The sequence below is a fragment of the Micromonospora sp. DSM 45708 genome, assembly GCF_039566955.1.
GTDB lineage: Bacteria > Actinomycetota > Actinomycetes > Mycobacteriales > Micromonosporaceae > Micromonospora.
This window is the reverse complement of record NZ_CP154796.1, coordinates 2,791,686-2,847,538: the sequence shown is the minus strand read 5'-3', so window position 1 is coordinate 2,847,538 and position 55,853 is coordinate 2,791,686. Positions and strand designations below refer to the sequence as shown.

The following is a 55,853-nucleotide window of genomic DNA, read 5'->3' as shown; positions in this document are numbered from 1 at the left end:
CTGGCCAACCCCGGCTTCGAGTCGGGCAACGTGAACTGGACCGCCTCGTCGGGCGTCATCACCACCGACAGCGGCCAGGCCGCGCACGGCGGCTCGTACAAGGCGTGGCTCGACGGCTACGGCTCCTCGCACACCGACACGCTCAGCCAGTCGGTCACCATCCCGGCCGGCTGCCGGGCCACGCTGAGCTTCTGGCTGCACGTCGACAGCGCGGAGTCGACCACGAGCACCGCCTACGACAAGCTGACCGTCAAGGCCGGCAGCACCACGCTGGCGACCTACTCCAACCTGAACAAGGCCACCGGCTACGTGCAGCGGTCCTTCGACATCTCGTCGCTGGCCGGCACCACCGCCACCATCTCGTTCAGCGGCGTGGAGGACGCCTCCCTCCAGACGTCCTTCGTCGTCGACGACACCGCGGTCAACCTGAGCTGACCGCACCGCGAGCGGCCGGTCGTCGTCCTCCCGACGGCCGGCCGCTCCGTCGTCTCCGCCGGCCGGCGTGACGGGCCCGCCGACGCTGATCGAGCCGGGAGGGCCGCCCCGCCGTCCCGGTGCCGGTCACGGCCCCGCCCGACCCGCCGATCAGGCCGGGCGGGCGGCGCGGGACGCGGCGTCGCGGTCGCGGCGGATCCGCGCGGCCACCTCGTGCATCGTCGCGCTGAACAGCTCCGCCTGGTCGGGCAGCCCGCCGAGCCGGACGGCGAGCGCGTCGGTGTCCGCCCGGGCCGAGGCGCTGACCTGCGCGTCCAACTCGGCCAGCGCGGCATTGACGGCGGCGACGACGTGCCCGCAGAGCGCCTCCAGCGGTTCGCCGGCCAACTCCGGGTCGACCGCGACCGAGTCCAGCCGGCCGCCCTGGACCGCGACCGCGCGGACCCGGCCGCCGGCCGCGGCGCCCTCGGCCCGCAGCACGTCGCCCGGCTCACCGTCGGTGTGCACGGTGGCCCGGGACCGCATCGCGGCCAACGCCTGCTGCGTGCGGGTCAGCAGCTCGTCGAGGCTCGCGGCGGCCGAGAACGCATCGTTGGTCATATCCGCGCTTTCTTCACGTCTTAGCCAAGCCTCGTGACCATAGCAACCGACGGCGACGGAACCCGGCCATCCGCCGCCCCGGCCGGGCACCGGCGCCCGGAGCAGCACGGACACCGACGGTCCGGCGTGTCGCGGGACGGCCGCCGGTGAACGGCGACTCCACGCCCCGGACCGCCGTCGCGCGCCGTCCTGACCCGGACGATCACCGCTGACCACGACGTGAGGTCAGGTTCCGCCGACGCGACCGACGGGGTTTCCGGCGGGCCGGGCGGACGGCGGGGCTACCGTGGGCGGGACCGGACAAGATCGCGCGAGGAGCGGGGCGGATGACCGACCACGGACACGAGCTGGCCTTCGGCAGCTTCCTCACGCCGGACGCCGGACGCCCCGACCAGGTGGTCGCGCTCGCCACGCTCGGCGAACAGGCCGGACTGGACCTGGTCACCTTCCAGGACCACCCCTACCTGCCGACCTTCCTGGACACGTGGACGCTGATGTCGTACGTGGCCGCCGCCACCGACCGGATCCGCCTGGCCGGCAACGTGCTCAACCTGCCGCTGCGCCAACCGGTGGTGCTGGCGCGCAGCGTCGCCAGCCTGGACCTGCTCACCGGCGGCCGGGTCGAGCTGGGGCTCGGCGCGGGCGCGTTCTGGGACGGGATCGAGGCGGCCGGCGGCCGGCGGCTCTCCCCCGGCGCGGCGGTCGACGCGCTCGACGAGGCGATCCGCGTCATCCGCGAGGTGTGGGACACCGACCGGCGCGACATGATCCGCCTGCCCGGTGAGCACTACCGGGTGGTCGGGGCGAAACGCGGACCGGCGCCGGCGCATCCGGTGGGCATCTGGGTGGGCGCGTACAAGCCGCGGATGCTGCGGCTGGTCGGGCGCGCCGCGGACGGCTGGCTGCCGTCGCTGTCGTACCTGCCGAACGGGCCGGACGACCTGCCGGCGCTCAACGCCCTGGTCGACGACGGCGCGCGGGCCGCCGGCCGGGACCCGGGCGCGATCCGCCGGATGCTCAACGTGAACGGCACGTTCGCCCGCTCGTCCACCGGCTTCCTCGCCGGGCCGCCGCAGCAGTGGGCGGAGGAACTGGCCGGGCTCACGCTGGCGCACGGCATCACCACGTTCGTCCTCGCCGGCGACGAGCCACGCGCCATCCAGCTCTTCGCCCAGGAGGTGGCGCCGGCGGTGCGGGAGCTGGTCGCCGCCGAGCGCACCACGCCCGGCAGCGGCGCCCGGGCCGTCGCCGAGGAGCGGGCCACGGCCGGCGGCCCGACCACGCTCGCGGTCACCCCCACCCCCGACCCCGGGGTACGCCTGAGCGCGCGCCGCCTCTGGGACGAGACGACCCGCCCGGCCGCCCCGCCGGCGCCGGCCGGTCAGGTCTACCCGGCCCGCGGGCAGGCGGCCGGGCAGCACCTGGTGGACGTGCACGACCACCTGCGCCAGGAGCTGGCCCAGGTGCGCGACCTGCTGGAACAGGTCAGGCGCGGCGCGGTCTCCCCCGGCGGGGCGCGGGCCGTGCTGAACGAGATGACGATGCGGCAGAACAACTGGACGCTGGGCGCCTACTGCGCGGCCTACTGCACGGTGGTGACCCAGCACCACGGGCTGGAGGACGCCTCCATCTTCCCGCACCTGCGCCGCGCCGACGCCGGGCTGGCGCCGGTGCTGGACCGTCTGGCGGAGGAGCACGTGGTGATCCACGACGTGGTGGAGAGCGTGGACCGGGCGCTGGTGGAGCTGATCCGCCGACCCGGCGACTTCACCGAGTTGCAGGAGGCGGTGGACCTGCTGACCGACACGCTGCTGTCGCACCTGTCGTACGAGGAGCACCAGATCGTCGAGCCGCTGGCCCGCTACGGCTTCTTCCCCGGTCAACTGTGAGCGGCGGCGGGGGCCCCGGTCGCGGGGCCCCCGCCGGTGCGCCTACAGGCCGCGGGCGAGGCGGTCGGCGAGGATCCGGGTGAAGCGCGCCGGGTCGGCGAGGTCACCGCCCTCGGCGAGCAGCGCCATGCCGTACAGCAGCTCGGCGGTCTCGGTCAGCGCGGCGCTGTCGCCGCCGTCGCCGTGGGCCTTGCGCAGCCCGGTGACCAGCGGGTGGGTCGGGTTCAGCTCCAGGATGCGCTTGACCTGGGGCACCTCCTGGCCCATCGCCCGGTACATCTTCTCCAGCGTCGGCGTCATGTCGTGCGCGTCACCCACCACACAGGCCGGTGACGTGGTCAGCCGGGTGGACAGGCGTACCTCCTTGACGCTGTCGGCGAGCGCGCCGCCGAGGAAGGTGAGCAGCTCGGCGTACTCCTGCCGCTCCGCCTCGGCCTTCTCCTTCTCCTCCTCGGTCTCCAGGTCGACCTGGCCCTTGGCCACCGAGCGCAGCGTCTTCCCGTCGTACGCTCCGACCCGCTCGACCCACACCTCGTCGACCGGATCGGTGAGGATCAGCACCTCGTAGCCCTTGGCCCGGAACGCCTCCAGGTGCGGGGAGTTCTCGATGGTGGCCCGGTTGTCGCCGGTGGCGTAGTAGATCTCGGTCTGGCCGTCCTTCATCCGCTCCACGTAGTCGCGCAGCGTGGTCAGCTCGGCCGGGTCGTGGGTGGAGGCGGCACGGACCAGGTCGAGCAACGCGTCGGTGTTGTCCGCGTCCTCCAGCAGGCCCTCCTTGACCACCGGCCCGAACTCGGTCCAGAACGTGCGGTACGACTCGGCCGGCAGGCCCTTGAGCGTGGCGAGCACCTTCTTGACCAGCCGCCGGCGTACGGCGCTGATCTGCCGGTCCTGCTGGAGGATCTCGCGGGAGATGTTCAGCGACAGGTCGTGCGCGTCCACCACGCCCTTGACGAAGCGCAGGTAGTTGGGGATCAGCGCCTCGCAGTCGTCCATGATGAAGACGCGCTTGACGTAGAGCTGCACGCCGCGCCGGCCCTGCGGGGCGAACAGGTCGAGCGGGGCGTGCGAGGGCAGGAAGAGCAACGCCTCGTACTCGAAGGTGCCCTCGCCGCGCATGTGGATGGTTTCGAGCGGGTCCGCCCAGTCGTGCGCGACGTGCCGGTAGAACTCCTTGTACTCGGCCTCGTCGACCTCGTCCCGGGACCGCGCCCAGAGCGCCTTCATCGAGTTGAGCGTCTGCTCCTCGCGGGTGGTGGCACCGTCCTCGCCGGGCTTGTCGACGGTCATCCGGATCGGCCAGGCGATGAAGTCGGAGTAGCGCTTGACGATCTCCCGGATGGTCCGGTCGGCGGCGTAGTCGTGCAGGTTGTCCTCGGCGTCGACCGGCTTGAGGTGCAGCGTGACCGAGGTGCCCTGCGGCGCGTCCTCGACCGCCTCCACCGAGTAGGTGCCCTCGCCGGTGGACTCCCAGCGGGTGCCGCCGGTCTGGCCGGCGCGGCGGGTCAGCAGCGTCACCCGGTCGGCGACCATGAAGGTGGCGTAGAAGCCGACGCCGAACTGGCCGATCAGCTCCTGCGAGGCGGCGGCGTCCTTCGACTCGCGCAGCTTGCGCAGCATCTCGGCGGTGCCGGACTTGGCGATGGTGCCGATCAGCGCCACCACCTCGTCGCGGGACATGCCGATGCCGTTGTCCCGCACGGTCAGCGTGCGGGCCTCGGCGTCGGTCTCGATCTCGATGTGCAGATCGGACGTGTCGGCCGACAGCTCCTTGTCGACAAGTGACTCCAGCCGCAGCTTGTCCAGCGCGTCGGACGCGTTCGAGATGAGTTCGCGCAGGAAGACGTCCTTGTTCGAGTAGATCGAGTGCACCATCAGCTGCAACAGCTGACGTGCCTCGGCCTGGAACTCCAACGTCTCGACCCGGTCGCTCACACCGACTCCCTTCACCGTGGCGGGGCTACGGCGGAAAGGATACGAGGCGTGACCGCGACGGCACCCACCGGCCGGGCGCTCGGAGAACCCTACTGGTCCAACCAGTTGACGGGTTGATGTGTCCCGGGCCACACTGCTGGCCATGGCCTTCACCCCCGCGCCCCGCGCCTCGGTCTCCGACCACGTCTTCGGCCAGCTCCGCGACGCCATCGTGTCCGGGCGCCACCGGCCGGACGAGACGCTGCCCGGCGAGCGGGAACTGGCCGCCGCGTTCGCGGTGAACCGGCACGCGGTGCGGGAGGCGCTGCGTCGGCTGCAACAGCTCGGCCTGGTCCGGGTCAGCCAGGGCGGCGCGACCCGGGTGCTCGACTGGCGGGTGCACGCCGGGCTCGACCTGGCGCTGTCGCTGGCCCGCTCCGGAGACGTACTCCCGGTCGAGACGCTGGTGCGCGACATGCTGGAGATGCGGGCCTGCGTCGGCATCGACGCGGCCCGACTCTGCGCCGAACGCGGCGACGAGGCGGTGGTCGCCGCGCTGGTCCGGGCCGCCGAGGAGTACGGCGCGCTCGCGCCCGACCTGGACCGGATGGCCGAGGCGAACATCCGCATCTGGCGACTGGTGGTGCGCGGCAGCGGCAACACCGCCTACCAGTTGGCCTTCAACAGCCTGGTCGCCGGCACGTTCGCGGTCGGCGACGTCCCCCCGGACGCCCGCGCCGCCGAACTGCTCGACGTCGCCGGGCACCGCCGGCTCGCCGCGGCGGTCGCGTCCGGCCGGGGCGAGGCGGCGGCCCGGCAGGCCCGGGCGCTGCTGACCGCCCCGGTCACCACCACCCCCACCACCGGAAGGGAAGCGCGCGCATGATCCCCGCCGTGCTGTACGCCGTCCCGGCGTTCCTGCTGCTGATCGTGATCGAGGCGGTCTCCTACCGCTTCCTGCCCGACGACGACGAGCGCGGCTACGAGCTGCGCGACACCACCACCAGCCTGTCGATGGGACTGGGCAGCCAGCTCATCGGTTTCCCGTGGAAGCTGCTCACGGTCGGTCTCTACGCGGCGCTGTGGACGGTCGCGCCGGTGCACCTGTCCCCCGGCGACTGGTGGACCTGGGCGATCGTCTTCTTCGCCGACGACCTGGCCTACTACTGGTTCCACCGCTCCCACCACGAGGTGCGGGTGCTCTGGGCCAGCCACGTGGTGCACCACTCCAGCGTCCACTACAACTTCTCCACCGCGCTGCGGCAGAGCTGGACGCCGATGACCTCGCTGCCGTTCTGGCTGCCGCTGGCGCTGCTCGGCATCCCGCCCTGGATGATCTTCCTCCAGCAGTCGATCAGCCTGCTCTACCAGTTCTTCCTGCACACCGAGCGGGTCGGCCGGCTGCCCCGGCCGATCGAGTGGGTGTTCAACACCCCGTCGCACCACCGGGTGCACCACGGCTCGAACACCGAGTACCTGGACCGCAACTACGGCGGCATCCTGATCGTGTGGGACCGGCTGTTCGGCAGCTTCGCGCCGGAGCGCGCCGCGGTGCGCTACGGGCTGACGAAGAACATCGGCACCTACAACCCGCTGCGGGTGGCCACGCACGAGTTCGCCGCGATCTGGTCCGACGTGCGCCGGGCCACCTGCTGGCGGCACCGGCTCGGTTACCTGCTCGGCCGTCCCGGCTGGCAGCCGGCCCGGTGAGGCGTTCCTGGCTGGCCCTGTTCGGGCTCGTCGCCGCCGTCGAGCTGGTCGGGGTGGCGCTCGACTCGACGGTGCTCCAGTGGCTGGCCAAGCCGCTGCTGGCGCCGGTGCTGCTGGCGTACCTCTGGCGGCGCCGGGGCCGGTGGGACGCGGTGGCGACCGGTCTGGTCGCCGCCACCGCCGGGGACGTGGCGCTGCTCGTGCCCGGACGGGCCGCGTTCCTGGTCGGCATGGGGTTCTTCCTGGTCGCGCAGCTCGCGTTCCTGACCGGTTTCCGGCGGCACGGCCGACCGCCGGTGCTGGCGTGGGCCGGTTACCTGCTCGCCTGGGCGGCCGGGAACGCGCTGCTGTGGGGCACTCTGGGCCCGCTGCGGCTGCCGGTGCTCGGCTACAGCCTGGCGCTGTGCCTGATGGCCGCCGCCGCGACCGGCGTGTCGGCGCGGGTCGGCGCCGGCGGCGCGTTCTTCCTCGTCTCCGACCTGCTCATCGGCGTGGGCGCGGCCGGCACCGAGCTGCCCGGCGCGGGCCTGCTGGTGATGGGCACGTACTGCGCCGCGCTGCTGCTGATCACCACCGGGTGGGTGGCCGCCCACGGCGGCGCGCACCACGCGCCGGCGGCGGTCCCCGCGTGACCGGCGGCGGCGCGCGGTGTCGTAGGGCCGGGCTCAGAGACGCTCCGGTTCCGGCCAGGACTCAGCGGTTCGCGCCCCCGCCGAGCACGCGGGTCACCACGGTCAGGTCGTCGCCGCCGAGGCCGCGGTCCGCCGCGTGCCGCCACTCGGCGGCCAGCGCCTCGGCGGCCGGGAAGCTGCCCGGCGGGGCTTCCCGCAGCGCCAGTTCGACGTCCTTGAGCGCCAGCGCGAGCGAGTACTGGGCGCCGTGCTCGTCGCGGACGACCCGCGCCAGCTTCTCGGCCGCCCAGGGCGAGACCAGCGGGCTTCCGTCCAGCGCCTGCCGGACCGTGTCGCGGTCCAGGCCGAGCGTGTCGCCGAGCGCCACCGCCGCGGCCACCCCCTCGTTGACGAACGCCAGCAGCAGGTTGTTGACGAGCTTGAGTCGCGAGCCGGCGCCGGTCGGCCCCAGCCAGAGCGTCCGCTGCCCGACCGCGTCGAACACCGGGGCGACCCGCTCGCGCGCCTGCTCCGGGCCGGAGGCGAGCACCGTGAGGCGACCCTGCTCGGCCGGGCCGCGGCTGCCGGCCACCGGCGCGTCCACCAGGGTGACGTCGGGCCGCTCGGTGGCGACCAGGTCGGCCAGCCGCGCGGTCGCGGCCACGCCGATGGTGCTCATCTGCGCCCACACCGCACCCGCCGGCAGGGCAGCCAGCATGCCCCGGTCGACCGCGATCGCGTGGACCGCGTCCGCGTCGGTCACCATGGTCACCGCCACGTCGGCCCGGCGCACCGCCTCGGCCGGGTCGGCGGCCACCTCGGCGCCCCGCCCGGCGAGCGCGTGGGCCGGCTCGGGACGCCGGTTCCACACCACCGTGTCCAGCCCGGCGCCGATCAGGTTCGCCGCCATCGGCGTACCCATGCCGCCGAGCCCGAGCACCGCCACGCGTGTCATCCGCCGCTCCCCTCGCCGCCGTCCGGGCCAGCCTAGGGGCCCGCTCGGGCGACGGCATGCCAAACGGCGTCCCGCCGTCGGCCTCTCGCCCGTCACGCCCGCCGGCCCCGGCGGTATCCTGCCGGCGTGGCCAGGGAGAACGGGCGCAAGCTGATCGCCTCGAACAAGAAGGCGCGGCACGACTACGACGTCCTCAAGACCTACGAGGCGGGCATCGTGCTGGCCGGCACCGAGGTGAAGTCGCTGCGCGAGGGGCGGGTGTCGCTTGTCGACGCGTTCGCCCAGGAGCGTGACGGCGAGCTGTGGCTCTACGGCCTGCACATCGCCGAGTACGGCTTCGGCACCTGGACCAACCACGCGCCCCGGCGCACCCGCAAGCTGCTGCTGCACCGGGTGGAGATCGCCCGGATCCTGGAGAAGCTGCGTGACGGCGGCGTCACGCTGGTGCCGCTGTCGATGTACTTCGCCGACGGCTGGGCCAAGGTCGAGCTGGGCCTGGCCCGGGGCCGCCGGTCGTACGACAAGCGCCAGGCGCTCGCCGAGCGGGACGCCAAGCAGGAGATCGCCCGCGAGCTGGGGCGTCGGCTCAAGGGCCGGGCCGCGACACGCCGGGCCTGACTTTTCCCCGGGTCGCGGTCAGATTCTGACCGCCATGTGGGGCAGGCTGGCCGGGTCCCGACAGAAGGAGAGCCGCGATGGGCCTCACCGTGCAATTCACCGTCGACTGCGCCGACCCGCCCAGGCTGGCCGCGTTCTGGGCCGAGGCGCTCGACTACCGGGTCCAGGAGCCGCCCGAGGGCTTCGAGTCGTGGGAACAGGCGTTGACCGCGATGGGCGTGCCGCCGGAACGGCACCACGACGCCTCGGCCGTGGTCGATCCCGAGGGCGCCGGGCCACGACTGTTCTTCCAGCGGGTGCCGGAGTCGAAGCGGGTCAAGAACCGCGTGCACCTCGACGTCCGGGCCGCGCCCGGTCTCACCGGCGAGGCGCGGATGGCGGCGCTGGAGGCGGCGGCCGACCGGCTGGTCGCGCGCGGGGCCACCCGGATCGCGCGCCACGAGCCCGCCCCGCCGCTCGGCGCCGGGCACCTGGTGCTGGCCGACCCGGAGGGCAACGAATTCTGCCTCGATTAAGACAAGACATCTTGTACGTCACGTCTTGTCGGTCTAGCGTGGCGGCATGGCGGACGAGCCGAACCATGGGCACCTGACCGATCCGCGGGCGATGCGGGCGCTGGCCCACCCCACCCGGCTACGGCTGTTGGGCGAGCTGCGCCTGCGCGGCCCGCAGACCGTGGGCATGCTGAGCGAGCGCACCGGCGAGGCGGTCGGCTCGGTCAGCTGGCACGTCGGCAAGCTGGCCGAGCACGGCTTCGTGACGGAGGCCCCCGACCTGGCCCGCGACCGCCGCGAACGGTGGTGGCGGGCGGCGCACGCCACCACCGACTGGGACCCGGTCGAGCTGCTCGACGACCCGGAACGCCGACTCGCCGGCGACCTGCTGCGCCGCGCCGCGATGGAGCGCTACGTGGCCCGCTACCAGGCCTACCTGGAGTCCGAGGCGAGCCTCGACCTGGCCTGGGTGCGCGGCACCACCAGCAGCGACACGGTCCTGCACCTGACCCCCGACGAGCTGGGCGAGCTGCGGGACGAGCTGTCCGAACTGGGGCGGCGTTGGCGGGAGCGCGGCGCGCCCGGCCGACCGGGCGCGGAGATGGTGACGCTGATCTGGCAGGCCTACCGGGGCCCGCAGTGAGCGGTGACCGCCGACCGCTGGCCGGGTTGCTGATCGGCCACGCCGTCTCGCTGACCGGCAACGTGCTGACCCTCGTCGCGCTGCCGCTCTACGTGCTGGCCGAGACCGGGTCACCGGCGGCCACCGGGCTGGCCGGCGCGTTCGCCACCGCGCCGGTGGTGCTCGGCGGCGCGTTCGGCGGCGTGCTGGTCGACCGGCTCGGCTACCGGCGGTCCAGCGTGCTGGCCGACGTCGTCTCCGGCGTGACGGTCGCCGCCGTACCCGTGTTGCACGCCACGGTCGGCCTGCCGTTCCCGGCGCTGCTGGCGCTCGTCTTCGTCAGCGGGCTGCTGGACACGCCGGGCCAGACCGCCCGCACCGCGCTGCTGCCGGAGGCGGCAGCCGCGGCCGGGGTGCCGATCGAGCGGGCGATCGGCTGGCAGGAGGCGACGTCGCGGGGCGCGCGCATGATCGGCGCACCGGTGGCCGGTCTCCTGGTCGGCGTGCTGGGCGCGCTGCCCGTGCTGGCCGTGGACGCGGCGACGTTCGCCGTCTCGGCGCTGGTCGTGACGCTGCTGGTCCCGCGCGGACTGCGCCCGTCCACCGAGGAGACCGAGGCGGAGACCGGCGGCTACTGGCGACAGTTCGCCGCCGGGCTGCGCTTCCTGGTCCGGGAGCCGCTGCTGCGCGCCATGGTGCTGCTGGTGCTGGTCACGAATCTGTTCGACGCGGCCAAGAGCAACGTGCTGCTGCCGGTCGTGGCCAACCGCGACCTGGGCGGGCCGGCCGCGTTCGGCCTGCTGGTCGGCGTCATGGGCGGCGGCGCGCTGATCGGCTCGCTGGTGTTCAGCGCGATCGGGCACCGACTGCCCCGCCGGGCCACGTTCGTCACCGCCTTCGCGATCTGCGGCGCGCCACCGCTGTGGGCGCTCGCCGCCGCGCCACCGCTGCCGGTGATGGTCGCGGTCGTCGCGGTGGCCGGGCTGGCCGCCGGCGCGCTCAACCCGCTGATGGGCGCGGTGGAGCTGGAGCGGGTGCCGGCGGCCATGCGGGCCCGGGTGTACGGCGTGATCGGCGCCGGCGCCTGGGCGGCGATGCCGGTCGGCGCGCTGGGCGCCGGGCTGGCCGCCGACCGGTTCGGCACCACGCCCACGCTGCTCACCATCGGCGCCTGCTACCTGCTGGTGGTGCTGACGCCACTGCTCGGCGGCCCCTGGCGTGCGATGCGCCGGCCGCCCGTGGCGCCGCCCCGACCGACCGCGCCCTCGGACATCGGGGAGGACGCTCGCGGTCAACGGGAACAGTTCGAGGTCAGAGGACCGTCCGGGCAGCCCGCTCCTGCCCCGCCCTCCGGGGCCGGTCGGCAGCCGGCACGGTCATCTGGCGGCCGGAACCGGTGACATCGAGCTGGCCACCGCGCCGCCACGGCTGACCGGACGCCCGTCCGGCCCTGGTTCTTGCCCGCCGTGGCCTCGGGGTGGCCCGCCGACGCCGAACGGTAGTCCGCCCGCTCCCTGTTGACAGCGGGCGACTTCGTTCATACCTTCATCGAAGGCTATCTTTATAGTTTGTTTACCGTTCGGCGGGGCCGGCCGCCCGGACACCGAACGCCCCCACCACCGCAGGAGGCACCCCGTGCGCAGCATCCGTACCGTCGCCACCCTGGCGATGGCGGCGGTCGGCCTCACGGCCGCCCTCACCACCGTCCCGAGCACCCCAGCGGTGGCCGCCCCCGGCGCGGTCACCTGGTCCGACGACTTCACCGGCCCGGCCGGCGCCGCCCCCGACGCGAGCAAGTGGCGCTACGACGTCGGCGGCGGCGGCTGGGGCAACAACGAGTTGCAGTACTACACCACCAGCACCCGCAACGCCGCGCTCGACGGCAACGGCAATCTGGTCATCACCGCCCGCAAGGAGAACCCGTCCGGCTACGGCTGCTGGTACGGAAGCTGCCAGTACACCTCGGCCCGGCTGCTCACCAACGGCACGTTCGCCCAGGCGTACGGGCGGTTCGAGGCGCGCATCAAGATCCCGCGCGGGCAGGGGCTGTGGCCGGCGTTCTGGATGCTCGGCAACGACATCGGCAGCAACCCGTGGCCCAACAGCGGCGAGATCGACATCATGGAGAACGTCGGCTACGCCCCGTCCACCGTGTGGGGCACGCTGCACGGCCCCGGCTACTCCGGCGCCAACGGCATCGGCGCGTCCACCTCGCTGCCGGGCGGGCAGGCGCTCGCCGACGCGTTCCACACGTTCGCCGTCGACTGGGCCCCGGACTCGATCACCTGGTACCTCGACGGCGTGGCGTACTCCCGCAAGACGCCGGCCGACGCGGGCGGCAACCGCTGGGTCTTCGACCACCCGTTCTTCATGATCATGAACGTGGCGGTCGGCGGCAACTGGCCCGGCTCGCCGGACGGCTCCACCACGTTCCCGCAGACCATGACCGTCGACTACGTCCGCGTACAGGCCTGGGACACCGGCGGCGGAGGCACCGGCGGGCAGATCGTCGGATACGGCAACAAGTGCGTCGACGTGGCGAGCGCGAGCACCGCCAACGGCACCGCCGTGCAGCTCTGGACCTGCAACGGCACCGCCGCCCAGCGCTGGACCTGGAACGCGGACGGCTCGGTACGCGCGCTCGGCAAGTGCCTCGACGTGGCCTCCGGGTCGACCGCCAACGGCGCCAAGGTGCAGCTCTACGACTGCAACGGCTCGGGCGCGCAGAAGTGGGTGTTCAGCGCCGCCGGTGACATCGTCAACCCGCAGGCCAACAAGTGCCTGGACGCCACCGGCAACAGCTCGGCCGACGGCACCAGGTTGCAGATCTGGGACTGCACCGGCGGCGCCAACCAGAAGTGGCGGCGCTGACCGGCCGGTGAGCCGGGGCGGGCGGCGCCCACCGCCTGCCCCGGCGCCTGCCCCGCCGGTACGATGACGCGGCGCCATCCCCACCCCTCTCCCGAGACGGCGACGCCATGAGCGGGTTCACCACCGGAACCGTCCCCACCGCCCGGCTGCTCCTGCTGCCGCTGGCCGTCGCGCACGCCGAGGAGATGGCCGCCGCACTCGCCGACCCGGCGCTGCACACCTTCATCGGCGGCAGCCCCGCCGACCCGGCGGCGCTGCGGGCCCGCTACGAGCGGTTGGTCGCCGGCTCCCCCGACCCGGCGGAGTCGTGGTGCAACTGGGTCGTCCAGCTCCGCGACGACGGCCCGCTGGCCGGGTTCGTCCAGGCCACCGTCACCGCACCCGTGGGGCCGCCCCGGCACGCGGCCACGGCGGGCGCCCGGGCGGTCGGGCACCGGCACCGCGACGACACGGAGCCGGTCGACGCCGGGCCGGTCGCGGAGATCGCCTGGGTGGTGGGCACGCCCTGGCAGGGGCGCGGGATCGCCACCGAGGCCGCCCGGGGAATGGCCGGCTGGCTCGGGCGGCGCGGTGTGCGTACCCTCGTGGCCCACATCCATCCCGACCACCGCGCGTCGGCGGCGGTGGCCACCGCCTGCGGTCTGGCCCCGACGGACGTGTGGCACGACGGCGAGGTCCGGTGGACGGGCCCGGCCCCCGCCTGAGTTGACCAAGGAGTTCGCGTCGGAGACGGCGCGGAAGCGTGACGCGAACTCCTTGATCACGGGCGAAGGGCGCGGGGGCGGTCAGAACGGGGCGTCTACGGGGAGGCGGCGGACCTGGGTCAGGTAGGGGTCCAGTTCGCCGACCTCGAAGCGGCAGGTGCCGATGACGTGCCAGAACTGGCCACCCGAGTCGCCGTCCAGCTTGTAGCGGCCGTCCGGGCTGACCGCCGCCCAGCCGTCCGGCAAGCCGATCAGCGTGGTCCGCAACTGGGCGTGCTCCGGGTCGGCCACGTCCCACAGCCGGACCGTGCCGTCGTCGCCGGCGCTGGCCAGGAGGCTGCTGTCCGGGCTGAAGTGCACCGACCAGACCCGCCGGGTGTGCGCGGCGAGGGTGCCGTGCAGCCGCCCGGTGCCCGGGTCCCAGAGCCGGATCACCAGGTCGTCGCCGGCGGTGGCGAGCAGGTTGCCGTCCGGGCTGAACGCGCACGACCACAGCCGGCCGGTGTGCTCGGTGAGCACGGTGCGCCGCTCACCGGTACGCACGTCCCAGATCACCGCCGTGCCGTCGTTACCGGCGCTGGCCAGCAGCGTCCCCTCGCTGTTGAAGCCGATCGAGTAGACCCGGTCGGTGTGGTGCTCCAGGGTCAGCCGGCAGGTGGCGGTGGCCGCGTCCCACAGCCGGACCAACTGGTCGTCGCAGCCGGTGGCGATGGTCTCGCCGTCCGGGCTGAACGCCACCGTACGGACCCGGCCCCGGTGCGGGGTGAGCGTGGCGAAGTGCCGGCCGGTGCGGCGGTACCACAGGCGTACCGTGTCGTCGTCGTTCGCGGTCGCGAGCGCGTCGCCGTCCGGACTGAACGCGACCGCCCAGACGTGGTCGGTGTCCACGTTGAGCTCCCGCTCGTCCGCGCCCGTGTCGGTGTTCCACAGGTGCACGCCGCCGTCGCCGCTGGGCGTGGCGACCAGCGGCTCGTCCGGGCAGAAGACCACCGAGAGCAGGCGGTCGGCGGGGGTGGCGAGCTGCCCCACCAGCCGACCGGTACGCGGCTCCCAGAGCCGGACCACGCCGTCGTTGCCGCAGGCGGCCAGCACCTCCCCGTCGCCGCGGAAGGAGAGCGCGGTGACCCGCCGGCCGTGCCCGCGCAGCGTGTGCTGGAGCTGCCCGCTGCGCACGTCCCACAGGCGGGTGGTGCCGTCGTTGCTGCTGGTCGCCACCTGGTTCTGGTCCGGCCGCCAGACCACCGGCCACACCGAGCCACGGTGCCGGGTCAGCTCGTGCCGCACCTGCCCGTCCTCGGTGTCCCAGAGCTGGATCGCGCCGTCGCTCGCGGCGGTGGCGAGCAGGCTGCCGTCGCCGTTGAACCGGACACTGTAGATCGCGCCGCGCTGCCGGCCCAGCACCCGGACCGGACGGCCGGTCTCCGTCTCCCACAGCCGCAGCGCGCCGTGCGTGTCGCCGGTGGCCATCAGCGTGCCGTCGGGGCTGATGTCGAGCGCGTACACGTCGGCCTCGTGGCCGCGCGGCTGCCGCAGCAACTCCCCGTCGGTGGCCCGGCGGACCCAGACCCGGCCGTGCTGCCCGACGGCCGCCAGCAGCCGGCCGTCCGGCGAGTGCACCACCCGGTAGACCACCTCCGGCTCCCGCACCTCGAACGCGAGCCGGCCGGTGTGGATGTCCCAGCCGCGGACCGCGCCGGCGCTGTCCACCACCACGACCCGCCGGCCGTCCGGACTGAACGAGGTGCCCCAGATCGGCGCGTCGTGCCCCGGCCACTCCTGGCGCAGCCGCGCGGTGCGGGTGTCGAAGAGCCGGACCACACCGGCCGCGTCGCCGACCACCAACCGGCCCCGGCGCTCGTCGGTGAGCAGCGGCCACACCCAGCCGACGAAGACGTCCTCGATGACGTGCCGCACGTCGCCGTGGTCGGCGTCCCACAGCCGTACGGTCAGGTCGGCCGCGCCGGTGACGAGCTGGTGCGAGGCGGCGTCGTAGCGCACCGCGTAGACCCGGGACCGGTGCCCCTGGAGCGTGCGCACCGGCAGCCCGGTGGCCGTGTCGCAGAGCAGCACGCCGCCGTCGTCGCTGCCCACCGCCAGCACCGCGCCGTCCGGGCTGTACGCGACCGGCACCGGCAGCCGGCCCACCTCGAAGCCGTACCCGACGCCCACCGCGGGTGGCGCCAGGCCGGGCGCGACCGGACGACCCGGCGCCACGACCGCGCCGCGCAGCTCCGGCGCGCGCAGCAACGCCGGGTCGGCGCTCACGTCGATCAACGCGGTGCGGTGCCAACTGCTGCCGGCGATCCGCGCCCCGCGCAGGTCGGCCCGGAACAGCCGGGCGCCGGCCAGCTCCGCGCCGCGCAGGTCCGCCCCGGCGAGGCGCGCCTGGTCCAGTCGCGCGCCGCGCAGCCGGGCGTGCTCCAGTCGCGCCTCGGTCAGGTTCGTCGCCACCAGCCGGGTGTCGGTGAGGTCCGCACCGGTCAGGTCCGCGCCGGCGAGTTCCCGGTGCGACAGGTCCTCGCCGCGCAGCACTGCGCCGCGCAGGTCCGCCCGGTCGGGCAGGCGCAGCCGGGCGGACAGCCGCAGCGCGTTCGCGCGCAGCGTCTCGCCGGCCGACTCGTCGCCGAGCACCCGGGCCGTCCACGCGGTGCAGCGGGCCGGGTCGGCGAGGTCGCCGAGGAACTCCACGGCCAGCGCGGACAGCGACCGCACCGCCAGCGCGGCCGGCTCCTCGCCCCGGTTGAGCTGCTCGGCGACGCCGTCAGCGACCAGCCACTCCATCACCGAGGTGTGGATGAAGCCGAACAGCCCGTCGTCGGTGCGGACCAGCAGACTGCCCGCGCCGACCGCGTGCGCGGCCTGCGGCCCGGACAGCCGCGACTCGGCCCGCCCGGCGAGCTGGCCGGTGGACTCGGTCAGCTCGGCGAGCCGCAGGTAGGACTCGCCGCTCTCCCAGAGCTGGAACGCCAGCCGGCTCACCGCCTGCCACAGCTCCGGCCGGCGCAGGCTGACCGGGGCCCCCGGAATGCCCTGGGTGCGGCGCTCCTCGAAGTCCAGCCAGGACTCCAGGATCTCCCGGTAGAGCGCGGCGGCGCTGAACGTGCCGCCGGCGCCGGCCACCGCGGCCAGCCGGCCCTCGTCCAGGTTGGCGATGAACCCGAGCATGCGCGGGTTGCGGGAGAGTCCGAGCAGATCCTTGACGCCGGCCAGCAGGCTCATCCGCTCGCGGGCGGCGGCCTCGTCGCCGCCGTAGCGGTGCCGCAGGAACGCCTCGATCTGGCCGGGGGTGAAGTCCTCCACCGCCAGCACCCGGCGGTGCGGCAGCAGGCCGACCCGCTCACCCAACGCGGTCAGCACCTGCGAGTTGGTCTTGAAGTGCTGGGTCCGACTGCTCACCACGATCTTCGCGGCGCCCTCGGCGGCCTGGAGCAGCGTCTCCAGGTGGTCGGCCGCCCGGTCGTACGTCACCCGGGCCACCAGCTCGTCGAACCCGTCGAAGAGCAGCACGATCCGCCCCTGCCGCAGCATGTACCGGAACGCCTTGAGGTCGATCACCTGCTCGCCGTGGTTGGCCAGGTGCGCGGCGACCAGGCCGTCCACCGAGTGCGCCTTGTCCAGCGCGCGCAGCTCGACCAGGATCGGGATCAGGTCCGGCGCGGCGGTAGGCAGCCGGCGGGCCACCTCCCGCAGCGCGAACGTCTTGCCCCGGCCGAAGTCGCCGAGCACCAGCACGAACCGGCCGTCCGGGGCGGAGACGGTCTCCAGCAGCTCGTCCACCACGTCCTCCCGGACCCGCTGGTCCGCGCCGACGAGGTGGCGGTAGCGCTGCGGCACGTACTGCCCGGGCGGGTAGAGGCGGTCGGCCTGGAGCCGGGCGGTCTGCGCGGCGACGTAGTCGCGCAGGTCCAGCAGGCCCTGGAACTCGGTGAGGTGCAGCACGCGTACGCCGCGCCGCTGCGCCTCCTCGGCCAGGCCGCGTGGCACCCGGTCGCCGTCGTAGACCAGCTCGGATCCGATGTCGGGGTCGGTGGCGTGCACCCGACGGGCGAACCTGTCGACGTCGGCCGGCGCCGGCGTGCCCACGTGCGCGCCGACCCGCTGTTGGCGGACCACCCCGTCGGAGCGGTAGCTGATGTACAGGTGCGGCGGGTCGCCGTCGACGCGACGCACCACCACCCGGTCGTAGCGGGCCTCGCACACCTCGGCGAGCCGGTCCAGCAGCCGCTCCACCGGTGCCGCCGATGTCACCGCCGCGACCACGGCCTCGCCCTGGGTGGCGCCCTCCACGAGGGCGGGCCGCCTCGGGTCGGGCACCTGGGCCGGGCCGGCCGCGCCGAACGTGGCCTCGGCCCGGGGCCAGCTCACCGCCGTCGACTCGCCGACGTCCAGGCGGTCGTCGCGGCCCAGCACCCAGCGGGTCATCCCGTCCGCGCCGAGCCGCAGCACCTGCGCCCGGCCGTCGCGCGGCGCGGCGGCCAGCGGCACCACCGGGTCGGCCCGGCCGGCCGGCGCGGCGTCGGAGATCAGCAGGTTGAGCATCGGGCCGACCAGCCGGTTGACCGAGCCGCGGTCGCGCAGCGACACCCGGTCCGGCGGGGCCTCGTCGGCGTACGGGCTGCGCGGGCCGGGAGCGTGCGCCATCGCGCCCAGCCGCAGCCAGCCGGACTGCTGGTAGTGGCGCAGCCGCTGGGCGAACCAGCTCGACTGGGCCTCGCCGAGGAAGCCGTAGCGGTCCTCCTCGCGATGGGTGATGGCGATGGTGGAGTTGAGCCCGGCCACCACCACCCGCAGGTCGGGGACGCCGAACAGTGTCCAGGGCTGTTCGCTGTCGAAGATCCGGTCGTCGAGCCCCTGGTAGAGGTCGTCGAAGAGGCGCGCGTAGTGCCGCCACTTGGGCCAGTAGGGCGGCTGCGGGTCGACGTCGTCGGCCTCGCAGGTGGCGAAGTACGCCCGGCAGGCGGCCATCGTCACGTCACGCGGGCCGGGCACCACCACGAGCCGGTGCGGTTCCAGGCCGAGCAGCACCCGCAGCCCGGTGAGGAAGCTCAACGCGTCGGAGAACTCACGCGGGGTCCCCGACTCGGTCAGGTTGCCGGCCACCACCAGCAGGTCGGGTCGGGGCACCCCGTCGTTCATCAGCAGCGTCAGATCCCCCATGAGGTGTTCCTGCATCTCGCCGGGGGTGACCGGGGCGCCGGGGTCGAGCACGCCGCGACCGAAGCGCGGCCCGGTCACCTGGAGCACCGTGACGGTGTCGCGGGCGGTCGGCGGCGCGACCGCGGCCGGCGGGAACGGCGGCGGGTTGATCGGGGTACGCCGGGGGCGGCGTTGCGCGGGCGTCCCGGCGGCGGGCACGGCGAGCAGGCCGGCCGGGTCGTCCGGGTGGTGCGGGAACGCCGGTTGCCGCATCGGCTTGGCCCGCCCGTCGAGCGCCTCGCGGATGCGGTCCAGCACGCGGGCGCGGGCCTGCGCCGGGTCGTCCACCCCGACCAGGTCGACGTAGGTGATGGTGGCGAGCAGGCCGTCGATCGGGCAGTCCTCGACCCGTACGGTGACCAGTTTGTTGCCGGTGCCGTCCGGGTCGGCGCGCAACGCGGCCTGCCACTCCAGCTTGCCGTACGTGGAGTGCAGGTAGCGTTCGGACAGGACCGCCACCACCACCTCGGCCTCGCGGACCCCGCGGTCCATGAAGTCGATGAAGTTGGTGCCGGCCACGAAGTCCCACGCCTGGATCATCGTGCGGTAGCCGGCGGTCTCGAACTCCCACGCCAGCCACGTCGCCCAGCGTTCGTCCGCGGGCGAGTAGCTGATGAAGAAGTCGATGGGGCGGTCGGACCGGGTGGGGTGCGCGCCTACAGCCACGTGGTCATTATGACCACCGACGGTCAACAGATCGACACCCTGGGGCAGCCCGGAACGGGACCGCGTCGGGCCGGACCGGCGCGGGCGGGGTGTGCGAGGATCGTCGTTCGTGGAGACCGTCGGCGAGCCGCCGTCCGCCGCGCCGGACCGATCCCGCTGGGGCCGGCTGCACGTGCTGGACTGGATCGCGATCGCGCTGGCCGTGGTCGGCGTGCTCTGCGTGCTCACCGGGCTGCTCCCGCGCGCCGACGCCGAGGCCACCGTACGCCGGATCGTCCCCATCCTGGTTTTCCTCGGCACGGTGGTGGTGCTGGCCGAACTGACCGCGGTGGCCGGCGTGTTCGACGCGCTCGCCGCCCGGGTGGCGATCACCGCGCGGGGCAGCTTCCGGGCGCTGTTCTGGCTCTGTGTCGGCTTCGCGTCGGTGACCACGATCGCGCTCAACCTGGACACCACCGCGGTGCTGCTGACGCCGGTGATGATCGCGCTGGCCCGCACGCTCAACGTGTCGCCGACGCCACTGGCCATGACCACGGTCTGGCTGGCCAACACGGCGAGCCTGCTGCTGCCGGTGTCCAACCTGACCAACATCCTGGCCAGCGGCCGGATCGGCCTGGACCCGGTGCCGTGGGCGGCCCGGATGTGGTGGCCGCAACTGGTCGCCATCGCCGTCACCATGCTGCTGCTGTGGTGGTGGTACTGGCGCCCGGCGCGCGCCGGGGCCGACCCGTTCGTCCCGCCGCCGCCGTACCTGCCACCGGACCGGGTGCTCTACCGCACCGCGCTGGTCGCGTGCCTGCTCTTCGTCGGCGGTGTCCTGGCCGGCGTGGAGATCGGCGTCGCCTCCGGGGTGGCCGCCGCGATCCTGGTGGCCGGCTTCGCGGCGCGGGCCCGGCACCGGCTGCGGCCGGCGCTGGTGCCGTGGCGGCTGCTGGTGTTCGTCACCGGCCTGTTCCTGGTGGTGCAGACCATCGGCCGACACGGCCTGGACAGCGTGATGGGCGCGCTGATCGGCGCCGACCCGGGCGCGGAGGGCGCGCTGCGGGCGGGCGCGGTCGGCGCGCTGTTCAGCAACGCGGTCAACAACCTGCCGGCGTACGTGGCCGGCGAAGCGGTGATCGCCGTCGACCGGCACACCCAACTGCTGGCGCTGTTGATCGGCACGAATGTCGGCCCGCTGGCCACGCCGTGGGCGTCGCTGGCCACGCTGATCTGGTACGAGCGCTGCCGGGCCGCCGGCGTGGCGGTGCCGCTGGGCCGGTTCGTGGCGACCAGCGCCGCGCTGGCCGCCCTCGCCACCGTCTTCACGGTGGCCGCGCTGCTGGTCGGCCCCGGCGCCTGACCCGGCCCTCTCCTCCGGCGGCCCGCCCGGCCCGCCCGGCCCGCCCGGCCCGCTGCTGCCCAGCTCGGTCTGGCCCGGCTCGGCCCGGCTCTGCCCAGCTCGGCCCAGCTCGGCCCAGCTCGGCCCGGCTCGGCTCGGCTCGGCCCGGCCCGGCCCGGCCCAGCTCGGCCCGGCTCGGCCCGGCTCGGCCCGGCTCGGCCCGGCCCAGCTCGGCCCGGCTCGGCCCGGCCCGGCTCGGCTCGGCCCGGCTCGGCCCGGCTCGGCCCGGCTCGGCCTGGCCCGGCTTGGCCCGGTGCTGCCCGGCTCGGGCCGCTCGGCCAGGTGCTGCCCGGCCCGGTGCTGCCTGGCTCGGTGCTGCCTGGCTCGGGCGGCCCGGCTCGGGCGGCCCGGCTCGGGCGGCCCGGCCGCTCGGGCGGCTGATGAGATACACGGCATCACCGTGGGTGACGACGGGGAGCAGTGCATGCGCTACCCGCGATATACCGCAGAGGCATAATTATGGATTTTGTGCTGGATGTGTGGGTCATCGGTTGGGGAGTTGGGGGCGGTGGCCGCCGAGGCTGAGTAGGGCTAGGGCGATGAGGGCGTGGGGTGAGTGGAAGCCGAAGGCCATCCGGGTGATGAGGCGGATCTTGGCATTGACGGATTCGATGCGGCCGTTGGACAGGCCGTGTTCGAGCGAGGCGATGATGGCGTCGCGGTGGCGGACCACGCGGCGTTGCAGGTCGACGAAGATGTCGATGCGGCTGCGGCGGGCCCAGCCGATCCATTGGTCGAGGGCTTGGACCGCTGTGGTGGGGCTGGTTTTGGCCAGGGTGAACACGTAGCGCAGGCCTTCTTTGAGGGCCCAGGCTCGGTGTAGGCGGGGGTGGTTCTTGGCGATCCAGTCGAGGGTGGCCCGTTGTGCGCCGGTGAGGTTGTCCGGGTTCTTCCACAACGCCCAGCGGGTGTTCTTCACCAGCCGCGCTTCGCCGACGGCGACACCGCGACGGCCTGTTCCCCGACCGGCGGCGGCGTTCCATACCTGCCGGCGGACTCGGTCCACGGCGTCGCTGGCCCAGGCCACGACGTGGAACGGGTCGGCGCAGCGCACCGCGTTCGGGCAACGACGGCGCACCACGGTGGTGATCCAGTCCGCGCCGTCAGCCGACACGTGGGTGATCGCGGCTGCCCGCTCGGGTCCGAGCAGGTCGAAGAACTCGTGCAACGTAGCCGCGCTCTTGCCCGCAGCGGCCCACACCAGCCGGCCGGTGTCGTGATCCACCACCACGCTCAGATACCGGTGGCCTTTCTTGTAGCTGACCTCGTCGATACCGATACGACGTAACCCGTCGAGGCGATCCACCGCTGCGCCGCTATCAGCCCACACCCGCGCGATGATCGCACCCACCGTGCGCCAACTGATCCGCATCAACCGCGACACCACCGACTTCGCCGCGTGCACCGCCAACCACGCCACCGCCTGATCGAACGCCCGGGTATGCCCCGCCCCATGCCTGGCCCACGGCACCGCCGCGACCACCACCCCATGCACCCGACACGACACCCGCGGCGCATCGGCCTCGATCACCGCCCGCACCACCCCCAGATCCAACGCCCGCCACCGCCGACGCACCCCCGCGTCATAACCAGGACACCGCCGCCGGCAAAACGGACACCGCCGCCGAGCACCCCGAGCCACCCGCACCCGAGCCACCACCACCTGCTCGACCGCATCGAACTCGACACCCTCCACCACCGCCTGCTCGACCCCGAACAACCGAGCCCATACCCTTACCGAACGCACGCCGTTGCCCCGCCCACTCAGTTCTGACCTTCGACAAGCCAGAACCTAGGCAGGACAACGGCGTGCGCCATCAACGACGCGCCCAACCACCCACAAACACGTCACAAGACCCATAATTATGCCTCTGCGGTATATCGCTTCACTGGACGATGCCGAGGCGTCGCGACACGCCGGTCAGCCGCTGAGCGCCCGCAGCCAGTGGAACCCGCTCGCCGGGCCGGGCAGCACCGGGCCGAACCGGACCGGGCAGCCACCGGGCCGAGCCGGGCACACCCGAGCCGGGCCCAGCCGGGCCCAGCCGGGCCCAGCCGGGCCGAGCCCAGCCCAGCCCAGCCGGGCGGGACCCGGGCACTCCCCCCGCCAGCCCGGGTCGCCTCGCGGTCAGCGTCCACGGTGGCGCAGCCGACGGACCGCATAGAGCAGCCCGCTCACGGCGAACAGCACGGCGCTGAGCACCAGCCAGCGGCCGAGCAGCGGTTCGGGTGTCAGTCCGGTGGCCGCCGAGTACGTGCCGTCACCGAGCCCGAGCACCCCGGGCAGGAAGAGGCCGAACAGCAGCGCCGCGCCGTACGCCGGCACCCGCACGTGGTTGCGCGCCGACGGTCCGGCGCGCCGCAGCAGCCGGTCGAGGGTCGCGTACGCCGGGAACAGCACCAGGTCGTGGGCGACCACCGCGCCGACGAACCAGAGCAGCATCCGGCCCGCGGTCGGCTCGCCGGCCAGCCGCAGCGCGATCCAGCCGGTCACCGCGAAGCAGCCGACCAGGAGTGCCAGGTGCCACCACGCCGCGCCGTACGCCCGCCGGACCTCAGCCATCGAACTCGATCTCCTCGACCCACTTGGTGCAGTGCACACCGGGCAGCGCCGGCACCACGATCCGGGCCGGGAAACCGTGGTCGAGGCTCAGGTCGACGCCGTTGACCCGCAGCGCGAGCAGCGCGTCCGCGTCGGTGACCTGGCCGCCGTGCAGGGTGGCCCGGCTGAACAGCCCGCCGCGTTCCAGCGAGCGGACCCGCGCCGCGGCGGGATCCACGGCGCCGACCTGCGCGGCGAGGTCCCGTAGGCGTACCCCGGTCCAGGTCTGCGACGTCGACCAGCCCTCCACGCAGGCGATCGGCAGCGTGGCGGTGTGCTGCGGCAGCGCGAGCAGCCGGTCGCGGTCGAGCGTCTCCGTCCGGTCGCCGGCGCGCAGCGTCAGCGACCAGCCCGACCCGGTCCGGTCCGGCGTGACGCCGGCCGCGGCGGCGCTGCGGTTGACCGGGAAACCCGTCGGCCCGTCGCCGACCCGCCGGCCGCGCGGCAGCAGCAACGCGGTGCCCCGCAGCGCGTCCACGCTCTGCCCCACGGTCAGCGCGGCCAGCAACAGCGCGCCGCCGCCGGCCAGCGCCAGCACGCCGCGACGGCTCATGGTGACCGGGCCGGGGCGTCGGGCCACCAGGCCGTCCGGGTCCGCCGGCTCCGGCCGGGTCCGGGCCGCCGGGGTACGCGCGAAGCCCGGCCCGCGCAGCGCGGTCACCAGCCGGGGCAGCTTGACCGCCACGTGCACCACCAGCGCCGCCGTGAAGATCCAGGCGCCGAACCAGTGCGCGGTGTAGAAGTCGAAGCCGAACAGGTACGCGTACTGGATGTTGAGCAGGCCGGTCGCGCTCTGGAACAGGATGCCGCCGACCAGCAGCAGCAACGACAGCCGCTCCAGCACCTGCGCGGCGGAACGGGCGGGCGGCCAGGCGAACAGCTTCGGCACCACCGACCAGAGCTTGGCCAGCACCACCGGCACCAGCACGATCCCGAGCGTCACGTGCAGCCCCTGCGTGACCCGGAACAGCCACGCCGGCCGGGTCGGCCAGTCGAACACCGGCGGGTGCAGCCACCCCACGTCCCGGGGGAACGCCTGGCCGAAACGGGGGCCGTAGGCGATCCAGTCGAGCAGCCCGGTGACGATCACCAGCGGCAGGGCGGCCAGCAGCACGGCGCCCAGCACGGAGGTCAGCCACGGTCCGCGTACCGGACTGCGCCAGGCCCGGTCGGCGGCGTCCACGCCCGGTGGACGGTGACGGTCCAGGGCACGCCAGAACCGGGCCGGCGCGGCATACCCCGGCGGCGGGTCGTCGGTGGGCACGGCACCTCCTTCGGCGGCGGGGCCGACCGGCGGCCGGCGCTTCCGGGATGGGACGTTAGACGCCGCCGGCGGCCCGCGACGGCGTTTGCCGCATTACCGAAGCCTTACCACCGTCGTCCTTACGGACCGCTGACGTTCGACGTGAACGCGTCTCCGGCCCGACCCGGGTGCCCTAGCGTGGGACGGTATGCGGGTACTGGTCACCGGCGCGGCCGGCTTCATCGGATCGCAGATCGCCGACCTGTTGGCGGCCGAGGGCCACGAGCCGGTCTGCCTGGACGCGCTGCTGCCGCAGGCGCACGGCGGCGCGCTGCCGGAATGGTCCCGGCGGCACGACCCGACAGTCGGCGACGTCCGCGACGCCGGGCTGCTGGACCGGCTGCTGTCCGGCGTGGACGCGGTCTGCCACCAGGCGGCCATGGTCGGGCACGGGCTCGACCCGTCCGACGCGCCGGACTACGCCGCGCACAACGATCTCGGCACAGCGCAACTGCTGGCCGCCATGCACCGGTCCGGGGTACGCCGGCTGGTGCTGGCCAGCTCGATGGTGGTCTACGGCGAGGGTCGTTACACCTGCGTACGGCACGGGGTGGTGCGTCCCGCCGCGCGCCGCGCCGCCGACCTGGCCGCAGGCCGCTACGACCCGCCCTGCCCCGGCTGCGGCGACACGCTCGCCCCGGCGCTGGTGCCCGAGGACGCTCCGCTGGAGCCGCGCAGCACGTACGCGGCCAGCAAGCTCGCCCAGGAGCACTACGCCGCGGCGTGGGCCCGGCAGACCGGCGGCGGCGTGTGGGCGCTGCGCTACCACAACGTCTACGGCCCCCGGATGCCCCGCGACACCCCGTACGCCGGGGTGGCCTCGCTGTTCCGCTCGGCGCTGGCCGCCGGACGCGCGCCGGTCGTGCTGGAGGACGGCCGGCAGCGGCGGGACTTCGTGCACGTCACCGACGTGGCCCGGGCGAACCTGCTGGCGTTGACCGCGCCGCCACCGGACGGCCTGGTGCCGGTGAACGTCTGCTCCGGCGAGCCGCACACCGTGGGTGACCTGGCGACCGCGCTGGCCCGGGCCATGGGCGGCCCCGAACCGGAGATCGCCGGCGGCGCGCGGTCGGCCGACGTCCGGCACGTGGTGGCCGACCCGTCCCGCGCCCGCGACCTGCTCGGCTTCACCGCCCGGGTCACGTTCACCGACGGCGTGACCGCCTTCGCCACCGACCCTCTCCGCTCCCCCGCCGCCCTCTCCCCCCAACCCGCCTGACCCTCTCGCGCCGCAGTTTCCCGGAAAGAGTGGCAATACCGCCCGCGTTAGCCACTCTTTCCGGGAAACTGCGCGGCCGTGATCGTCGGAGGGGGCGGGTGGCGGGGCGGGGGTCAGGAGACGGTGAGGAGGAGGTGGTTGACGAGGAGGGCGGTCAGGGCCTGGGCGGCGAGCCAGCGGCGGCGGGTCGCCGGGGGCAGGTGCGCGGCGGCGACGAGCAGCCAGACCACGAACGGCAACCAGATCCGCTCCACCTCGGCCTTGCTCATCCCGGACAGGTCGGCGGCGGCCACCACCAGCGCGGCGGCGGCCGGCAGCAGCACCGTCGGCCCGAGCCCGACCAGCCGCCCGGGCCACCCGCTACGCGGAACGCCGACCGCGCCGGGGGCCGGACGGGCGGCGCGCGCCGCGACGACGGCACGGCGCAGCGCCGGGCCGAGCACCGGCCCGGCGCAGAGCAGCAACGCCGCCAGGTTCGCCCACACCCAGTACGCGTACGGGCGGTCGGCCGCCCAGCCCTGGTAGTAGCGCTCGACCACCCGGTCGTACCCCTCCCACCAGCGGAAGCCGGCCAGGACGAACAGCGCGGTGACGGCCGTGACGCCGGCGGTGGCGGCGACCAGGGCGGCCCGGCGACGGTCGGGGCGTAGCGCCAGCACGGTCACCGCCAGCGCGCCGACCAGCACGAACCCGTACGACAGGTGTAGCGCGAAGCCGAGCAGCAGGCCGCCGGCGAGCGCGGCGAGCGGTCCGCGTACCGCCAGGAGCGCCAGCCCGGCGGCGACCACGCCGGTGAACACCGCGTCGGCGGAGGCACCCAGCCACACCGCGCCGGGCAGCAGCACCAGGAACGGCAGCACCGCCCGGGCCGCGTCGGCGGCGCCCAGCGCGCGCAGCGTGACCGGCACGGAGACCACCACGGTCGCGCCGACCAGCACGCAGCAGAGCGCCGCGGCGGCGCCCCCGCCCAGCCCGACCCGGTCCAGCCAGACGAAGACCAGCAGCGCGCCCGGTGGGTGACCGGCGGTGTGGGTGGACCAGGAGTCGGGTTGGAAGTCCAGGATGCGATCGGTGAAGCCGGCCAACATGCGGGGAATGTCGGTCACCCCGGGCACCTCGTGCAGGTACTCCGCCTGCGGGGTCAACCGCCGGGTCAGCCCGGCCGTCCACCCGTCCACCAGGGCCAGCGCCAGCGTCCAGGCCACCGCCGCCAGCCAGCCGGCGGCCAGCAGCGGCTTCCACTGGGCGGTCCGCGCCCAGCGCAGCCCCGGCCCGAGCACGGCCAGCGCGACCAGCACCGCGAGCGGCGTGCCCCAACCGACGTGCGGACGCCAGGTGGCGTACAGCGGCGCCGCGTCGGCGTGCAGGCCCACGCCGCGCCGGTTGAGCACCAGCCCGACCACGACGGCGGCGGCGAGCAACACCGCCTCGACCGTGACCGCGACCAGGTCCCCCCGGTGCGGGGAGCGGGTCCGGTCCGCGGCGGGGGCGCGGCGCAGCGTGGGTGCGGATCTCATGACGACCGCACGATACGGACGGCCGACGCCGGACGGGACCGCAACCGCCGGACTGTCACGGGATGGTAAGAAATGCCTGCTCGTAACGGTTCCGTAAGCACGATCGAGGGGTCGGTCCGGCGGCGGTCCGCCTAGCGTCGGCGGCATGCGGACACAGATCGACGTGGTGCTGCCGTGCCTGGACGAGGCCGCCGCCCTGCCCGGGGTGCTGAACGCGCTGCCGCCGGGCTACCGGGCGATCGTGGTGGACAACGGCTCCCGGGACGGCTCTCCCGAGGTGGCCGCCCGGCACGGCGCCCGGGTGGTGCACGAACCGCGTCGCGGATACGGCGCGGCCGTGCACACCGGGCTGGAGGCCGCCGGGACCGAGCTGGTCTGCGTCCTGGACGCGGACGGCTCGTTCGACCCGGCGGAGCTGCCGGCGCTGGTCGCCCCGGTCGCGGCCGGCACGGCCGACCTGGCGGTGGGGCGCCGCCGGCCGGTGTCGGCCGGTGCCTGGCCGTGGCACGCGCGGGCCGGCACCGCGCTGGTCGCCGCGCTGCTGCGACAGCGTGGGGTGCCGTTGCGCGACCTCAGCCCGATCCGGGTGGCCCGCCGCGAGGCGTTGCTGGCGCTCGGCGTCACCGACCGGGCGTTCGGCTACCCGCTGGAGCTGATGATCCGGGCGGCGGCGGCCGGCTGGCGGATCCACGAGCACGACGTCCGCTACGCCCCGCGCGCCGCCGGCACGAAGTCCAAGGTGTCCGGCTCGGTACGCGGCACGGTCCGGGCCACCCGCGATTTCCTCACCGTGCTGCGCACTGTGGACGGCCGGCGGTGACCGTCCTGCTGGTGGTGGCGAAGGCCCCGGTGCCGGGCGCGGTCAAGACGCGGCTGTGCCCGCCGGCCACCCCGGCGCAGGCGGCCCGGATCGCCGCCGCCGCGCTGCGCGACACGCTGGACGCGGTCGCCGCCACCGGGGGTGTGACGCCGGTGCTGGCGCTGGCCGGATGCCTGGCCGACGCCGAGGACGGCGTGGAACTCGCCGCCACGGTCGCCGGCTGGCCGGTGTTGCCGCAGCGGGGCGACGGCTTCGCCGACCGGCTCGCCCACGCGCACGCCGACGTGGCGCACGCGTACCCGGGGCGGCCGGTGCTCCAGATCGGCATGGACACCCCGCAGGTGACGCCGGCGCTGCTCGCCGACGGCGTACGCCGGTTGTCGGCGCCCGGCGTCGAGGCGGTGCTCGGCCCGGCGGCGGACGGCGGCTGGTGGGCGCTGGGGTTGCGCGACCCGCGCCGGGCGGCGGCGCTGCGCGCGGTGCCGATGTCCACCGCCGACACCGGCCGGCTCACCTACGCGGCGTTGCTCGGCGCGGGCCTGCGGGTGGGTGCCCTGCCCGCGCTGCGCGACGTGGACGACTGGGCCGACGCCCGGGCGGTGGCCCAGACTATCCCCGGCAGCCGGTTCGCCCGTGAGGTCGCCGCGCTGCGGCCGACGCTGACGGCGGGCGGTTCCCGGTGAGCGCGAGGAGCGAGCCGGGCCTGCGAGCCCTCCAGGCGCGAACCCGGACCAGCCCGGCGAGCGCGACCAGCGTGCCGGCGGGTGTGGAGGCCTTCGGCACCGCGCTGCGCGAGCGCGCCGGCAGCCACTGGCTGGTGCAGGCCGACGGCGTTCGCCGACGGCTGCCGGTGGAGCGGTGGCACGGCCCGGCGGAGGCGGCGACCGCCACGGTGGTGGCCCGCTGCCACGGCCCGGCGCTGGACCTGGGGTGCGGGCCGGGCCGGCTCACCGCGGCGCTCGCCCGGGCCGGCCTGGCCGCGCTCGGCGTCGACGTCTGCCCACGGGCGGTGGCGCTGACCCGGGCGCGCGGCGCGGTCGCGGTGCGCGCCGACCTGTTCGACCCGCTGCCGGCCGAGGGCCGGTGGCGGCACGTCGTGCTGTTGGACGGCAACATCGGCATCGGCGGCGACCCGGCACGGCTGCTGCGCCGGTGCCGGGAACTGCTGCACCCGGAGGGCACCGTGCTGGTCGAGCTGGACCCGCCCGGAAGCGGCACCTGGCAGGGCCGGGCGCACGTGGTCTCCGGCCGGCGCCGGGGACCCAGCTTCGGCTGGGCGCGGCTGGACACCCGGGCGGTGCACGGCCCGGCCACGGACGCCGGGCTGTCCGTGCGGGACCTGCGCCCGGCGGGCGGCCGGTGGTTCGCCGAGCTGGCCGTGGCCTGAACGCGGAGGTCAGCCGGCGGCTGCGGCCGGTGGCCGGCAGGCAGCCAAGGGGACGTGCATGCTCACCAACCGACCGTGCCGAGGCTGATCGGGGTGAGTTGGCGGACCTGCGGTTCGATCCACTGTGCCGCGGTGACCAGTTTGACCAGCCGGTCGATCGTCTCCGGCGGGCCGGCCACGAAGCTGCGCCGGTCGGCCGGGCATCCGTAGCGGTCGTCGAACGTGCCGCCGTCCAGCGCGCGGACCACCATGCCGGCCTCGACGGCCAGCAGCATTCCGGCCGGCAGGTCGACCGCCTCGGGGCGGTAGCCGACGATGCCGTCGATGTCGCCCCGGGCCAGCATCACCCAGGACAACAGCGGCGCCCACAGTTGCAGCACCCGGCGGGCGGTGGTGTCGAGCACGACCTTCAACGCCCGGGCGGTGCTGTCGTCGCGGCGTACCCCGTGGCCCTGGGTCCAGGCCAGCACCGGCGCGGCCGGCACCGGCCGGTGGGCGGCGCGCAGCGGACGCCCGGCCGGGTCCGAGTCGTGCACGAACGCGCCGTGGCCGCGCCGCGCCGACCAGGTCCGGCCGGCGACCGGGTCGTGCACCACGCCGAGCACCGGTGAGCCGCGCTCGCACAGCGCGATGCCCACCACGTACGCCGGCAGGCCGATCGCCACGTTGTTGGTGCCGTCGAGCGGGTCGACCAGCCACGCCCAGGTGGTGTCCGGGGCGTACTCACCGCCCTCCTCGGCGATCACCCCGTGCTCCGGCCAGCGGGCCCGGATGCGGTCGACGATCAGCCGCTCGGCGGCCAGGTCGAGGTCGGTGACCAGGTCGCCGGAGTCGTCCTTGGCCCGGGCGTGCACCTCGCCCCGGATGCCCCGGCGCAGCAGCCGGCCGGCCGCCCGGGCGGCCTCCACCGCGAACCGGTGCGCGTCGCGCAGGTCGGGCCCGCCCCTGTTCGGCTCCACGTCCATGGCTCCTCCAGCCAGTCAGCCCCGTGCCACCAGTCGCGCGATCTGGCGCGCCATCCGTGCGGTCTCCGCCGTGTCGCAGCGGTCCCGGCGAACCCGGTGGCTGCGCCCGTCCACCGCGCCGAGGCTCAGGTCGCACGCGCCGGGTGTGGTCCGGCCGAGCGCCACGGTCACCGCCGGCACGCCGGCGGTGACCTCCGAGGTGTGGAAGCCGCCGGCGCGCAGCGCGTACGAGTCGCCGGCAGAGTGCGTCTCCACGGTGGCGGTCATCGCGGTGACCAGCCGGTCGGTGGCGGCCACCTCGTCGACCTCGCCGAGGCTGTGCACCTCGTAGATCCGCCACGACGGGTCGGCGGGCGCGTCGGTGACGTCGATCAGCTCGTTGCGGACCGTGCCGTGCAGCACGTGGCTGAGCAGGTCCCAGCTGTGCGAGTGCATGGTCGAGGTGGTCGGGCGCACCGGCGGCGGGTCGGCCGGCCACGCGTGCACGCAGATCCCGTCGGGGCCGTCGCGCTCCACCGGCAGGCAGGTGAAGCCGAGCGGGTGCCGGACCGCGCGCAGCGGGCGGCGTCCGTCGGCGACGTCGGCGAGCACGTCCAGCACCCAGGCGCGCAGCAGCTCCGGCCGGGTGCCCCGGTCGATCTCCCGTGCCAGGTCGGCGTAGCTGGTCATGCGTACGGGTTCCTCGCCTGGAGGGCCTTGCGCACGATGTCGCCGACCTCCCGGTCGCCGAAGGACCGGGGCAGCGTCAGCCCGAGCGCGGCGAACAGCCGGCGGACCTGTTCGACGGAGGGCTCGTCGTCGAGGCGGACCTGGCCGGCGGACTCGATCGGCACCCGGCGGCTCTGTCGGCGGCTGTAGTCGAGTTCGATGTTGAACCGGTTGTAGTAGACCTCGCCGCGGTCGATGCGCAGCGCCGGCGTCTGCGGGTTCTCCTGGGTGATGACCACACAGGAGGAGGAGAGGTCGTAGCGGAACGTGGTCATCTGCGCGGAGAGCCGGATGTCGACGGTGAGCAGGCCGGAACGCTGCATGTGCCAGCAGGCGGCGAGCACCGTCGCGTACGACTCCTTGCGGGTGCGGTCGACCGTCCACGGTTCCTTCGGCTCGGTCGGCTCGTCGGCTTCCAGGCTGCGCCGGAACCACGCGTACCGCTCGCAGACCTCCTCGTCGGTCGGGTCGATGATCTCGACGGCGAGGCTGAGCGTGGCGTTGCGGCGGCGGGCGTGTCTCAGGCACTCGGGCAGCGTGACGGCGCGCAGGTAGGTGCCGGTGCCGCCCTTGAAGTGCCACCGGTCGGTGTGCTGGCGTGCCTCGTCGAGCGCCTGGCCGACCTCGCTGCCGTGCAGCACCCGGACCATGGAGGCGCTCTGGATCGCCTCACGGGAGCGGGTCAGCGCGCCCTCCGGGCCGGTGAGCGCGGACATCGGCGGGACCAGGTCGGTGAGCCGGGCCCGGACGTCCACCATGACCTGCCGGACCTCCTCCTCGGCGGTCCGGCGGCGCAGCCGGTCGCGCAGCACCGCCTGGGCGAGCAGGCCGAGGACCAGCAGGATGGCGCTGTTGACCACGTCCTGACTGACGGTGTTCGTCAGGCCGAGGACGGCGACCGTGACGGCCAGCAGCAGACCGATGAACGCGTCGAGATTGCTGACGACCCAGCCGAGCAGGCGCGCCATGACATCCCCCGGTCGACGACGGAACCCCCATGATAGCCCTTTGTCAATGCGCGATCACGCCCCGTTTCGCCGGTGGCGGCGGTGTGCCGCACCGGCGGGCGGCGCAGATCAGCGAGCCGCCGAGCCCCGGCGCCGCCCGGGCCAGCCACCGCGAGGTGATCCACCGGCCGCCCGGCAGCCGCCAACCGACCTCGTTGGACCGCATCGCCAGCGGGAGGAACCCGGCGCTGCGCAGCGTGCGCCGCAGCAGCGACGCGGTGAACGGGCGGATGTGCAGCCAGAGGTAGGGGTGCAGCGGGTCGACCTGGCGCGGCGCCCGGCCGGCGAGGAACGCCACCCGGTCCTGCACCGGCGCCAGGTTGGGGGTGGTGAGCACCAGCAGGCCGTCCGGGGCCAGCACGCGGTGGCACTCCCGCAGCAGCGCGAGCGGATCGTAGACGTGTTCGATCAGCTCGCCCGCGAGCAGCCCGGCGAAGCTGCCCGCCCGGAACGGCAGGCCCCGGGTGGCGTCCAGGCAGACCGGCAGCGCCCGGCCGCCGGCCGCCCGCCGGGCCGTGCCCAGCGCGGTCTCGGCCGTGTCGGCCAGCACCAGCGGGCCGGGCAGCGCGGCCGGGTCGAGCATGCCGCGCGGCCCGCAGCCGAGTTCCAGCACCGGCCCGCCGCCGGTCACCCCGTCGGCCACCAGCCGGGCCGCGACGGCACGGCGCACCCGGTGGTACGGGTCGTCGACGTACCCGTCGACCTGCGCGCCGTCGTGGTAGCTGTGGTGGTTGGCGTGCCGGCCGTGCGCCTGCGCGCGGTGCGCGGACGTCCCGATGGGCGGCTCGGCCATCACACCTCCACAGCGGTCGCCGGCCCCGTCGGCGGCGTCCGCCTCAAGCCTCGCACCGCTCGCGCCCGGTTGCGGGGACATCCACCCCGGATACGCCGACGCGGCGGCCGTGGTCCGGCCGCCGCGTCGTACGGGTGGGTCAGATCGCCCGTGCCCAGTCCAGCCGGGAGGAGTCGTCGTACTCGTCGCCGGGGATCCACCACGGCTCGCCGAAGCCGCTGGTGGAGACGATGATGTTGCCGCCGTCGGGGTATTCCTGGTTGGCGGGTGGGATGGACAGCGCGGCGCAGTAGCGCCCGTCCGGGGAGAACACCGGCGACAGGTAGAACCGCGGTTCGTCGGTGAGCTTCTTCAGCCCGGTGCCGCCGAGCCGCACCGATGCCAACGACTGGTTGTAGGTGTCCCGGTCGGGATACCAGCGGGTGGTGCAGAACACCACGCGCTGGGAGTCGGGCGTGAACACCGGCCCGCTGACCCGCTCGCCCGCCTGCGGCGCGTAGAGCCGCCGCGCGGTGCCGGTCGCCAGCTCCAGCACGCGCAGTTGCCAACCCTCGGAACGGCTGCGCCACTGCACGACGATCATGGAGCCGTCCCGGGACCAGTCCGGGTCCCGCATGACGTGCCCCTGGACCAGCACCCGGGTGGCGCCGGTCGCCACGTCGACCGCGATCAGCGTGTCCTCCTGCTCGCCGGTGACCAGGGCGATCTCCCTGCCGTCCGGCGACCAGGTGGGTGCGCCGTAGTGGACGCCGGGCGGGTCGGCGAGCAGCGTGCGCTTCTGCGCGGTGACCCGGTCGTGGACCGCCACGTACGGCAGCAGCGTGCCGTCGCCCGACCAGGCGGTGTTCACCCAGGCCACGTACCGGCCGTCCGGTGAGGTCTTGGCGTTGTCGCCGTCCTCCAGCAGCCATCGTGGGGTGGTGTGGCCCGGGTCGACCTGGCGCACGCCCCAGCCGACGCTGACCAGCCACGGCCCGTTGACGGCCTCGGCGGCGGCGGCCGGTGTCGCGGCGGCCATCCCGCCGGCCAGTCCGGTCGTGGCGGCCACGCCGGTGAGCGCGGCGGCGCGCAGCAGGGTACGACGATTCAACTCGATCATGCGAAATCCCCCGTGAGTAGACATCGCTCCACCCTCCTGACAGGACGAACGCCCGGGGATCGGACGAGCGGACCGTTCACCGTCGGCCACTCGGTCAGGACGCGGGGTGAGCGGCGTCGACGACCGGTACCCTCGCCCCGGTGACCTCCGACGCGTTGCGCCGCGCCCTGACCGAACCGGGCGACCCGCCGCTGCTCCCGCTGCCCGGGGTGGCGGTCGAGCTGCTGGCCGCCGTGTCCGCGCCGCCCCGGCTCGGTGCGCACCTGCGGCTGGTGCACGACGTCGCCTGGCACCTCACCGCCGCGTTCGCCGAGCGTTTCGCCGCGGTCCCGTTCGACCGGCAGGCGGTGCTGTTCGGCGCCGCGGTGCACGACCTCGGCAAGGTCGAGCACCCGGCCGAGCTGACCGGTCCCGGGTCCGCGCACGAGGAGGCGGGCTACCAGTTGCTGCTGCGCTTCGGCGTGCCCGAGGAGCGGGCCCGCTTCGCGGTCACCCACGCCGCCTGGCACTCGCCCGGCGTGCAACTGGAGGATCTGCTGGTCAGCCTCGCCGACAAGGTGTGGAAGGGCCGCCGGGTCACCGACCTGGAGCAGCTCGTGGTGGACCGGCTCGCCGACATCACCGGGCAGGAGCCCTGGCAGACGTTTCTGGACCTCGACGACGTGCTCGCCGACCTGGCCGCCGGCGCGGACCACCGGCTCGCCTTCCAGGCCGAGCATCCGGTGCACGACTGAAACCCGAACCGATTGACTTTCGATAGGTTACGAGCGATAGTCGATACATGGTGACTACCGAGCGCGCAGTGACGGCACTCCGCGCCTTCCTCGTCCTGCTGTTCGGCATCCTGGTCCTGTTCCAGACCATGTCGCTGCCCGGGCAGTTCGCCCACCTGGCCCGGGAGAACCCGGAGATGGCGTACCTGCGCTGGCCGGCCACCGCCGTCACGGTGTTCTGGGTGCTCTGCGTGCAGGTGGTGATCGTCTGCACCTGGCAGCTGCTCACCCTGGTCCGGACCGACCGCATCTTCACCGAGGCGTCCCTGGCCTGGGTCGACGGCATCGTCTGGGCGGTCGCCGCCGCCTGGGTGGTGCTGGTCGGCGTCTTCCTCTACGTCGGCCTCCACGCCGACGACCCGGGCCTGCCGCTGCTGCTGTTCCTGCTCACCACCGGCGTCAGCGTGCTGGGGCTGCTGATGGTCGTGATGCGCGCGCTGCTGCGGCAGGCCACCACGCTGCGCACCGACATGGAAGCGGTGATCTGATGCCCATCGTCGTGCGCATCGACGTCGAGCTGGCCAAACGCAAGATGAGCGTCGGCGAGTTCGCCGAACGGGTCGGGCTCACCCCGGCCAACGTCGCGGTGCTGAAGAACGGCCGCGCCAAGGCCGTCCGCTTCAGCACCCTGGAGGCCATGTGCCGGGTGCTCGACTGCCAACCCGGCGACCTACTCGAATGGGTCGCCGACGAGGAGGACCGATGAGACCCGCCCTCACCGCCGTGGCCCTGCTCGCCGCCGCGCTCGGCGTCGCCGGCTTCGGGTACGGGGAAGCCGACGACTCCCGCGGCCTCCAGTTCCTGTCCGCCCTGCTCGTCATCGGCGCCGTCGCCATCGGCGTGCGCGTCGCCCGTCGTACCCGGTAGGGCCGGCGCCCCCCGACGCCGGCCCTACCGGTCAGCCCTTCACGCAGACGACCTGCTTGAGGTGGGCGACCACCTCGACCAGGTCCTCCTGCTGGGCCATCACCTCGGTGATGTCCTTGTAGGCGGCCGGGATCTCGTCGACCACCCCGGCGTCCTTGCGGCACTCCACGCCGGCGGTCTGCGCGGCCAGGTCGGCCGTGCTGAACGTCCGCTTCGCCTGCCCCCGCGACATCCGCCGCCCCGCCCCGTGCGACGCCGAGCAGTACGCGTCGGGGTTGCCCTTGCCGCGCACGATGTACGAGCCGGTGCCCATCGAGCCGGGGATGATGCCCAGGTCGCCGTCGCCGGCCCGGATCGCCCCCTTCCGCGTCACCAACACCTCCACCCCGTCGTACCGCTCCTCGGCCACGTAGTTGTGGTGGCAGGAGATCGGCTCGTCGTAGCCGACCCGCGGGAACGCGTCCCGGACCACCTGGCAGAGCAGGGCCAACATGACCGCCCGGTTGCGCCGCGCGTACTCCTGCGCCCACCACAGGTCCCGGCGGTACGCGTCCATCTCCGGCGTGCCGGCCAGGAAGACCGCCAGGTCACGGTCGGGCAGGTCGGTGTTGTGCGGCAGCCCGCGCGCCACCGCCATGTGCCGCTCGGCCAGCTCCTTGCCGATGTTGCGGGAACCGGAGTGCAGCATCAGCCAGACCCGGCCGTCGTCCGGGCCGCCCTGCTCCAGGCAGACCTCGATGAAGTGGTTGCCGCCGCCGAGCGTGCCGAGCTGCCGCTGCGCCCGCGTCTCGAGCTGCGCCACCTTCCGGTCGAGCGTGCCGAACCGGCGCCAGAAGTCGTCCCAGCCGGCCTGCTCCAGACCCCGGACCCGACGCGGGTCGACCGCGTCGTCGCGCATCGCGAAACCGACCGGGATCGCGGCCTCGATCGCCGACCGCAGCGGCCCGAGGTCGTCGGGCAGGTCGGCGGCGGTGAGCGAGGTGCGCACCGCGGACATGCCGCACCCGATGTCCACGCCGGCCGCGGCCGGCGAGACGGCCTGCCGCATGGCGATGACCGAGCCGACCGTCGCGCCCTTGCCGAAGTGCACGTCCGGCATCACCGCGACGCCCTGCACCCAGGGCAGCGCGCCGATGTTGCGCAGCTGCCGGGCCGCCTGCGCCTCGATCGCGTACGGGTCCGTCCAGACCCGGACCGGCGCCCGGGTACCGGCCAGCGGGGTGAAACCCATGATCGTCTCCTTGTTCGTGGGGCTGGGCCGACGGGTGTCGGCTCCATCCCAGCGCTTGTCGATACGTCTATTCCTCTGCCAAGATCGGGCGTCGGATCGAGCCAGAGGAGCCCGCATGCCCGCACTTCGTCGGATCGCCGCAGCCACCGTGATGGTCGGTGCGTTGTCCACGTCCATCCTCGCCGCAGGTCCGGCTCAGGCCGCCGAAACCAGGTCCTACGTGGGCACCGGGATGAACAACAACTACTTCACCGCGCTGTCCTACGCCACGACCAACGCATGGGCCCTGGCCAGCGCGGACGGGTTCGATCCGGCCACCCAGTGCAGCCCTGGCGGGAACTTCGCGACGCAGCCGTGGCCGGGCCTCTACCAGGTGCGGGCGCTCATCAACTGCACCCGCTGACGCCGGGACCCCGCGACCGCAGCACTGTCGGTCGCGGGCCGCGAACGCGGACCGGTCCGGTCAGGTGAGGCCGGGCGACGGGCGCAACCCTCGGAGATCGTCACGTCGCGACCGCGCTCGCCAACAGCCTTCGCCCGGTGCGGAAAGCAGGGCACCGGCGCGCGGCGCGGGCCGCTCGGCTCGGGTGCGTTTCTGCTGCGGCACGGGGCGCTCCTTGAGGGCTGGAACCGGTTGACGTTGCCCGCTCACGGTACGACCGCGACGCGCGGGGCGGCAACGCGATATTCACGAGAATCCTTCGGGCGCGAGGCGGGCACTTCGGCGCACCGGAGTCGATCCCACCCGCGGGACGTCACGCACAGCTCAGACCGGTGTACGGTCCGAAGTGGCCGCCTACGTCGCGTCGGGTGGGCTGCCGCGTCAGTGGAGCTTGGGGGTGCCGCCCGTGCCGCCTGTCTGGGATGGCCGATTCGGTCCTGAGCTACGCCGGCTCCGCATGTCGGCGGGGCTCTCGCTGCGGCAGCTCGCTCCACTCGTCCTCTCCAGCCGAGGTCACCTGCACGACCTGGAGACGGGGCGACGTCAACCGACTGTCGACCTTGTCGGCCGGCTCGACAACGCGCTCGGAGCCAACGGCCTGCTGGCCGGTATGCGGCACCACCAGGCCGCCGCGCCGGCCGATCCGGAACGGTTGGCCTACGTCGCCCGACATCCCCGCCGGGTCGACCACGTGACGCTGCGTGCCCTGGCGGAGTCGCTCGCCGCCCACCGCCGGCTCGAAGACACCCTCGGCGCCACGTCGCTGCTGCCGACGGTCCGCGCCCAACTGGACATGATGGCCTCGCTGGTAGCCGAGGCCACGGGCGTCCTCCGGCCACAGGTGGTCGACGTCGCCGCGCAGTGGGCACAGTTCGGCGGCTGGCTGTACGCCGCGAGTGATCGGCGTCGTCTTGCCGGGCGTTGGTACCGCACCGCGCTGGAGTGGGGCACGGAAGCCGGCAACCCGGACATGATCGCCACCGTACTCAGCATGCGAGGGCACCTGGCCTGGTCGGAACGCCGCGCGGATGCGGTCATCGACCTTTCCGCAGCAGCGGCCCGGCAGCCGGCAAGCCCCGGCGTGCGAGCGCTCGCGGTCCAGCAGCAGGCCCGTGGTCATGCCCTGACCGGGGAGGCGAGCGCCGTGACCGGGCTGCTCGATCGAGCCGCCGACCTGCACGAGGCGGCCGGTCAGGCCCCCGACCGGGAGCCGCCGTGGATCTACTTCCACTCCCCCGCCTACCTGACCATGCAACGTGGACTCGCCTACCGGCTGCTGGGTCGCGACGCGGACGCCATCGCGCATCTCCGGCGCGGGCTGGCCGGGCTGCCGGCAGAGGCGGCCGGGGCCGCGTGGACGGGTCCTTATCTCCTACGCCTCGCGGCGGCGCTCGCGGACACCGGGGACACCATTGAGGCCGTCGACCTCTACGAGCGGGTTCGGTGCCTCGGCCGAGCCACCCGCACGACCACGCTCGTCGACCAGGCCGAGGCCGGCGTCCGCACGCTGTCCGCAGGTACCTAGCGGACGCGGCGGTGCTCGAACGTCACCGCTCACTCACTGGATGCTGATCTCCGGACTGGCTCGTCAGACACAATTTCCCTCGCGAGCCGCGTCCGTCGTTCAGCGTGGCGGTCATCGGGTTTTCGGAGCACCGCCATGCCTCCGGAGGAGGACACATGGACAGTGCGAAGCGCGATGCCGCCGAGCGCAGGAGCGAACAGATTCAGGCCGCCGAGCGGGAGGCGGCGCGGCAGCGGCTGCTCGCGCAGGCCGAGGCGGAGCGGATACCGGTCGAGGAGACGACCCGGGCGGTGCCGGACCGGCGGCATGACCGGCGGTGACGTGCCGGTCGGCCGCCGCGTCGCGCAGTGGCGCGTTCGGCGTCGGATGACCCAGCAGATGCTGGCCGACCGGTTGGGCAAGTCGAAGAGCTGGGTCGACAAGGTCGAACGCGGCGTACGCGCCCTGGACCGCTTCTCCGTCATCCAGGATGTCGCCCGGGTGCTGCGGGTGGAACCGGCGACGCTGCTCGACCGGGAGAATCCGCCGCCGGCCCGCGGCGACGAGGGGGTGGACGGGGTACGCGCGGCGCTGGCCCGCTACGACCTGTTCCCGGTCGGGTCCGGCCACCGGTGTGCGACGTCCCCGGACGAACTGGGCCGGCGGGTGGATCATGCGTGGTCGGCGTACCGGCACGCGCGCTATCCGCAGGTGCTGCGCCTGGCGCCGGAGCTGCTCGACGCAACCCGGGCCGCGTACGCCGGTGGCGGGGACGGCACCGGCGGGCTGCTGGTGCGGGCGTACCGGATCACCGCGTCGGTGCTGGTGAAGCTCGGCGAGCCGGATCTGGCGTGGCTGGCGGCCGACCGGGCGGTGACGGTGGCCGCCGGTCATCCGAGGTGGACGGCGGTCGCGGCGGTGCCGCTCGGGCAGGCGCTGCGTGCCGCGGGGCGGGGGCGGCTGGCGACGACGGTGACGATCGCCGCCGCGAACCGGACCGGTGCCCCGGCGGCGCGCGACGGGTCGCCCGTCGAGGCGGCCCTGGCCGGGACGCTGTGGGTCGAGGCGGCGCTCGCGGCGGCGTCCTGCGGCGACGCGCGCAGCGCGGCGGAGTGGCTGGGGGTGGCCGCCGGAATCGCCGGGCGGGCCGACGACCGGCACGACCCCCACCTCGACGGATTCGGGCCGGCTGCCGTGCAGGTGGCACACGTGGCGGCGGCTGTCGAACTCGGCGACGGCGGCGAGGCGGTCACCCGGCACGAGACGGCGGTCCGGTCGGAGGGCTGGCGGTGGTTGCCCGTCGAGCACCGCGCCGCGCACCTGGTCGACGCCGCGCGGGCGTACCTCCAGATCGGTGACCTGCGGCGGGCGGGCCGTGCCCTGACCGAGGCGGACCGGCTCGCGCCGGCCGAGGTCCGGATGCGGCCGGTGGCGCGTACCGTGCTCGCCGAGGTGGCGCGCGGCGGACCCGTGCCGACCGGCGTGGCGCACCTGGCGACGGCGGTCGGCCTCACCCGCTGACGCGGACCTGGCCGGTTCGGGTGCGCGGGTGTGGTCGCCCGGACGACCACACCGGTCGTCGGCGTCGCCTCCCTAGCCGGCCTGGGCCACCGGGTGGCGCCTCATCTCCTCCATGAAGGGGAAACGGGCGGTGAGTTCGGCGAGCGTGGTGCCGGACCGCCAGGCGGCGGCGACCTGGGCGACCTGGAGCAGGTCGGTGGCGTCTCCCCGGGCCTGCACCTCGCCGTCGACCCGCAGGTCGATCATGAAGTAGCGGGCCTGGGCGCCGAGGCTGACGCAGACCACGCCCCGGTCGGAGGTCAGCTCGGCGCAGGTGAACCGGCTGCGGCCCTGCTCGGGAGCGCTGACCCGCCCGACGTCGAGCTGGTGGGCGGTCGCGGTCTGCGCGAGCGCGGGAGCCAGACCGCCGGGCTCGACCAGGTCCGGGTAGAGGCGCACACCCAGTGCCGCCGAGACGTCGCTCATGACTGACTCCCACTTCCTCGTGACAGAGACCAGCAACGCGCAGGTTACGAACACGTTTCCGGCACGCATGCCCATCCTGTCCCGCGTGGAGGGCCCGCGGCAATAGGAACGGTCAATCCGCCCCCCATCGGGCCACCGGTACGCTGCCGGCTCATGGCGCGGATACGGTGTGACTTCTTCTCCGAGACGCTCGGCATGGGCACCTCGATGACGGTGCTGCTGCCCGACCGGGGCGCGGCCGGGATCGGCATGGCCGGCGCGGCCGGCGACGGTGATCCGCCGGTGCTGTACCTGCTGCACGGCCTGAGCGACGACGACACGGCGTGGACCCGGCGATCGTCGATCGAACGGTACGCCGCCCCGCTGGGGCTGGCCGTGGTGATGCCGCAGGCGCAGCGCAGCTTCTACTGCGACGAGGCGCACGGCAACCGGTACTGGTCGTTCCTCAGCGAGGAGCTGCCCGAGGTGTGCCGGTCGTTCTTCCGTCTCTCGCCCCGCCGGGAGGACACGTTCGTGGCCGGCCTGTCGATGGGCGGCTACGGCGCCGTGAAGTGGGCGCTGCGCCACCCGGACCGGTTCGCGGCGGCGGCCAGCCTCTCCGGCGCGCTCGACGTGGTGCGCCGGCGCAACCACCCGACCAGCCCGCTCGACCCGCCGGTGTGGCACACCGTCTGGGGCGACGGCCCGGCGCCGGACGGGGACGACACGGTGGCGCTGCTGGAGCGGGCCGGCGACGACCTGCCCGCGCTCTACGTCGCCTGCGGCACCGAGGACTTCCTGTACGAGGACAACGTCCGGTTCGTCGACACCGCCCGGCGGCGCGGGCTGCCGGTCACCGTCGACTTCGGTCCCGGCGACCACGACTGGGCGTACTGGGACGCCCGGATCGCCGACGTGCTGACCTGGCTGCCGCTGCGCGGGCGCTGACCGGAGCGCCGTGGCCGAGGTGTCAAGCGGGGGCCCCACCCCTACCGGAGGCGTTGACAGGGGCCCCGCCTTACACGCCGACGGTGCCGTCGACGGCCTCCCGGAGCAGGTCGGCGTGGCCGTTGTGCCGGGCGTACTCGTGGATCATGTGCAGCATCACCAGGCGCAGCGAGACGTCCTCGCCCCAGCGGGCCTGGTGGCCGGTCACGTCGAGCGACTCGGCCGCGAGCTCGATCCGCCGGGCGTGCGCGACCTCCCGCTGCCACGCCTCGAACGCCTCCGCGCGGTCCGCGTCGCGCGCGTCGTACGCGACCTGGAAGTCGCCGGTGTCCGACCAGACCAGTGGGATGTCCTCGGCCGCGATGACCCGGCGGAACCAGGTGCGTTCCACCTCGGCCATGTGCCGGACCAGACCGAGCAGGGACAGCGTGGACGGCGGCGAGGACCGCCGGCGCAGCTGCTCGTCGGTCAGCCCCTCGCACTTGAGGGCCAGCGTGGCGCGGTGGAAGTCGAGGAACGCGCGCAGCGTCTCCCGCTCGCCGGCCCGCAGCGGCGGGCCGATCCGTTCGGTGGTCACGGGACGTCCTTCCGGGGCGGCGTCGGTCCCCCTGAGCCTAACCGCCGTGGATCATGAGGCAAACCGGATTACCGCAGCACGGAGCGGGCCACCGGGAAGTCGAACCAGGTGTCCGGGTACGGCTCGTCCACGTACCGGTAGTGCCACCACTCGCGCGGGTAGTTCTCGAAGCCCTGCGCCGTCATCAACTCCTTCAGCAACGCCCGGTTCCGGCGGGCGGTGTCGGTGAGCCCCGGGGCGGCGGTGTGGGCAAGCGGGTCGAAGCAGTCGAACCCGGTGCCCATGTCGACCGAGTCGTCGGCGAAGCGGCGGCCGGCGGGCGCGACGCAGGACAGCAGCGGCTGGCCCGGCGTATAGCCGGGCTGGGCGGGGGTGGGCACCGGGACCAGCGTCAGGTCGAGCGTGCTGCCCCGGCTGTGCGCGGTGGGCGCGCCCAGGTAGCCGTCGGCGAAGAGCCGGTCCTTCGGCACCTCGGGGTAGAACTCCGCCTTCATCTCCTGCTCCTGCGGGCGCTTCGCCCAGGCGACGAACTCGTTCACGGCCCGCTGCGGGCGGTAGCAGTCGTACACCTTGAGGCTTCGGCCACGGGCGAGCGCGGCGGCCTGCACCCGGTGCAGCGCCTCCGCGGCCCGGCGGGTGAGCAGGCAGAGCGGCTCGGGGTAGCCGTCGATCGGCCGGCCGACGAAGTTGTGCGCGGAGGCGTACCGGATGTCGGTGCGCACGCCCGCGTCGACGGTGGCCAGGTCGACGATGTCGGCCGGGGCGCGGGGGCCGGTCGGGGTGGCCGACGGCGTCGGGCGCGGCGCGGGTCGCTGGCAGCCGGCCGCGAGGGCCGCGACCACCACGACCAGGACCACCGTCGTACGTCTGCGCACGCTGCCGTGTCTACCAGCCGGGCCCGGCCGCCGGGCCGGCATCGCCGGGACCGGCGGTCAGCCGCCCAGCGTCGCGCGGAGGAAGTCGACCGCGGCGGCGTCGTCGTCGATGCCGCCCGCCTCGTGGCCGTTGAAGCGCCACACCGTCAACTCCTTCTCCCCCCGGTAGTCGTGGTAGGCGGCGTAGACCGTCGAGGGCGGGACGATCTCGTCCATCAGCGCGACGGAGAAGCGGGCCGGCACGTCGGCGCGTCGGGCGAACGCGACGCCGTCGACGTAGCCGAGCGTGTGGAACACCTGGTCCTCCCGGTCGCGGTGCACGGCCAGGTAGTCCCGGATCTCGCGGAACGGCGGCGAGTCGGTGAGCGTCACGGCGCGGGGGATGTCGCAGAGGAACGGCACGTGCGCCACCGCCGCGCGCACCCCCGACGCCAGCGCGGCGGCGGCCAGCGCGGCGGCCCCGCCCTGGCTGTGGCCCAGCACGGCGATCCGGTCCGGGTCGACGGCCGGCAGCTCGCGGGCCGCGTCGACGGCCCGGACCGCGTCGGTGAGGAAGCGCCGGTAGTAGTAGCGGCGTGGCTCCTCCACGCCCCGGGTGGCCATGCCGGGCGCCTGCGGGCCGGCCGCCGCGACGTCCGGCGTGTCGCCGCGGCTCCACCCCGAGCCCTGGCCGCGGGTGTCCATCTGGAGGTGGGCGAAGCCGGCGGCGGACCAGAGCAGGTTCTCCAGCGGGTGGCCGCGTCCGCCGCCGTAGCCGACGTACTGCACGACGGTCGGCAGCGGCGTGGACGCGCCGCGGGGCACCCGCAGCCAGGCCCGGACCGGCTGCCCGGCGAACCCGGGGAACGTCACGTCGAAGACGTCCACCGCCGCCAGCGGGGTGGGCACCGGCGTCACGCTCGTCGGGTCGCCGCAGGAGCGGGCCTCGGCCAGCGTCTCGGCCCAGAAGGCGTCGAAGTCGGGCGGTTCGCGCAGGTCGCTGCGGTGCTGGCGGAGCTCGGCCTCGGTCAGGTCGGTGAACACGCCTGGGTTTCCTCGTCGGGTCGGCGGCGGCGCGTCGTGGCACGGTCGCCGACGCGTTTCCGGAAGGTTTCCGCAACTTGACCGAACGCTAGGACCGGGTCGATCTGTCGTCAAGCCCTCGACGTACGGCAAGATGTGCGTGGGGCGGAACGGTTTTCCGGTCGGTCCGGCAGCCGGCGAAGGGAACACGGGTGAGCGCGGACGACGAGCGCAGGGTGACCATCACCGCGATCGCACGGGAGGCCGGCGTCTCCGTGCCGACCGTGTCGCGGGTGCTCAACGGGCGTTCCGACGTCGCGCCGGACACCCGGGAGCGGGTCGAGGAACTGCTGCGCCACCACGGCTACCGGCGACGCAACAGCCGCACGGTGCGCCGGGCGGACCTGGTCGACCTGGTCTTCAACGACCTGGACAGCCCCTGGGCCGTGGAGATCATCCGCGGGGTGGAGGACGTCGGCCACGCCGCCGGGGTGGGCGTCGTCGTCTCGGCCGTGCACCGCGAGTCCAGCTCCACCCGGCAGTGGCTGCACAATCTGCGCGCCCGCGCCTCCGACGGCGTGATCGTGGTGACCTCGCACCTGAGCCCGGCGGTGCACGCGCAACTGCGCCGGCTCAACGTGCCGGTGGTGGTGGTCGACCCGGACGCCGGCGTGGCCGGGACGGACGTGCCGGCGATCGGCGCCACCAACTGGACCGGCGGCCTGTCCGCCACCGAGCACCTGCTGACCCTGGGCCACCGGCGGATCGGGTTCGTCGCCGGCCCGCCGCACCTGCTGTGCAGCCGGGCCCGGCTGGACGGCTACCGGGCCGCGCTGGCCGCCGCCGGCGTGCCGGCCGACGACCGGCTGGTGCACCCCGGCGACTTCTACCACGCCTCCGGCTACACGGCCGGCGGCGCGCTGCTCGACCTCGACGACCCGCCCACCGCGATCTTCGCGGCCAGCGACCAGATGGCCTTCGGGGTCTACGAGGCGGTACGACGACGCGGCCTGCGGGTCGCCGACGACGTCTCCGTGGTCGGCTTCGACGACCTGCCGGAGGCGCGGTGGGCCTCGCCGCCGCTGACCACCGTGCGCCAGCCGCTGGTGGAGATGGGCCGCCTGGCGGCCCGCACCGTGCTGCGCCTGGCCCAGGGTGAGGAGATCGAGTCGCCCCGGATCGAGCTGGCCACCGAACTCGTGGTGCGGGACAGCACCGCGGCCCCCGCCGGGACCTGACAGTCCGGACTTTTCAGTCGCCTTCCGGAATTTCCGGCTCGCCCAGCCCGCGCACGGCCGACAGTGCCACCGCCGCCGCGTGCCGGCGGCGACGGGCCAGCAGCACCGCTCCCCCGGCCACCACCACCGCGCCCACCGCCAGCGGCAGGCCGACGTCCGACCCCGCGCCGGGCCGCGCCGCGCCGCCCAGGCCGGCGTGCCCGGCCAACGCCGACGCGGCCCCGGCGGCGGGCGTCGGCGAGCGGTCCAGCTCGCCCGGCTCCACCAGGCGGCCGACCGCCGCGCCCCGGGGCAACCCGAACCCCCAGTCCAGCAGCGCCGCGCCCTGCTGCCAGCCACGCTGGGTGGGGATCTCCGCGCCGAGCAGCGTCACCACCAGCCGGTGCCCGCCGCGCTCGGCCGCGCCGACGTACGTGTGCCGGGCCAGATCGGTGAAGCCGGTCTTGCCGCCGAGCGCGCCCGGATAGTGATCCAGCAGCATGTTGTCGTTCTGGATCTGGAACGCCTTCTCGGGCAACGCCAGTTGGGCGGGCACCTGCGCGGTGCGGGTGGCGGTGTAGCGCCGGAAGGCCGGCTCGCGGAAGCACGCCCGGGCGATCAACGCCAGGTCGTACGCGCTGGTGAACTGCCCCGGGCCGTCCAGCCCGGACGGCGTGACCGCGTGCGTCTGCCGGGCGCCGAGCCGATACGCCTCGTCGTTCATCGCGCGGACACCGCCGGCCAGCCCGTCCGGGCCACCCCCGAGCCGGGCCAGCGCGTTGGCCGCCTCGTTGCCCGACTTCAGCAGCAGGCCCAGCCAGATCGTCTCGATCCGGTAGTGCCCGCCCTTGGCCAAGCCGACCGCCGAGCTGCCCGGCTCGATCGCCAGGTCGCCGGCGGTCATGGTGACCTCCCCGGTCCGGGTCCAGCCGGGGCAGCATGGTGGCGGCCAGCAGCAGCTTCTGCACGCTGGCCGGGACGCCGTACTCGTGCGGGCCGCAGCCGCCGAGCACCGCACCGGTGTCCAGGTCCGCGACCAGCCACGAGGTCGCGGTCACCGGCGGCGGCGTCGCGGTCGCCGCTGCCGGGACGACGAGACCGGCGGTGTCCAGCGCCGCGCCGCCGACGGACCGGGCGGCCGGGTCGGGCGGCGGCGGGGCCTGCGGCGGGCGGGTCGCCGGGGCCGGCGCGTTCGGGCAGGGCGGCGCCCCGCCCGGCAGCCGGCGGGCCGGCCCGCCGGTCCGGGTCGCCGCCACGGCGGGGGTCACCGGCGTCGACAGCGGCAGGAGCAGGGCGGCGGCCAGCGCCACGTACGGTCCCCAGGTCCTCATGCCCGCACGCTAGCCACGCCGACCCGAACGGGTAGCCGGCTCCGGGATTCACGTCCCGCGGCGTGTGGCGTGCGCTAGGGTTCCGCGCCCCCGGTCAGCGCGCGACGAGCCGGTGGGCGCCGAGCGGGCCGACGTGCCACCCTCGGCGGCGGCACTCCGCGAGCAGTCCGGGCAGCGCGGCGAGCCCGGACCGCCACGCGCCCGGCGCGGCGACGCAGGAGGAGTCGTGCAGCAGGACCGTGCCACCGCCGCGCAACCCGGCCAGGACGCGACGCCGGACCGTGTCCCCGGTCGCCGACGCGGTCCAGTCCCGCCCCCAGCAGCTCCACAACACCGGCCGCAGGCGCAGGCGCCGGGCGGCGACCAGGGCCGCGCCGGTGAGCACCCCGTACGGCGGGCGCAGGAACGCCGGCGGCCGGCCGGTCACGTCCCCCACCAGGTCGTACGCGCGGGTCAGGTCGCGGACGGTGCCGGCCGGCCCGCGCAGCAGCAGGTTGTCGTGCGCCCAGCCGTGCAGGGCCACCTCGTGGCCGGCCGCGACGAGCCGGCGACCCAGGTCGGGGCGACGCCGCAGCATCACCCCGAGCACGAAGAACGTGGCCCGGACGTGGTGCGCGGCCAGCACGTCCAGGAAGTGGGGCGTCGACTCCGGGTCCGGGCCGTCGTCGAAGGTCAGCGCGACCCGGTCGGGCGACCCGAGGCCGTGCAGACCGGGCAGCAGACGCCGGCGGAGCGCCGGCAGCGCGGTGACCGCCGGCGCCGCGTGCACCACCGGCAACGCCACCGCCGCCCCGGCCAGGGCGGCGATCCTCACCGCAGCCCGCCGGTGGACTGAAGCAGCGCGGCGACGACGGCCACCGCGTCGCCGACCGGGTCCAGCAGCGGCCGGCGTCCCGGGTCGGCCGGACCGGCCGGGACCGCCCGGCGCGCGGCCTCGGCGACCAGCCCGGCCGGGTCCTCGGGTGCCGCGCCGGCGCACGGCCCCGCGGTGTCCCGCGGCGGGCCGGTCCCGAGCACCGCCGCGAGCACCGGGCCGAGCTGTTCCGGCGTGCCCGCCCACCGGGTGAGGCCGGACCGGGCCAGGACATCGGCGTTCGCCCGCCCGTGCCCCGGAAGGGGACGGTAGGTGACCACCGGCACCCCGGCCGCGAGCGCCTCCTGACAGGTCAGCCCGCCGGCATTCTCCACCACCACGTCCACGGCCCGCATCAGCGCCGGCATGTCGTCCACCCAGCCCAGCACGTGTCGACCGGGACCGCTCATTCGCCGGCGCAACGCCTCGTTGCGCCCGCAGACCACCACCGGCCGCGCCCCGGTCGCGCCGACCTCCGCCACCGTGGCCGCCACCTCGCCGACCCCCCAGGACCCGGCCACGACGAGGGCAAGCACGCCCTCCGGCGGCAGACCGAACCGCTGCCGGGCCCGTCGCCGGTCGAGGCCGGCACCGCCGGCGAACGCGCGGGAGACCAACGGCTGGACCACCGCGACGTCGACGTCGGCGCCCCCTTGCAGCTCGGCGTGCCGCACCGTGCAGTACACGTCCACGCCCGGCGCGAGCCAGGTCGGGTGCACCACGAAATCGGTCACATAGGTGAGGACCGGGACACCGAGCCGGCCACGGTGCCGCAGCGGCCCGAGAAGCTGGTTGGCGAACGGGTAGGTGGTCACCACCGCCCTCGTGTCCGGCGGGATGCGGCGGCGGATCCGGGCCCGGAACGGGCGCAGCAGCACGCGGATGGCGCGGACGGACACCCGTGACCGGCTGGTGAGCCGGAACAGCAAATGGTAGCCCCGGGGAAGCCGGTGCAGCACCCTCCGGTAGGTCTCCCGCACCGCCCGGTGCACCGGGCCGGGCAGCAGGTGGAAGAGGTTCAGCCGGTCCACCTGGAAGCCCCGGCCGCGCAGGCGCTCCGTCAGCTCGTCGGCGGCCCGGTCGTGCCCGGCGCCGATGTCCGCGGAGACCACCACGATCCGTCCCGGGTGCGCCATGGGCGGCGCTTACCCACCCCGGCGGCGTCCACGCGACCGGATCGGGACCGGTCAGGCGCGGCGGCGACCGGACCGCCGGGACCGGGACCGCCGGGCGACGACCACCGCCACCGTCCCGCCGACGACCAGGGCCAGCAGCCCGGCGGTGGGCACGATGAGCGTCCAGTCGCCGTCGGCCATCCGGCGCAGCGCGGTACCGGCCGGGCCCCGCCACGGTCCCGGCGTCGGGCGCGCCGGGGCGTCGGCCGTCGGAGCCTTCTCCGCCACCGGCCCGGCGGGGGCGGCGTCCAGCTCACCCGGGTCGACCAGCCGGCCGACCGACGCGTCCCGGGGCAGCGCGAAGCCCCAGTCGAGCAGTTGCGCGCCCTGCTGCCAGCCGCGTACCGGCCGGGCCTCGGCGCCGAGCAGCGTGACCACCAGCCGGCGCCCGCCCCGCTGGGCGGCACCGACGTAGCTGTGCCGGGCCAGCTCGGTGAAGCCGGTCTTGCCGCCCAGCGCACCCGGGTAGCGGTAGATGAGCTGGTTCTCGTTCTGGATCTGGAACCCGCCCTTCTTCAGCGCGGGCTGGGCCGGGACCTGGGCCCGTTCGGTCAACGCGTACCTGCCGAAGCGCGGGTCGGCGAAGCAGGCCCGCGCGATCAGCGCCAGGTCGTACGCGCTGGTGAACTGCCCCGGGCCGTCCAGCCCGGAGGGGGTGACGGCCCGGGTCTGCAACGCGCCGAGCCGGCGGGCCTCGGCGTTCATCCGGTCCACCCCGGCCCGGGCGCTGCCGGCGCCCAGCCGCGCCAGCATGTTCGCCGCGTCGTTGCCGGACTGGAGCAGCAGGCCCAGCCAGAGCGTCTCCACCGGGTAGCGCCCGCCGACCAGCAGGCCCACCGCCGAGCTGCCCGGCTCGATCTCCAGGTCCGCGCGGGTGGCGACGGCCACCTGCCTCGGGTCGAGGCGGCTCAGCATGGTGGCGGCCAGCAGCAGCTTCTGGGTGCTGGCCGGCGTGCCGTACTCGTGCGGCCCGCAGGCGCCCAGCACGGCGCCGCTGTCCAGGTCGGCGACCAGCCAGGTGGTGGCGGTGACCGCGGGCGGCGCGGGACTGCCGGGCGGGGTGACCAGGCCCGGCCCGGCCAGTGTCTCCCCGCCCACCACCTGCTGGTGCGGCACCGCCGGCGGCGGGACGGGACGCGGCGGCCGGGACACCGTCGGCGCGGGCAGCCGCGGGCAGGGTGCCGTGGCACCGGGAGCGGGAGCCGGCGCGGCAGCGCCCCGCGCCGGGGCGGGCACCCCGGCCGCGAGCAGGGTGACGGCGGTGACGGCGGCCAGGACCCGGGCTCTCATGAAGAGGCACCTTACCCAGCGCGGGCGTGCCGGCGGCGCGGCTCACCGGGCCGGTGACGGTGCGCCGACCCTCCGGCCCCGCGCCGTGGTCGGGCCGGTGGGACCCGTCAGTGGACGCCGCGCAGCCACCGCCGCTGCCACGGTGTCTCCACCGCGCGCGGGTGGTAGTGCGCGCGCACCCAGGCGACCGCCCGCTCGGCGGTCAGCCCGTCCAGCACCGCCAGGGCGGCGAGCGCGGTGCCGGTGCGGCCGACGCCGCCGTGGCAGGCGACCTCGACCCGCTGGCCGGCGTACGCGCGCCGACGCGCCTCGCGTAACGCGTCGAGGGCGTCGGCGCGGTCCAGCGGCAGCCAGAAGTCGGGCCAGCGAATCCGCCGGGCCGGCCAGGCCGGCTCGGGCCCGCGCGCCAGCAGCAGGGCGAAGTCGGCGGGTGAGGCCGGGGCGGCGACGCGGCGTCCCCGCACGGTGGCGCCGCCGGGCAGCGCGAGGAGGCCGGCGGGATCGGTCCACGGTGGCGTCGGGTGCACCGGGTCATTGTGCGGCGTGCCCGAGACAAGCGGGTGCCCGCCGGAGAAGCTCCGGCGGGCACTCGCGGTCGGCCCGGGGTCCTGCCCCGGCGCCTCGGGTCAGCCGAGGCGACGGCGGCGCCAGGCCAGGGACGCCAGCAGCAGCACCGCGCCGGCACCGGCCAGGCCACCGCCGAACTTCAGCGGCGTGCCGATGCTGCCACCGGTGACGGGCAGGTGCCCGCCGTGGTGCGGCGGACGCGTCGGTCGCACCGGGAATACCGTCCCGGTCGTGCTGGCCGTACGGGCGGACGTCCGCCCGGTGGCGGTGAACGTGTGGCGGCCGACGCGGGTCGGACGGTAGGTGACGGTGAAGTCGTCGTTGGCGTCCACCGTCACGGTGAAGTGCGTGGGCGCCGCCTGCGGCGCGGTGAGGGTCGACGTGTACGACACCGCCGCCATCGCCACCGTGCTGCCGTCGCTGCGCCGCGCGGTCCCCTCGGCCGGAGCGGCCATGGGCAGGTCGGAGATGCTGACGTCGATGTCGGCCGTCTCCAAGGGCTGGAAGCCGGACCCCTTCAGGGTGAAGGTCTCACCCAACGTGATGGTCGGGTCGACGAGGATCAACGACGGCTGTGCGGGCGGGTAGACCGGTGGCTGCGGCTGCGCCGCCCCGGCCGCGGTCGGCGCGGCCACGACGGCCAGGCCCACCGAGAGCGCCATGATGATGCGGGATAGCCGCATGATGGTTTCCCTCCTATTGTTCACATCTGGGTGCGGTGGTTATCTGGGTGGTCCACGGGGTGACGGTGGGGGTGAGCACCAGATCGGCCGTGCCCGCGCCGTTCTGGCCGGTGAGCAACGTCACGTCGAGCGTCCGGGTCTGCCCCGGGCCGACCTCCACGTTCGCCACCGCCACCTGACGGCGGCGGTCGAGTCCGCTGCCCATCGCGGTGGCCCGGCCGTCCAGCCGGCCGGCGAGGACCGCGCCGCCGCTCGGGGTGTGCACCGAGACGAACGTGCGAGCGGTGTACTTGTCGCCGGACAGGGCCATGCCCGTGACCGACTCGGTCAGCCCCGACCGTGGGGCGGTGGAGTGCACCGTGACCCGCAGCCGCAGTTCACGGCGTCCGTCCGGCTGGCACGCGCCGACCGTCAGGGTGGCCGAGAACCTGAGGTAGTAGCCGAGCTTCGCGCCGCTGCCGTCGTTGAGGAACACGCCGACCGTCGGCACGGCGTCCTGCTCCGGGAGCTGCCCGGCGATCCGGGTGCCGACCAGCGCGCGCTGCTCCTCGGATCGGACACTCCAGAACAATATCCGACGTTCCTGTATTGACCGGCTAATAACGGTTAAAAGGGCGCGCGGGTCAACCGTCCTGGTGAACAGCGCGTCGAACACCCCGGACGCGGCCCGCGTATAGAACTCGTCCTGCGCCTTCACGCCCAGGTCCCGGTACGAGTCACTGAGCAGCGTCCGCACGGCGGTGCTGCCGGTCAACGCCGGGCCGTCCGGCACGCCCACCGGGCCGATGACGTTGAGCAGGTACGACAGCATCACCGGGTCGACCGCCAGGACGCCGTCCACGGTGGTGCCGGTGCGACGTCGCACCATCTCCCGGTAGAGCGCCGCGGCGGCCGGGAAGTCCGGGCTGAGATTGACGTCCGCCGGGTACATTCCCGGCAGGTCGGTCCAGAGCCGGCGCATCTCCGGGTCCACCTTCAGCGGTGGATCGAAGTACTGCAGATCCGTCGCGTTGCCCTGCCCCGCCAACCGGATCCGGCCGCCGTCCGCCCGCAACACCGCGTACGCGCCGAACATGCCGCCGGTGGCGCGCAACTCGGCCGGGTTCTGCGAGACGAGCAGGTAGCTGCGCGGGCCGTCCGCGCCGAGCAGCGGCGGCAGCAGCCGGACGCCGTGGTCGGCGGCCGAGGTGAGGCCGCCCAACCGGTCCAGCTCTTCCCGCAGCGCGGTGACCGCGTCGCGCACCTGGGCCACCAGGCCGCGGGTCGGCACCGCCCGCAGCCGATCCGCCGTCCGCCGGACCGCCTGGTCGGCGGCCGACACCTCGGCCGAGACCGCGCGCAGCCGGGCCACGTCGAGCTGGCCCTGTTTCGGCACCAACGAGGCGAGGTCGACCCGGAGCAGCGTGGGGAAGGCGAGCCGGGCCAGGTCGTCCACCGCCACCGAGATCTGCCGCACCGCCGTCAGGTTGTCCCCGGCGTACGGGATCTCCTGGCCGAGCCACCAGACCGGGTCGCCGGTCGCCCCGCGCGCGGCGCTGGCCTGCTCCTGGAGCGCGGCCAGGGTCCGCTGGGCCCGGGCGATGTCGCCGTCGAGCACCTGGGCGCTGAGATCCTTGGCCAGGCCGGCGGCGTTCACCAGGTGGGCACGGGCCTGCCAGCCCCGGAACGTGACCCAGCCGCCGGCGGTCGCCAGCACCGAGACGACCACCAGCCCGACCAGCAGGACGCGGCGGACGCGGGCCCGGCGGCGTCGCCGTGAGCGTCGGTGTCGGCGATGCGACGCACCGTGTTCCGTCACGCCACTCTCCTCAGGTCGACCGGCCTTCGATCACCGTTCGATGTTCATGTCGTATAGGAGTATGTATCGGATAGATAGAGCTAGTAGTCCGTTTTCGCGTTCTTCATCCGGCCTGTGGCCACGTCGCGCAGGAGCGCTTCGATCCGGTCGACGCCGGCCCGCAGCGACATCTGCCGCAGGTAGGCGTCCCGACCCCGGCGGCCCATGTCGGCCCGGGCGGCGGCCGGAATCGCCGCGGCCAGCCAGAACCGGTCGGCCAGGGCGGCCCAGTCCTCGGGCGGGCAGGACAACCCGGCACGCGCCCGCTCCACCAGCTCCGCGGTGTCGCCGCCGGCCGAGGCGACCACCGGCGCGGCGCAGGAGAGCGCGGCCGGCAACGTGCCGGGCACCGTGCCACGCAGCTCCGGCCGGTCGCGCAGCATGACGAGCTGGTAGTCGGCAGCCGCGTACAGCTGCGGCATGTCCGCCGGCGAGCGCCGCTCGACGAACCGGACGTTGTCCGCGCGGAGGTCGGCGGCGAGCCCTCGCACCCGCCGCTCCTCCGCGCCCGAGCCGACCAGGACCAGGTCCATCCGGTCCCCCAGCGCCGCCGCCGCCCGGACCGCGGTCTCCAGACCCTGCCGTACGCCGATCGTGCCGGCGTGCATCACCACGCAGCGGTCGTCCCGGCGGATCAACCGGCGGGCGGCGGGACCCGGCTCGGCCGGGCGGAACAGGCGCTCGTCGGTCCAGTTGAACACCGTGCGGACCCGGTCCGGCTCGACCCCACCGGCGAGCACCAGCTCGCCCATGGACGGCGCGCTGACCGCGACCGCGTCCGCCTCCCGGTACAGCCGGCGCAGGCCGGCGTCCAGCCGTCCCGACCAGCCGCGCGACGCCCCCGGCCGGGCCGGCTCCTCCTCCGCCCAGACGTCCTGCACGTGCAGCACCGTCGGCGGGCGGCCCAACAACCGCAGCAGGCCGGTCGCGGCGAAGGTCACCGCGGGGAGCTGGAGGACGTACAGCGCGTCGAGACCCCGCAGGTAGCGGCGGCCGGCGAGCGCGGCACTGCCGGCGAACGAGAGCCAGCCGGCGTTCCGGGCGCGGGCCGAGCCCTCACCACCGGCGTACCGGGGCACCCGGCGGACGGCCAGCCGCTCGCTGCGCGTCTGGTGCCACCACCGCTGACGCCAGCCCGGATAGAGCCGGCCGCCGGGGTGGTCCGGGAAGCCGGTGAGCACGCGCACCTCGTGGCCCCGGGCGGCCAACTCCTCGGCCAGGCTGCCCGGGATGAACGCCGGTTCCGGCGGGAAGTGGTACGACAGGATGCCGATCCTCATGGCCGCGCTCCCGGCGCGGCCTGCCGGACCCCGGTCCACCGCGGCGCGTACGATGCCGGCATCCCCTCGCCGGCCGGCCGCGACCGCCGGCCGCACGCCGTCGCGGCGCCGCCTCGCGCGACCGCGCCGACCAGGGGGGTCCAGATGCGCGACGGGGTGCTCTTCGTCTGCCACGCGAACATGTGCCGGTCACCGATGGCCGAGTTCATCGCCCGCCGGCTGCTGGCCGGGCTCCCGGTACCGGTGGCCAGCGCCGGCACCGACGCGGTCGACGGGGCGGCCATGCACCCGTACGCCGTCGAGGTGGCCGCCGGGAACGGCGCGGACGTGACCGCCTTCCGCACCCGCCGGCTGCGCCCGGAGCACCTCACCTCGGCGGCGCTGGTGCTGACCGCGACCCGACGGCAGCGTTCGGCCTGCGCGGCGCTGGCCCCGGCCGCGTTGGGCCGGATGTTCACGCTGCACCAGTTCGCCCGCCTCGCCGCCGCGGCCCGGCCGGACGGCGCGCCCGGGGACACCCCGCTGCGGGCGGCCGTGGTGGCGGCCGTCCGTGCCCGGGGGCGGCTGCAACCCGCCCCCGACGGCACGGACGACCTGCGGGATCCGATCGGCGGCTCCCCGGCCGACTTCCGCCGGTGCGCCGAGGAGATCGAGCGGTCGATCCGGCCCCTGCTCGCACTCATCGCGACAGCCGGGTGAGTTCCTGAGTCCGGTCACCCACGGCGGTCCGCCCACCCCGCTGGGTCGCCCCGACGCGGTCGGTGGGCACGGTCGGCGCGGCCGGCGGCACGACCACCTTGTACGTCTCGTACTGGTAGGCGTCCGCCTTGCCGACCTTGGCCATGTTGAGCACGCAGCCGAGCAGACGCACCGACACCGAGCTGAGCGCCCGCGCCGCGGCGGCCACCTGGCCGCGCGAGGTCCGCCCCTGCTGGGTGACCAGGAGCGCGCCGTCGGCCTGCACGGCCACCACCACGCCGTCGGTGACCGCGAGCAGCGGCGCGGTGTCGATGATCACGATGTCCGCCGACTCGCGCAGCGCCACCAACAAATCCGCCATCGCCTTGGAGCCGAGCAGCTCGCTCGGGTTCGGCGGGGTGGCGCCGCTGGGCAGGACCAGCAGCGACTTCTCGCCCCAACGCTGTACCACGTCGCCGACCTGCACGTCGCCGACGAGCACGTCGGTGAGCCCGACCCCGCCGTCGAGACCGAGGTAGTCGGCGGCCTTGGGGCGGCGCAGGTCGGCGTCGATGAGCAGCACCCGCCAGCCCGCCTCGGCCAGCGCGATGGCGACGTTGCAGGCCATGGTGGTCTTCCCCTCGCCCTGGAGGGCGCTGGTGACCGCGATGA

Annotated in this window: 53 protein-coding genes and 1 pseudogene (2 of these 54 cut by a window edge); 27 read left to right on the top strand and 27 right to left on the bottom strand. The window is 74.8% G+C overall.

Annotated features, from left to right (window positions below; genetic code table 11):
* Positions 1 to 435 carry the 3' portion of a M4 family metallopeptidase gene (locus VKK44_RS12545; protein WP_343447106.1) on the top strand. The gene continues 1,629 nt to the left of window position 1, outside the view, so the window shows 435 of its 2,064 coding nt (coding positions 1,630–2,064); the start codon falls outside the window, past its left edge; the stop codon is at positions 433 to 435.
* A gap of 150 nt (positions 436 to 585) precedes the next feature.
* Here the strand turns inward: VKK44_RS12545 and VKK44_RS12540 are convergent, their stop codons facing one another.
* Complete coding sequence (locus tag VKK44_RS12540; RefSeq protein WP_343447105.1) at positions 586 to 1,035, bottom strand: YbaB/EbfC family nucleoid-associated protein; 450 nt, start codon at positions 1,033 to 1,035, stop codon at positions 586 to 588.
* Positions 1,036 to 1,361: 326 nt separating this feature from the next.
* On the opposite strand from VKK44_RS12540, the gene VKK44_RS12535 reads away from it, so the two are divergent.
* Entirely contained in the window at positions 1,362 to 2,924 is a 1,563-nt protein-coding gene (locus VKK44_RS12535; RefSeq protein ID WP_343447104.1) for an LLM class flavin-dependent oxidoreductase, read from the top strand.
* 42 nt (positions 2,925 to 2,966) lie between these two features.
* Here the strand turns inward: VKK44_RS12535 and htpG are convergent, their stop codons facing one another.
* Entirely contained in the window at positions 2,967 to 4,799 is a 1,833-nt protein-coding gene (htpG, locus tag VKK44_RS12530; protein WP_343447753.1) for a molecular chaperone HtpG, read from the bottom strand.
* A 202-nt stretch (positions 4,800 to 5,001) separates the two neighbouring features.
* Between htpG and VKK44_RS12525 the strand changes: the two genes are divergently transcribed.
* Genes VKK44_RS12525 through VKK44_RS12515 form a run of 3 tightly spaced genes read left to right on the top strand, consistent with a single transcriptional unit; the run spans position 5,002 to position 7,180 of the window.
* Complete coding sequence (locus VKK44_RS12525; protein WP_343447103.1) at positions 5,002 to 5,724, top strand: FadR/GntR family transcriptional regulator; 723 nt, start codon at positions 5,002 to 5,004, stop codon at positions 5,722 to 5,724.
* Positions 5,721 to 6,548, top strand: coding sequence for a sterol desaturase family protein (locus VKK44_RS12520; protein WP_343447102.1), 828 nt, complete (start codon positions 5,721 to 5,723; stop codon positions 6,546 to 6,548). Before VKK44_RS12525 ends, VKK44_RS12520 begins: the two co-directional genes overlap by 4 nt.
* Positions 6,545 to 7,180, top strand: a complete 636-nt coding sequence (locus VKK44_RS12515; protein WP_343447101.1) for a lysoplasmalogenase — start codon at positions 6,545 to 6,547, stop codon at positions 7,178 to 7,180. Before VKK44_RS12520 ends, VKK44_RS12515 begins: the two co-directional genes overlap by 4 nt.
* A 61-nt stretch (positions 7,181 to 7,241) precedes the next feature.
* Here VKK44_RS12515 and VKK44_RS12510 read toward each other — a convergent pair whose 3' ends face one another.
* Complete coding sequence (locus VKK44_RS12510; protein ID WP_343447100.1) at positions 7,242 to 8,114, bottom strand: NAD(P)-dependent oxidoreductase; 873 nt, start codon at positions 8,112 to 8,114, stop codon at positions 7,242 to 7,244.
* A gap of 126 nt (positions 8,115 to 8,240) precedes the next feature.
* On the opposite strand from VKK44_RS12510, the gene smpB reads away from it, so the two are divergent.
* From smpB to VKK44_RS12480, 6 genes are all read left to right on the top strand, one after another.
* Positions 8,241 to 8,732 carry an SsrA-binding protein SmpB gene (gene smpB, locus VKK44_RS12505; protein ID WP_343447099.1) on the top strand — a complete coding sequence of 164 codons (492 nt, stop codon included), beginning with the start codon at positions 8,241 to 8,243 and terminating at the stop codon, positions 8,730 to 8,732.
* A gap of 77 nt (positions 8,733 to 8,809) precedes the next feature.
* Positions 8,810 to 9,247 (top strand): VOC family protein, encoded by a 438-nt coding sequence (locus VKK44_RS12500; protein WP_343447098.1) that lies wholly within the window; start codon positions 8,810 to 8,812, stop codon positions 9,245 to 9,247.
* A 46-nt stretch (positions 9,248 to 9,293) separates the two neighbouring features.
* The gene (locus tag VKK44_RS12495; protein WP_343447097.1) at positions 9,294 to 9,869 is read left to right on the top strand and encodes a helix-turn-helix transcriptional regulator; all 576 of its coding nucleotides are present in this window, start codon (positions 9,294 to 9,296) and stop codon (positions 9,867 to 9,869) included.
* Positions 9,866 to 11,248, top strand: coding sequence for an MFS transporter (locus VKK44_RS12490; protein ID WP_343447096.1), 1,383 nt, complete (start codon positions 9,866 to 9,868; stop codon positions 11,246 to 11,248). Before VKK44_RS12495 ends, VKK44_RS12490 begins: the two co-directional genes overlap by 4 nt.
* Before the next feature lie 235 nt (positions 11,249 to 11,483).
* Positions 11,484 to 12,719 (top strand): RICIN domain-containing protein, encoded by a 1,236-nt coding sequence (locus VKK44_RS12485; protein WP_343447095.1) that lies wholly within the window; start codon positions 11,484 to 11,486, stop codon positions 12,717 to 12,719.
* A gap of 107 nt (positions 12,720 to 12,826) precedes the next feature.
* Entirely contained in the window at positions 12,827 to 13,423 is a 597-nt protein-coding gene (locus tag VKK44_RS12480; protein ID WP_343447094.1) for a GNAT family N-acetyltransferase, read from the top strand.
* A gap of 81 nt (positions 13,424 to 13,504) precedes the next feature.
* Here VKK44_RS12480 and VKK44_RS12475 read toward each other — a convergent pair whose 3' ends face one another.
* Positions 13,505 to 19,285 carry a WD40 domain-containing protein gene (locus tag VKK44_RS12475; RefSeq protein ID WP_343447093.1) on the bottom strand — a complete coding sequence of 1,927 codons (5,781 nt, stop codon included), beginning with the start codon at positions 19,283 to 19,285 and terminating at the stop codon, positions 13,505 to 13,507.
* A 109-nt stretch (positions 19,286 to 19,394) separates the two neighbouring features.
* On the opposite strand from VKK44_RS12475, the gene VKK44_RS12470 reads away from it, so the two are divergent.
* Positions 19,395 to 20,627 (top strand): ArsB/NhaD family transporter, encoded by a 1,233-nt coding sequence (locus VKK44_RS12470; RefSeq protein ID WP_343447092.1) that lies wholly within the window; start codon positions 19,395 to 19,397, stop codon positions 20,625 to 20,627.
* Between the two features lie 523 nt (positions 20,628 to 21,150).
* Here VKK44_RS12470 and VKK44_RS12465 read toward each other — a convergent pair.
* From VKK44_RS12465 to VKK44_RS12455, 3 genes are all read right to left on the bottom strand, one after another.
* Positions 21,151 to 22,413 carry an ISL3 family transposase gene (locus VKK44_RS12465; RefSeq protein ID WP_343442779.1) on the bottom strand — a complete coding sequence of 421 codons (1,263 nt, stop codon included), beginning with the start codon at positions 22,411 to 22,413 and terminating at the stop codon, positions 21,151 to 21,153.
* 381 nt (positions 22,414 to 22,794) lie between these two features.
* Positions 22,795 to 23,229 carry a hypothetical protein gene (locus VKK44_RS12460; RefSeq protein WP_343447091.1) on the bottom strand — a complete coding sequence of 145 codons (435 nt, stop codon included), beginning with the start codon at positions 23,227 to 23,229 and terminating at the stop codon, positions 22,795 to 22,797.
* A complete protein-coding gene (locus VKK44_RS12455; RefSeq protein ID WP_343447090.1) occupies positions 23,222 to 24,532 on the bottom strand; it encodes a molybdopterin-dependent oxidoreductase in 1,311 nt (436 codons plus the stop codon). The genes VKK44_RS12460 and VKK44_RS12455 overlap by 8 nt, the downstream gene beginning before the upstream one ends.
* 187 nt (positions 24,533 to 24,719) lie before the next feature.
* Between VKK44_RS12455 and VKK44_RS12450 the strand changes: the two genes are divergently transcribed.
* A complete protein-coding gene (locus tag VKK44_RS12450) occupies positions 24,720 to 25,790 on the top strand; it encodes an NAD-dependent epimerase/dehydratase family protein (RefSeq protein WP_343447089.1) in 1,071 nt (356 codons plus the stop codon).
* 113 nt (positions 25,791 to 25,903) lie between these two features.
* Here the strand turns inward: VKK44_RS12450 and VKK44_RS12445 are convergent, their stop codons facing one another.
* Positions 25,904 to 27,307, bottom strand: a complete 1,404-nt coding sequence (locus VKK44_RS12445; protein WP_343447088.1) for a hypothetical protein — start codon at positions 27,305 to 27,307, stop codon at positions 25,904 to 25,906.
* 145 nt (positions 27,308 to 27,452) lie between these two features.
* Here VKK44_RS12445 and VKK44_RS12440 point away from each other — a divergent pair, with 145 nt between their 5' ends.
* From VKK44_RS12440 to VKK44_RS12430, 3 genes are read left to right on the top strand one after another with little or no spacing between them, the layout of a single operon-like run.
* Entirely contained in the window at positions 27,453 to 28,127 is a 675-nt protein-coding gene (locus tag VKK44_RS12440; RefSeq protein WP_343447087.1) for a glycosyltransferase family 2 protein, read from the top strand.
* Positions 28,124 to 28,810, top strand: a complete 687-nt coding sequence (locus VKK44_RS12435; RefSeq protein WP_343447086.1) for a TIGR04282 family arsenosugar biosynthesis glycosyltransferase — start codon at positions 28,124 to 28,126, stop codon at positions 28,808 to 28,810. Before VKK44_RS12440 ends, VKK44_RS12435 begins: the two co-directional genes overlap by 4 nt.
* On the top strand, positions 28,807 to 29,514 hold the full coding sequence (locus tag VKK44_RS12430) for a methyltransferase domain-containing protein (RefSeq protein ID WP_458351639.1): 708 nt from the start codon (positions 28,807 to 28,809) through the stop codon (positions 29,512 to 29,514). Before VKK44_RS12435 ends, VKK44_RS12430 begins: the two co-directional genes overlap by 4 nt.
* Before the next feature lie 62 nt (positions 29,515 to 29,576).
* Here the strand turns inward: VKK44_RS12430 and VKK44_RS12425 are convergent, their stop codons facing one another.
* From VKK44_RS12425 to VKK44_RS12405, 5 genes are all read right to left on the bottom strand, one after another.
* Positions 29,577 to 30,479, bottom strand: a complete 903-nt coding sequence (locus VKK44_RS12425) for an inositol monophosphatase family protein (protein WP_343447085.1) — start codon at positions 30,477 to 30,479, stop codon at positions 29,577 to 29,579.
* A gap of 15 nt (positions 30,480 to 30,494) precedes the next feature.
* Positions 30,495 to 31,148 (bottom strand): sulfurtransferase TusA family protein, encoded by a 654-nt coding sequence (locus VKK44_RS12420; RefSeq protein WP_343447084.1) that lies wholly within the window; start codon positions 31,146 to 31,148, stop codon positions 30,495 to 30,497.
* A complete protein-coding gene (locus VKK44_RS12415) occupies positions 31,145 to 32,155 on the bottom strand; it encodes a hypothetical protein (protein ID WP_343447083.1) in 1,011 nt (336 codons plus the stop codon). Before VKK44_RS12415 ends, VKK44_RS12420 begins: the two co-directional genes overlap by 4 nt.
* Positions 32,156 to 32,198: 43 nt before the next feature.
* A complete protein-coding gene (locus VKK44_RS12410) occupies positions 32,199 to 32,987 on the bottom strand; it encodes a class I SAM-dependent methyltransferase (protein ID WP_343447082.1) in 789 nt (262 codons plus the stop codon).
* A gap of 139 nt (positions 32,988 to 33,126) precedes the next feature.
* Positions 33,127 to 34,086: an LpqB family beta-propeller domain-containing protein gene (locus tag VKK44_RS12405; protein ID WP_343447081.1), complete on the bottom strand. Its 960-nt coding sequence runs from the start codon at positions 34,084 to 34,086 to the stop codon at positions 33,127 to 33,129.
* Positions 34,087 to 34,226: 140 nt separating this feature from the next.
* On the opposite strand from VKK44_RS12405, the gene VKK44_RS12400 reads away from it, so the two are divergent.
* The 4 genes from VKK44_RS12400 to VKK44_RS12385 are packed head-to-tail and all read left to right on the top strand — an operon-like array spanning position 34,227 to position 35,726.
* Positions 34,227 to 34,820 carry an HD domain-containing protein gene (locus VKK44_RS12400; protein WP_343447080.1) on the top strand — a complete coding sequence of 198 codons (594 nt, stop codon included), beginning with the start codon at positions 34,227 to 34,229 and terminating at the stop codon, positions 34,818 to 34,820.
* Between the two features lie 47 nt (positions 34,821 to 34,867).
* Positions 34,868 to 35,347: a DUF2975 domain-containing protein gene (locus VKK44_RS12395; protein WP_343447079.1), complete on the top strand. Its 480-nt coding sequence runs from the start codon at positions 34,868 to 34,870 to the stop codon at positions 35,345 to 35,347.
* Entirely contained in the window at positions 35,347 to 35,565 is a 219-nt protein-coding gene (locus VKK44_RS12390; RefSeq protein ID WP_013286536.1) for a helix-turn-helix domain-containing protein, read from the top strand. Before VKK44_RS12395 ends, VKK44_RS12390 begins: the two co-directional genes overlap by 1 nt.
* On the top strand, positions 35,562 to 35,726 hold the full coding sequence (locus VKK44_RS12385) for a hypothetical protein (protein WP_343447078.1): 165 nt from the start codon (positions 35,562 to 35,564) through the stop codon (positions 35,724 to 35,726). The genes VKK44_RS12390 and VKK44_RS12385 overlap by 4 nt, the downstream gene beginning before the upstream one ends.
* A gap of 31 nt (positions 35,727 to 35,757) precedes the next feature.
* On the opposite strand, the gene VKK44_RS12380 is transcribed toward VKK44_RS12385, so the two are convergent.
* On the bottom strand, positions 35,758 to 36,957 hold the full coding sequence (locus VKK44_RS12380) for an RtcB family protein (RefSeq protein ID WP_343447077.1): 1,200 nt from the start codon (positions 36,955 to 36,957) through the stop codon (positions 35,758 to 35,760).
* 115 nt (positions 36,958 to 37,072) lie between these two features.
* On the opposite strand from VKK44_RS12380, the gene VKK44_RS12375 reads away from it, so the two are divergent.
* The 4 genes from VKK44_RS12375 to VKK44_RS12360 all read left to right on the top strand — a co-directional run bounded on the left by VKK44_RS12375 (position 37,073) and on the right by VKK44_RS12360 (position 40,424).
* Positions 37,073 to 37,360, top strand: a complete 288-nt coding sequence (locus VKK44_RS12375; RefSeq protein WP_343447076.1) for a hypothetical protein — start codon at positions 37,073 to 37,075, stop codon at positions 37,358 to 37,360.
* A 496-nt stretch (positions 37,361 to 37,856) separates the two neighbouring features.
* Positions 37,857 to 38,924, top strand: a complete 1,068-nt coding sequence (locus VKK44_RS12370; RefSeq protein WP_343447075.1) for a helix-turn-helix transcriptional regulator — start codon at positions 37,857 to 37,859, stop codon at positions 38,922 to 38,924.
* 155 nt (positions 38,925 to 39,079) lie between these two features.
* Positions 39,080 to 39,244, top strand: a complete 165-nt coding sequence (locus tag VKK44_RS12365; protein WP_343447073.1) for a hypothetical protein — start codon at positions 39,080 to 39,082, stop codon at positions 39,242 to 39,244.
* The gene (locus tag VKK44_RS12360; protein WP_343447072.1) at positions 39,231 to 40,424 is read left to right on the top strand and encodes a helix-turn-helix domain-containing protein; all 1,194 of its coding nucleotides are present in this window, start codon (positions 39,231 to 39,233) and stop codon (positions 40,422 to 40,424) included. Before VKK44_RS12365 ends, VKK44_RS12360 begins: the two co-directional genes overlap by 14 nt.
* A 72-nt stretch (positions 40,425 to 40,496) precedes the next feature.
* On the opposite strand, the gene VKK44_RS12355 is transcribed toward VKK44_RS12360, so the two are convergent.
* Positions 40,497 to 40,889, bottom strand: coding sequence for a hypothetical protein (locus tag VKK44_RS12355; protein ID WP_343447071.1), 393 nt, complete (start codon positions 40,887 to 40,889; stop codon positions 40,497 to 40,499).
* Positions 40,890 to 41,042: 153 nt separating this feature from the next.
* Between VKK44_RS12355 and VKK44_RS12350 the strand changes: the two genes are divergently transcribed.
* Complete coding sequence (locus tag VKK44_RS12350; protein WP_343447070.1) at positions 41,043 to 41,816, top strand: alpha/beta hydrolase; 774 nt, start codon at positions 41,043 to 41,045, stop codon at positions 41,814 to 41,816.
* Between the two features lie 70 nt (positions 41,817 to 41,886).
* On the opposite strand, the gene VKK44_RS12345 is transcribed toward VKK44_RS12350, so the two are convergent.
* The 3 genes from VKK44_RS12345 to VKK44_RS12335 form a co-directional block, all read right to left on the bottom strand.
* The gene (locus VKK44_RS12345; RefSeq protein WP_343447069.1) at positions 41,887 to 42,393 is read right to left on the bottom strand and encodes a DinB family protein; all 507 of its coding nucleotides are present in this window, start codon (positions 42,391 to 42,393) and stop codon (positions 41,887 to 41,889) included.
* Between the two features lie 68 nt (positions 42,394 to 42,461).
* Positions 42,462 to 43,268 (bottom strand): M15 family metallopeptidase, encoded by an 807-nt coding sequence (locus tag VKK44_RS12340; RefSeq protein ID WP_343447068.1) that lies wholly within the window; start codon positions 43,266 to 43,268, stop codon positions 42,462 to 42,464.
* A gap of 57 nt (positions 43,269 to 43,325) precedes the next feature.
* Positions 43,326 to 44,291, bottom strand: coding sequence for an acetylxylan esterase (locus tag VKK44_RS12335; RefSeq protein ID WP_343447067.1), 966 nt, complete (start codon positions 44,289 to 44,291; stop codon positions 43,326 to 43,328).
* A 191-nt stretch (positions 44,292 to 44,482) separates the two neighbouring features.
* Between VKK44_RS12335 and VKK44_RS12330 the strand changes: the two genes are divergently transcribed.
* Positions 44,483 to 45,508 carry a LacI family DNA-binding transcriptional regulator gene (locus VKK44_RS12330; protein ID WP_343447066.1) on the top strand — a complete coding sequence of 342 codons (1,026 nt, stop codon included), beginning with the start codon at positions 44,483 to 44,485 and terminating at the stop codon, positions 45,506 to 45,508.
* A 13-nt stretch (positions 45,509 to 45,521) separates the two neighbouring features.
* Here the strand turns inward: VKK44_RS12330 and VKK44_RS12325 are convergent.
* From VKK44_RS12325 to VKK44_RS12290, 8 genes and pseudogenes are all read right to left on the bottom strand, one after another.
* Positions 45,522 to 46,818 (bottom strand): annotated as a pseudogene (locus VKK44_RS12325) (D-alanyl-D-alanine carboxypeptidase family protein).
* A gap of 94 nt (positions 46,819 to 46,912) precedes the next feature.
* Complete coding sequence (locus VKK44_RS12320; RefSeq protein WP_343447064.1) at positions 46,913 to 47,632, bottom strand: polysaccharide deacetylase family protein; 720 nt, start codon at positions 47,630 to 47,632, stop codon at positions 46,913 to 46,915.
* Complete coding sequence (locus tag VKK44_RS12315) at positions 47,629 to 48,807, bottom strand: MGDG synthase family glycosyltransferase (protein WP_343447063.1); 1,179 nt, start codon at positions 48,805 to 48,807, stop codon at positions 47,629 to 47,631. Before VKK44_RS12315 ends, VKK44_RS12320 begins: the two co-directional genes overlap by 4 nt.
* Positions 48,808 to 48,858: 51 nt before the next feature.
* Entirely contained in the window at positions 48,859 to 50,136 is a 1,278-nt protein-coding gene (locus tag VKK44_RS12310) for a D-alanyl-D-alanine carboxypeptidase family protein (RefSeq protein ID WP_343447062.1), read from the bottom strand.
* A 107-nt stretch (positions 50,137 to 50,243) separates the two neighbouring features.
* Positions 50,244 to 50,663: a protein-tyrosine phosphatase family protein gene (locus VKK44_RS12305; RefSeq protein ID WP_343447061.1), complete on the bottom strand. Its 420-nt coding sequence runs from the start codon at positions 50,661 to 50,663 to the stop codon at positions 50,244 to 50,246.
* A 99-nt stretch (positions 50,664 to 50,762) separates the two neighbouring features.
* Complete coding sequence (locus VKK44_RS12300) at positions 50,763 to 51,386, bottom strand: hypothetical protein (RefSeq protein ID WP_343447060.1); 624 nt, start codon at positions 51,384 to 51,386, stop codon at positions 50,763 to 50,765.
* Positions 51,387 to 51,399: 13 nt separating this feature from the next.
* The gene (locus tag VKK44_RS12295; RefSeq protein WP_343447059.1) at positions 51,400 to 53,184 is read right to left on the bottom strand and encodes a DUF4012 domain-containing protein; all 1,785 of its coding nucleotides are present in this window, start codon (positions 53,182 to 53,184) and stop codon (positions 51,400 to 51,402) included.
* Positions 53,185 to 53,264: 80 nt separating this feature from the next.
* Positions 53,265 to 54,503 (bottom strand): glycosyltransferase family 4 protein, encoded by a 1,239-nt coding sequence (locus VKK44_RS12290; protein WP_343447058.1) that lies wholly within the window; start codon positions 54,501 to 54,503, stop codon positions 53,265 to 53,267.
* Between the two features lie 144 nt (positions 54,504 to 54,647).
* Between VKK44_RS12290 and VKK44_RS12285 the strand changes: the two genes are divergently transcribed.
* Positions 54,648 to 55,202, top strand: coding sequence for an arsenate reductase/protein-tyrosine-phosphatase family protein (locus tag VKK44_RS12285; protein ID WP_343447057.1), 555 nt, complete (start codon positions 54,648 to 54,650; stop codon positions 55,200 to 55,202).
* On the opposite strand, the gene VKK44_RS12280 is transcribed toward VKK44_RS12285, so the two are convergent.
* Positions 55,183 to 55,853 carry the final stretch of a tyrosine-protein kinase domain-containing protein gene (locus tag VKK44_RS12280; RefSeq protein WP_343447056.1) on the bottom strand. It continues 784 nt past the right edge of the window, so only the last 671 of its 1,455 coding nucleotides appear in the window; the start codon falls outside the window, past its right edge; the stop codon is at positions 55,183 to 55,185. The genes VKK44_RS12285 and VKK44_RS12280 overlap by 20 nt on opposite strands.

Bases quoted from the DNA above. Each gene is read 5' to 3' on its own strand.
- VKK44_RS12540 (WP_343447105.1), bottom strand. From the start codon at position 1,035: ATGACCAACGATGCGTTCTCGGCCGCCGCGAGCCTCGACGAGCTGCTG.
- VKK44_RS12535 (WP_343447104.1), top strand. From the start codon at position 1,362: ATGACCGACCACGGACACGAGCTGGCCTTCGGCAGCTTCCTCACGCCG.
- htpG (WP_343447753.1), bottom strand. From the start codon at position 4,799: ATGGTGCACTCGATCTACTCGAACAAGGACGTCTTCCTGCGCGAACTC.
- VKK44_RS12525 (WP_343447103.1), top strand. From the start codon at position 5,002: ATGGCCTTCACCCCCGCGCCCCGCGCCTCGGTCTCCGACCACGTCTTC.
- VKK44_RS12520 (WP_343447102.1), top strand. From the start codon at position 5,721: ATGATCCCCGCCGTGCTGTACGCCGTCCCGGCGTTCCTGCTGCTGATC.
- VKK44_RS12510 (WP_343447100.1), bottom strand. From the start codon at position 8,114: ATGACACGCGTGGCGGTGCTCGGGCTCGGCGGCATGGGTACGCCGATG.
- VKK44_RS12500 (WP_343447098.1), top strand. From the start codon at position 8,810: ATGGGCCTCACCGTGCAATTCACCGTCGACTGCGCCGACCCGCCCAGG.
- VKK44_RS12495 (WP_343447097.1), top strand. From the start codon at position 9,294: ATGGCGGACGAGCCGAACCATGGGCACCTGACCGATCCGCGGGCGATG.
- VKK44_RS12480 (WP_343447094.1), top strand. From the start codon at position 12,827: ATGAGCGGGTTCACCACCGGAACCGTCCCCACCGCCCGGCTGCTCCTG.
- VKK44_RS12460 (WP_343447091.1), bottom strand. From the start codon at position 23,229: ATGGCTGAGGTCCGGCGGGCGTACGGCGCGGCGTGGTGGCACCTGGCA.
- VKK44_RS12450 (WP_343447089.1), top strand. From the start codon at position 24,720: ATGCGGGTACTGGTCACCGGCGCGGCCGGCTTCATCGGATCGCAGATC.
- VKK44_RS12445 (WP_343447088.1), bottom strand. From the start codon at position 27,307: ATGAGATCCGCACCCACGCTGCGCCGCGCCCCCGCCGCGGACCGGACC.
- VKK44_RS12440 (WP_343447087.1), top strand. From the start codon at position 27,453: ATGCGGACACAGATCGACGTGGTGCTGCCGTGCCTGGACGAGGCCGCC.
- VKK44_RS12425 (WP_343447085.1), bottom strand. From the start codon at position 30,479: ATGGACGTGGAGCCGAACAGGGGCGGGCCCGACCTGCGCGACGCGCAC.
- VKK44_RS12420 (WP_343447084.1), bottom strand. From the start codon at position 31,148: ATGACCAGCTACGCCGACCTGGCACGGGAGATCGACCGGGGCACCCGG.
- VKK44_RS12415 (WP_343447083.1), bottom strand. From the start codon at position 32,155: ATGGCGCGCCTGCTCGGCTGGGTCGTCAGCAATCTCGACGCGTTCATC.
- VKK44_RS12410 (WP_343447082.1), bottom strand. From the start codon at position 32,987: ATGGCCGAGCCGCCCATCGGGACGTCCGCGCACCGCGCGCAGGCGCAC.
- VKK44_RS12405 (WP_343447081.1), bottom strand. From the start codon at position 34,086: ATGATCGAGTTGAATCGTCGTACCCTGCTGCGCGCCGCCGCGCTCACC.
- VKK44_RS12395 (WP_343447079.1), top strand. From the start codon at position 34,868: ATGGTGACTACCGAGCGCGCAGTGACGGCACTCCGCGCCTTCCTCGTC.
- VKK44_RS12390 (WP_013286536.1), top strand. From the start codon at position 35,347: ATGCCCATCGTCGTGCGCATCGACGTCGAGCTGGCCAAACGCAAGATG.
- VKK44_RS12385 (WP_343447078.1), top strand. From the start codon at position 35,562: ATGAGACCCGCCCTCACCGCCGTGGCCCTGCTCGCCGCCGCGCTCGGC.
- VKK44_RS12380 (WP_343447077.1), bottom strand. From the start codon at position 36,957: ATGGGTTTCACCCCGCTGGCCGGTACCCGGGCGCCGGTCCGGGTCTGG.
- VKK44_RS12375 (WP_343447076.1), top strand. From the start codon at position 37,073: ATGCCCGCACTTCGTCGGATCGCCGCAGCCACCGTGATGGTCGGTGCG.
- VKK44_RS12370 (WP_343447075.1), top strand. From the start codon at position 37,857: ATGTCGGCGGGGCTCTCGCTGCGGCAGCTCGCTCCACTCGTCCTCTCC.
- VKK44_RS12365 (WP_343447073.1), top strand. From the start codon at position 39,080: ATGGACAGTGCGAAGCGCGATGCCGCCGAGCGCAGGAGCGAACAGATT.
- VKK44_RS12360 (WP_343447072.1), top strand. From the start codon at position 39,231: ATGACCGGCGGTGACGTGCCGGTCGGCCGCCGCGTCGCGCAGTGGCGC.
- VKK44_RS12355 (WP_343447071.1), bottom strand. From the start codon at position 40,889: ATGAGCGACGTCTCGGCGGCACTGGGTGTGCGCCTCTACCCGGACCTG.
- VKK44_RS12350 (WP_343447070.1), top strand. From the start codon at position 41,043: ATGGCGCGGATACGGTGTGACTTCTTCTCCGAGACGCTCGGCATGGGC.
- VKK44_RS12315 (WP_343447063.1), bottom strand. From the start codon at position 48,807: ATGGCGCACCCGGGACGGATCGTGGTGGTCTCCGCGGACATCGGCGCC.
- VKK44_RS12310 (WP_343447062.1), bottom strand. From the start codon at position 50,136: ATGAGAGCCCGGGTCCTGGCCGCCGTCACCGCCGTCACCCTGCTCGCG.
- VKK44_RS12300 (WP_343447060.1), bottom strand. From the start codon at position 51,386: ATGCGGCTATCCCGCATCATCATGGCGCTCTCGGTGGGCCTGGCCGTC.
- VKK44_RS12290 (WP_343447058.1), bottom strand. From the start codon at position 54,503: ATGAGGATCGGCATCCTGTCGTACCACTTCCCGCCGGAACCGGCGTTC.
- VKK44_RS12285 (WP_343447057.1), top strand. From the start codon at position 54,648: ATGCGCGACGGGGTGCTCTTCGTCTGCCACGCGAACATGTGCCGGTCA.